This is a genomic window from Nocardia donostiensis (assembly GCF_002081715.1).
In the GTDB taxonomy this organism is placed as follows: Bacteria; Actinomycetota; Actinomycetes; order Mycobacteriales; family Mycobacteriaceae; genus Nocardia; species Nocardia donostiensis.
Genome location: NZ_MUKP01000010.1, coordinates 112,781 through 159,102, shown reverse-complemented (window position 1 = coordinate 159,102; position 46,322 = coordinate 112,781). Strand labels below are relative to the sequence as shown.

Sequence of the window (46,322 nt, the reverse complement as noted above, 5' to 3'; positions counted from 1 at the left end):
ACGACAAGGAGACGCTGGCAGAAGGTGGCCTGGCCGGGGCATCGGACCCGACGCTGCCGTTGACCGACCCGGCGCGGGTAGTGCACGGACTGACGCATCGACTCGACCCGGTGGAGTACGCGCGGACCATGGCCGGGTGGTCGTTGCTGCATGCCAGGGGCCAACAGATCGTCGCCGGGCTACGGCAGGTGTCCGCCCCGGTACGAGGCCAGGAACCCGCCGCCGAAGGATTAGGCGAACATCGGCACCCGATCGTGCCATGGCCTCACGAAGACAACCTGTGTGGTTGGCTGACACTGCTGGACATCGCCGCCGTAACCGGCCGTAGCGACCTCGACGTGTTCACCGGTGACCTGGCAGGGACGCTGGTCAGTGACATCGAGAAGGCATTCGGCGGACCCAAGCAAACCTTCGCCGATATTGATGAGGCGGTCGCTGGACTGCGGGAGTGGGGTGCGCGGCTCGACGACGAACAGCCGGGCGGTGGCCGCGATCTGGGCCTGTTGGTATTCGAACCGACACACACCGGCAAGGACGGGGATATCGGCCACGCGTATTGGCTGATTCGGCGAGTGGATGCGGACCGCACGGTGCGGATCGAGCAGCGTGACATCGGTAAAGGCGTATTCCAACCCAATTTTGTGCCGTCGAGGGCAACGGTCGGAAAACCGGTGGACGGCATTTTTCTCGGCAGCTTCGGCGAGCGGATCGAGGTTGCTGATGCCGATGGGGTGGTGCGGGTCAGCCGTCGCGACTACCGGGTGGGCTCATCCAGCCGGGAAGAGGCGTCATATTCAGCAGACGACAGTGAGCTCTCCTCCGAGCCTCGGAAACGCTCGGGCAGCGGGGCGGATGAGAGACCGGCCGAACGGACGTCGACGCCGTCGATCGACAAAGTGGCCGACTTGTTGCGTGCGGTGCAAAGCGGCGATGAAGCAGCTACCGCACGGCTGCGTCGACAGTTCGGACCGAACCTTTTCGGTCAGATGATGCGGGTGACCGAAGGCCGGGAGTCCGTGGCTCGGGATCTGGTGGACCAGGTGTTCGACCGCATGGCGAGTGGCTCTCTGCGTACGAACGCGGACGTCGAGCAGTGGTGGACCTCGGTGGTCAAGAACGTGGTGGTCGAACATCGGCGGCTGGCCGCATTCCGTGCCAGGTTGGCGACCGCTTACCAAGCCCTGGTATCGGCAGCGACATTCACTACGGTGGAAAGCGCTCTGGCGGGGGTGTCATGGCCAACGCTGCACCTCGGTCTGGCGGCGCTGCCTCTCGAGCGGCGCCAGGTGGTGATAGCGCTGCTCGAAAACGGTAGGTCGCTGGCGCAGATCGTCGAGATGATGCCTCCCGAATACGAGGAGATGGCCGTCCGGCAGCTGGTCGACGACGGTGTTCGGCAACTGGTCGCGGAGATTGCCGGACATCACGAGGACGCGGTGCAGCTGGATTCCGCCCCCGAGCACGGCACCTCAACCGCGAATCCGGAAACCGAGCCCGCTGCCGAAACAGCAGGGGACAAGCCGGAGAACAGCCCGGCAGCGGCACCTGCATCTGCTCGCTCTCGTAGAAGCAGTGCATTGGACACGGTCTGGGCCGCCCTGCGGGTAGACAGTGCGAAATGGTGGGATTGCGTTCAGCAGCTTCCTTCGGAGAAGCAGAAAACGCTTATTCGCATGCTCTTCGTGGAACAACTGTCCTTGGATGAGATCGCGGTAGAGCTGGAGAGCAACGCGGCGGCTGTCAGTGCCCTGGCGAACCGTGCGGCTCGCAATATGCTGACGCTGCTTCCCACAGGATTCGGCGACCTGTCCGAGCTGGCCGCTATCGTTCGACCCACCCACGCTGACATCGCCCGTTCGATCGGGGTGCATCGAGAAACGGTCAGCAGGGTGTTCGCGCTCGATACCACGATATCGCCGGATACAGCACGTCGGGTGACAGCCGCAGCGGAGCGCTTGGGCCTCATGGTTCCCACGGCGGTTCGCGATTTCGCCCACCGCTCGGCGCCGAAAACCCCACCGACGCAGCGAGATGTCGCGCATTGGGCCGGAGTGAGCCGTTCCACGGTCCAGGACGCGCTCAGCGGTGCACGCCAGGTGAGTCCGGAGCTGAGGCAACGCGTGATGGAGGCGATCAGCGAGCTCGGCTACCTGCCAGGAGGCGCCTCTGTCGAGACAGCGGACGAGGGGCGGACGCCCTCCGTTCAGCCCACACAGGGTGATCTCGCGCGCCGGCTAGGGGTGGACAGGGAAACCGTGAATCGGGTGTTCGCCCGTGATCCCAGGGTGGATCGGGAGACGCGGCATCGGGTGGTGTCGGCCGCGGACGAACACCGCTATCCGGTTCCCGAGGAGGTCCGCGAGTTCGTCGACGGCGAAGTTGTTGTTCCGCCCGCGTCACCGCAACGGAAAACCGCGGGTGCGCAGGGCGATGGGGAGGACACAGCACCGACACGACCGACGCAAGGTGACGTGGCGCGCCGGGCCGGAGTGAATCAGGCAACGGTGAGTCGCGTATTGAATGGTGTTTCGAGCGTTTCCCTGGAGCTGCGGAGACGGGTAGTTGCCGCTGCCGACGAAATCGATTTCCCGATTTCCGACGAGGTTCGGGCATTCGCGGCCGAGGATAATGCGGCGAAGCACCAGCCGACGAAGGCCGACGTAGCGCGCCGCGCCGGAAAGAGCCGGAAAACTGTGCTCCTGGTGCTCGCTCGCGACACCAAGATCCCCCCGGTGACCCGCCTCGCGATTGTCGAGGCGGCGGATGGAGTCGGCTTTCCGATACCCGACGATGTCCGCGCCTACGCGAGTGACCAGGTAGTCGTCGAACACGCGGCTACGAAGGCCGACGTAGCGCGCCGTGTCGGAAAGAGCCGGAAAACCGTGGACATGGTGCTCGCCCGCGACACCACGATTTCTTCGGCGACTCGGCTCGCGATTGTCGCTGCTGCGGATACGCTGGGATATCCGATATCCGAAGACGTCCGTGAATACGCTCGGGCATCAACGGTTGCGCAGGGTGGTGCGGAGAGTTCGAGCGAGGTGCCGCCGAATACATATGAGGTCGCGCGGCCGGACAAACCATGGGAAACCCGACCGCTGGGCGCACAGCTTCCGGATGTTCGTTTCGTCACCGTGCGGAACGGTAAGGTTTACGATGCGAACGGGAAGCTCTACACATCTGATCCAGAAGGTGAAGTCTTCCTGATCGATGCGAACCCGATCCGCTTCCGCACGGGCGGGCTCCGACTCTCGCACCCCGCCTTGTACAGCACCTATTCCGATCCGGATCAGGGCCCTATCGGAATGGGATACTGGGTGGTTGTCGAGGGCGAAGTGCGGGAGGTTTCGCCCGGCAGTGGAGTGTTTCCGACGGCATCGAACAATCCGAAGTTCGCCGTTCAGGTCCGTCATGTTCTCCGGACCAGAGGGGTGGATCTCTCGAGAGTTGAATTCAACAATCGAGGAAAACATGGGTTGTGGATTGCCAGTACCGCAACCCTGGACGCAAGCCATTTCATCAATCGACGTGGGCTCGATGCCAAGGGGATGTTCACCGGTTACGGCGACGTCACCGGTTACGGCGACGATTATTGGATAGAGGCGTCCCGGGTCGGTTGGAAAGTCGGCCAATTGTCGGTGTTCCTGACGGTCAACAAGGTAGGCGTCGAACCCGGGAAATTCACGTTGGTGCTGGCACACGGCGATGGTTCACCCGCGGCCCGGATTGCCGATGCCGAACTCGGACCCGATGCTTCGCAGCTCGCTCCGGCGATATCCGATTTCTGGTCGTCGGTGCTGGAACCCTGGTTCGTCGCGTCCGGGGTCTCCTTCACGAGGGAATGGGGCCGCAGCGTGCAGTCCGGTGACGGCACAGCCTCCCCGGGCGTGCCGGGTGACCGGGCATCGCGTGATGATCCGTCGACATTCTCTGCTGTCGACTATCGGCTGGGGCCCGACTCGTGGGCGGTGCGGGGTGCGGTGTCGCCTGGCGACCCGGCCGGAGTGCGGGATGCACTGGATATGGTCGGGGGGAGGTCTGCGCGGAGCACGGCGCGTGGGCTGTTCGGTTTGGATGTGTGGTACGCCGCAGACCCGAACATTCCGGCTGGTAGGGGCGCACACTCGTTCGGGTCGCGACCGCCGTCCCAGTGGAGCGACGGCACGGCGCCTCATGCCCGGCAACCACAGCGCGATGCGGCCGAGCAGGGCACGGGTGCGGACGTGAACAGCCGGTCGACGGATCGGATGACCGCCACTGCCGCGTCGGACACGTCTGCGAGTACCTCGTCGAGGTTTCTTCCCGGGCCCGCTTTGCAGGTGGTTGCGGCTGCGGCCGATGGTGATGAGGCGACGCGGGCGGAGTTGTGGGGTGCTGTTGCGGGATTGAGGTCGCAGCGGCAGCGACAGGTGATGCGACTGCGGTTCGGGTGGGAAGGAGGACCGAGGCGGACGATTTCGCAGATCGCGGCGGAGTTGTCTATCAGTGAGACGGCGGTTTTCGCTTTGCAGAAGCGGGCGGTGCGGCTGGTCGCGGAGAAGCTGACTGGGGGTGAGTTGCCTGGTGCTCCTGGTGGTGCGGCTTTGGAGGTGGTTGCGGCTGCCGCGGATGGTGATGAGGCGACGCGGGCGGAGTTGTGGGGTGCTGTTGCGGGATTGAGGTCGCAGCGGCAGCGACAGGTGATGCGACTGCGGTTCGGGTGGGAAGGGAATCCGAGGCGCTCTATTTCGCAGGTTGCGGCGGAGTTGTCTGTCAGTGAGACGGCGGTTTTCGCTTTGCAGAAGCGGGCGGTGCGGCTGGTCGCGGAGAAGCTGACTGGGGGTGAGTTGCCTGGTGCTCCTGGTGGTGCGGCTTTGGAGGTGGTTGCGGCTGCCGCGGATGGTGATGAGGCGACGCGGGCGGAGTTGTGGGGTGCTGTTGCGGGATTGAGGTCGCAGCGGCAGCGACAGGTGATGCGGTTGCGGTTCGGTTGGGAAGGGGAACCGAGGCGGACGATTTCGCAGATCGCTGCGCGGTTGTCTGTCAGTGAGGAAGCGGTCATCGCTTTGCAGAAGCGGGCGGTGCGGCTGGTCGCGGCAAAGCTGACCGGAGACGAGTTGCCTGGTGCTCCTGGCGGTGCGGCTTTGGAGGCGGTTACGGCTGCCGCGAACGGTGATGAGGCGACGCGGGCGGAGTTGTGGGGTGCTGTTGCGGGGTTGAGGTCGCAGCGGCAGCAGCAGCTGATGCGGTTGCGGTTCGGGTGGCAAGGGGGACCGAGGATGTCTATCACTGACATCGCCGCGGAGTTGTCTATCACCGAGAAAGCGGTTTTCGCTTTGCAGAAGCGGGCGGTGCGGCTGGTCGCGGCAAAGCTGACCGGAGACGAGCTGCCTGGCAACGTCGGCGATACCGCTCTGAAGCTGGTGAAGGCTGCGGCGAATGGCGATCCGGAAACCAGAGAGGCGTTCTGGAAAGCTGTCGAGAGACTGTCGCCAGCCCGGCAGCAGTTGTTCAAGTTGCGGTTCGGGTGGAACGGCCGGCCCAGGCTGACGATCGCTCAGGTTGCGAGCGAGTTGTCGTTGACCCAGGGCGGATTCAGTGCGTTGCAGCATCGGGCTGCTATTGAACTGGCGGAAATACTTTCAGCGAAGACAGGTGATTCACCGACATCCAAGCCCGAGCCGAAGAGCTATCCGGCAAGCGGGGACGACATCCTGGGCGCCCCCCATGGGAAGACACCCTTGTCGCCGGCTACCGCGGATCCGAGTAGATCGCCTGCCGAGCGCATCGCTGAAGCCCGCGATACCGTTCGCCGTGCGCTGACGGGTTGGCCCGTGGACGGGCATACCGCAGCCGCCGAAAACATGGTCGAGGCGATGCTGGCCAGCGCTGAGGGGCACGCGGTCGTTGAGGCGACGCACGGCGGTGACGGCGACGACCGGTGGGTCACGATAGCGGTTGTCGACGAGAGCCGGGTCCTGCCCGCCCGGGGTGAACCCGACACATCCGGACAGGTAACCCCTACCGACGCGGGACGGGTCACCGCGTTGTGGGACAACACCCCGCAATCGAAGGGTGGGTTCGAGCTGCTGCAGAGCGGTCGGCGCACCAGATGGATCACCTTCTTCGCTACCGAGGGACCCGGTGATCCAACGCTGGCGGTGAACGAGCCCGCGTTCGAATTCAGATTCGCCCCGGATGAGATTCTGACCACCGATGGCTCCGGGCAAGTTCGTGCCGCCACCATCGAGCTGCTGGCCGCGGCAGGCTGGGAGCGAGACGAGATCAACGATGTCCTGGTGCCGCTGGCGGAAGTAGTCACCAACGCAGGCGTGCACACCGACGGAAGCGCCACGATCCGCGCCTACCTGAGCGACGACCAGTTCACCTTGACCGCGATCGACGAATCACGCGGACTGCCGACCTGGCGGCTGGAAAGCAACGTCGAGCCAGAAGACACCACCCCACTGGACCAGACCGACCCCGACGCCCTGGACCATCTGCTGGCCCTGGATTTCGACGCCCCGGAATCCGGCGATCCGAACGCCCTCACGGCCGTCTTCGATCCGGCTGCCCTGGAATCCGACGAATCGGCTGCCTCGCAGCCTGGTGGTCGCGACGAGGATTCGATGCGTCATCGCAAAGACGGCGAACACGGCCGCGGCGCGGTCATCATCGCCAACTATGTGACCGCACTCCACATCGAACTGGCCCGCGACGCAGCGCCAGGCAAAGCCGTCTCCATTATGGTTCAGCGCGAGCGTGCCGAGGTCGCTGCGTCCACACCTGCTACCGCGATCGACACGAGCAACCCCGGTGTACCGGCCGTCGATGCTCCGCGTTCCCGGCCTGCTCCGTTCCTGCCCGAAGGTAGCGTCGAACCGTTGGTGGCCGGCATCGATGACCGTCGCATCGACGACTGGAAGAGCCTGCGACACCAGCAACAGAAACAGTTCCGCGAACTCGGGATAGTCCACATCACCGGTGGTGGTGGCACTCGTGGGGGGCAGCAACCCGAACCTCGGGATGCACAGCCGTCGACGTCGCGGCAAGAGCCGGCTCAGCTGCCCGTCATACAGGATCCGCCGCTGAACCTCACCGATCAGGAATTCGCCGAAGTCGGATCCGAGCTGCAGCGCTACCCCGGATCCGAATACATCTTCCAGCGACCAAAGCCTGCACCTGGCGAACTGGTCGGTGAGGTGTGGGTGAACGGCCCGCAGCGTTACGCGTGGGAACTCGAATGGCTCGCTGCGAACGGCCCCCGCCTCGGAGCGCTCGCCGCGTTCACGATGGCCGCGTTGGAGGTGGAGGCCATACTCGGCCTGACCAATACGTCGCCAGGGCAGCATTTGTTCGTGCAACAGCGCCCCCGGCGGCCCGGTGAGATATTGCCCACCTGGAAATATAAGACGGTACGGGAGGGAATGCCGAACCAGCCCAGCGGAAGCGACACCCTAGCTCGGGCCACCCCGATCGGCCTGCCCTCTCGCAAGCTTTCCCTCGACGAGCTTCCGCAGTATGCGTATATCGCACTGGTCGCAGGGAGGCCGATATTCGAGGTCGACCGCGAGCTGACGAAGCAAGTGCTGTCGCCCATCGAGCAGAGACGATTCGACTTGGTCCCCACTGACGGGGTGTACACCTTGCACTATCCGCTCAGTCGCTTCCAGGAGAATCAGTCACCGGAATTCCTCCGTTCGCGGTATCTTGCCAACGTCTACTTGTACGCGATCGGCTCGCGAACGTTCTACCAGTACTTCATGGACGACGTCGTCACGCTTTATCAGCTCCGCACGGCTCATGAGCTTCTGGATAGTTACACCGGCCGCGATTTGTCCGTCGAAGAGCGGATAAGTCAATGGTTCGTGGCAACGGTGACAGCCACGTTGGACGCTGAGCCCGCCGCGGCTCCCCGGATTCTCCGCGAAGCGCTGCATGCCCAGGTGCATCGCGATACCGAACACATGTCCGTCGAGGATCGGGCGGTACAGGAGTTCGCGGCGAAGGTAGACGAATTACTGAGCGGCCACTTCGATTTCGGCAGCTATTTGCGTTACCGCGACCTTCCAGAAGCGCACGAATATATGCGCACCGTCCAGGAAGCCGTCCGTAAGCGTCACCCGTACGACGCCGCCATGCAGGTGCCCTTCCTCGCGACCCTGCTCGAACCGCCTGCGGAAGCCGCGCAGCCCACACCGGAGCCTCGTTCTGCGGCAACCCCAGACGCCATCGGTGCCGGTGCCCCGACCCGAGGAAGCGGTGCACCGGCACGGCACCAGGTCACCGGCGCCACCGAGAACCCATTGTGGACCGCTTCGGCTCGACGGGTTCTGGTGGATGTGTTGGCGATGCTCGGATATGACAGCACCCACCCGAAGGATCGGGAAGCGGTGATATCGCTCGCACGTGGTGTCACCGCGGATGTCAGGGCGACGGCCGAGCGATACCGCTGGACTGTACCCGAGGGACAGGAGCCCTATGACTGGCTGATGGATATTGCGCGTAAAGCCCTGCACCGCAGAATCACCGAGCGCATCCGCAGCGGCGTCGTACGTATGATCGCCGACCGCGCCCGGGACGCGGAACGTGCGCCAGAGGAGGTGCGGCTGCTTGCGCACGCGGTGGCCGAGGCGCCTTTCGAGGTGATCGTTTCGGCGCTGCACGGCCGCATCGGAAGAACTCATCGTGAGTGGCTGAATCAGCAGTTCGGCACGATGCGGCGACAAGACCGGCCCACCTCGAGATTCGGTGCGGGTAGGGCTGCCGCGTCGGCATTGGCCGAGGCAGTGCTGGCGACCTATCCGATCGCCCTGGATCAGTTGCCCGCGCCCGGTACATCGGACTACGACCTGCTGCATCTCCTGGTCACCGAGCGGTTCCCGGACTGGGTCGTCGCGAGCTGCGACGGTGACCTGTCCCGATTGCATCAGGTGTTGGCTCAGCTGACCGGTCCTGTGTCCGAGTACTGCACCCTGCGGTTCCTGCACAATCTGGGGCCCGAACAGGCTGCGGCGCGGATGCGCTTGGATGCCGCCGACGCTCGCGTCCTGCAGACCCAGACCGAGAATGAGCTGCTCAGCGCCGTTCGTGAGGTAACAGGTACATACCAGCGGTCGTCGGCGCAACAGGCGGTCGGTGACGGCCGAGACGGTTCCGGCCCCGATGAGCACATGGTTCGAGCCAGTCGAAGCGATCTCGCGCGGGCGGCCGGAGTGTCACAGGCAACGGTGAACGCGATGCTCGCCGGCAAGCGTGTCAGTGTGCGGACGTGGCGGCAGGTGGTGGATGCGGCGGAGCGGATCGGTTTCGTGTTGCCGCCGGAGGTTCTGTCGGCGGAGCCGGCACCGAGGCTGACGCAGCGGGAGCTCGCGCGGGCGGCCGGAGTGTCACAGGCAACGGTGAACGCGTTGCTCGCCGGCAAGCGTGTCAGTGTGCGGACGTGGCGGCAGGTGGTGGATGCGGCGGAGCGGATCGGTTTCGTGTTGCCGCCGGAGGTTTTGTCGGCGGAGCCGGCACCGAGAGTGCGGCAGTTGGAACTGGCACGGGCGGCCGGTGTTTCACCGGCAACGGTAAGTGCGGCGGTCAACGGCAAGTACGTCAGTGCGGAAATGTTGCGTCGGCTGGTGGATGTAGCGGAGCGGATCCGTTTCGTGTGGCCTCCCGGATCGGCGGTCTATCCAGGGGGCAACGTTCAGGTGACGGGTGCTGCCGAGTGGGTCCCGCCGAAATCGCGGTCGAGACCCGACGAGCAGGACTTCGAACGCGAGCCGGGTGAGGCCTCACCGGTGCCGACAGCGGTCGATCGTCGTTCCCGGAAACCTCAGTCCTCGCTGAATCCTTCGTCGTATGAAGAGGAATTGGCTCGTGCGGCGCAGGTGGGTCTAGGTTCCGTCATTCGGATGCTGAATGGCGAAGCAGTAAGTGCGTGGGTGCGTCGCCGCATCGTAGCCGCGGCCGCCTCAAAGGGTTTTGTGTTGCCGCCGCAAGCCATGGAACCGGACGCTCCTTCGCCGGCTCTGATCGTCCAGGTTGTCGAGTTCGCGTATACGGCCGGAGTCTCGACGGCGTCGGTGATGCGAATCCTGAACGGTGAGAGAGTCGGAGAATCGGCGCGGAGCCGAACCGTTGAGGCGGCTGCTCGGACCGGTTTCGAGCTGCCGCCGGGAGCCGAGTCCGGGCGCGTGGGACGCAGCGGTACGCAGGCCGGTGTCACGTTGTCGAGGAAGGCCGAATCGGCGCTGCTGGCCAGGGCTCGCTCCGGTGACCGCCGGGCATCGGCCGAGTTGTGGGCCAATTCGAGAAAACGTGTGCTGGCCGAAGTGCTGTCCATTGTCGGCTACGACGGCGCGTCGCCCGCCGAGCAGTACACCCTCGTCGCTTTGGGTCGGGCGGCGATGGACGACGTCCGAGCCACGGTGGATCGCTACCGCTGGGCTGTTCCTGCAGGAAAAACCGTTCCGGACTGGTTGCTCGATCTTGCCGGTCGAGCGGTCGAACGCAGGACCGCCGAGCGTGTTCGCGAAGCCGCCCTCGAGTTGCTCCAGACCGACGACATGCTGGATTACGCCGACTCGGAGCATGAGACCCCTCTGCTCATCCACGTACTTGCTTCGGCGTCGCTTACTGTGGTCACCGAAGCACTGAACAAGGGCCTTCACAAGAGTCATCGCAACCGCCTGTCTCGGCGGATGAGGCTCCATGGCTCTCCGGCCGCAGCACGCCGGTCCAGCGTGGGATCGGCTGCTGTGCCCGGGGCGCAAGATTTCGCCGCGGCTAGAGCGCTGGCGGCGGCGGTGGTAGCGGCGGTGCCCAACTCGCCCGCCGTGAAGCAGCCGGCACCTCACCCTGAGCCCACGGACGCGCCGCAACCTCGGAGCCCACGCAATGCGCACCCCCTCCGTGGTGGAAGTGCCGTACCTCCGCCGCCCGGCTCGGTCGATATCGACGAGGTGATGGCCGAGGCGCTGGACCTTCCCTACCGGCGGCACGGCCGCTCCGGGCTGTGGGTCCCCGACGTCGGTCGTGGTGTGCCGAACCAGGCGCTGGCCTTCCATCACGACCCCGAAGGCGAGGGCCATGGGCAGGGCGACGAGCATGAGGCCGCGGGCCAGGGCCAGCCCTCCGAACCCCCGGGTGAAAGCTCACGTTCCGGTTTTCTGAAGTGGATTCGGGCGAAGGCACGTCCGCAGAACTCGCATATCGCGCGGTTGAATACCGGCGCAACCATCGCCACGATCGGAAGTGTCGGCCTGGCCGGCTACGTTCCGCTGCTCGTCGATCAAATGAGTGGTTCCGCGCAGTTGACCGGCCTGACGACCTCCGCGACGATGGCCGCCGGGCTGATCGCTCAGTTCCCGGCCGGCAGGATCTCCGAGCGGTTCGACAACCGGCGGGTCATTCGAATGACGTCCGCAACGGGGCTCGCTGTCACCGGCGTCACCGGTGGCTGGCTGCTCACCGGGCTGCCAGGTGCTCTGGAGGCTGTCATCGGATCGGCGGTCGCCCTCACGGTCGCCGGTACGGTCACCCGGACCAGCACAAGGGTCTACGGTCAGGCGCTGGCCGTAACCGAGGAGCAGAAGAAGTCCGCGATGACCGCGGCGCGGGTGATCAATCAAGGTTCCGGCAGTGTCGGTAGGTTCGCGGTCCCCATGCTCGGCCGGCTCTCGCCGGCTGCCCCGTTCTTGGCCGGTGCTGCCTCCTATGCGGTCAATCTGGGAATGCTGGCCAAGCTCCCCCCGGAAGCGCCGCGACCGGCGTCCGAGCGAGCCGGTCCGTTCGAGGGTGCGCGCGGCATGTGGCGGGACCCCTATTTGCGCGGCTATTTGGGACTACTCGTTCCCTGGGGTGTCGGGGTCTCGGCCGGCCAGGTGCACCTGGCGGGCATCATCAACGATGCGGGCTATTCGGCGACCACTACCGGGTTGCTCCTGTCCGCCAGCAGTACCGGCGTGCTGCTGGCCGCGTTCACGCCGAAACGGGTGACCAACCATCTCAACCTGAAATGGATGCTTCCGGTCACGATGTCGGCGTTCGGGGCCCAAATGGCCGCGTACGCAACCACCACGGATCCATGGATTCTGGGGTCGGCCGCGGTAGCGGTCGGTTCCACGGTGATGCTCAACAACAAGAAGTTCGACGAGTACCAGGTCGCTGTAGTGCCCCAGAAAGCCCTTGGTGGTGCATTCGCGGCCACGGCCATCGTCAATGGTGTGGGCGGAGTGATCGGTGGCGCCGTCGGCGGTATAGCACTAGATGCTTTGGGGGGCGCCGCGACGGGATGGATGAACGCGGGCTTGTTCGGCGCCGCGGCGGTCGGCTCGGCCGCTCTCGCGGTTTTCACCCGGAAGAATCCGGCACCGGGACGCAACGATGCCGACTCTGGTGTGCAGGCGGTCGCCGAAGCACCCTCCACCGAGTCGGTGCCGTCGCGTGGTGGTCGGGCCGGCTGGGCGTTCGCGAAGACCAGACCACTGGGAACCGGGCAAAACTCCGGCCTGCCCGACGACGCGTCGGCTTCCAGGTCGGCGTCCGCGCGACAGGCGGACGGCACCGGCCCGTGGGCTGCTCCGGCATCGGCCCGCACCTCACAAAAACTTGTCAACAGACTCACTGGAGCCCCTCCCACGATCGATGGCACTGTGGCCCGCCCATGGGACGACCGCATCCTGCCGGGAGAGCTGCTCGAGGACTTCGGTCTTCGCGCGGAGTTGAACGCCACCGGTGGCGGTGCCACTCGCGGTGGGCATCAGCATCCCGAGCCCAAGGAGCCTGCACCTGGTCGTGAACTCGCCACGGATGGGTCAGCGGATCGTTCGACACCGAGACATGTGGGAGCCCTCCGGCACGAGCGGTTCCGACGCGCAGTAGAAGACGCAGCACAAGGCGCGCAGCGGGCAGCGTTGGCTCGGGCGAATGATCGTGACTTCCGGGACGCCGTCGTCGGATTGCCCTCCGGAGAGCGTCGATTGCTCATGTTGTTGTTCATGGGAGACGGGAGATCGGTCGAGGCGGCCGCGCGAGTGATAGGGGTCGGGACGAGCGTCGTCTCGGAGATGCTGCCGAAAGCGTTGACCCGGTTGGCGGTAGCGCTCGGCGCTGAGGGCGACGGGCACCAGTTGGACGATGATGCGGACGCGTTTCCGACGGCAGGGGAGGAGCTGGCGGAGCTTCTAGCGGGCGGTGGTGTAGATGTTGCCATGTCCGATGGGCGGCTGGCGTCCGCGGTCACGGTGCTGCGGTTGGTGCGTGACGAGCATCTGGACCAGTTGCGTCGTGTTGTCGAGCAGTTGCCTCCGGTGGGGCGAGACACGTTCCTCCGATGGTTCCTCGGCTATGAGTTGTCCGAAATAGCCGAAGCAGACGGTGTGCGGGAGTATGCGATCCAAGAGCGGCTGCTCAGCCTGGTTCCCGACCTGATCGAACAGCTTCCCAGCGCGAACGAGACAACCCGCGCTGCGGCGGCACCGACAGCGGTGTCTATGGCGGCCCTTGCGGATCCGGCACAACGGAAAAGCCTCTACTTTGCACTCGGTGAAGCAGATCCCGCGATAGGCCCGTTGAGTCGAGCGGTGGCCACCGCGAGTCGAACCGCATGGCAGCATGCCGTGGCGCAGCTTTCGATCGAGCAGCGCGAATCGATTCTTCGACTGGCAGCAGCGACGGATGGGCTGACGCTGGCCCGAGATCGCGTAATACTGCGGCTGCTGGCGGTGACACTGGCCGCTGAGCAACGGAAGCCCGCGGTCGTGGGAGAGGATGTCGCTCCCGCCGACCGAGTCCGACAGGCTATCGAAGAAATGTCTCCCGCTTTGCAACAGATCGGTGAACAATGGTTTTTCCATGGCCGGACGCTCACCGATATTTCGGATGAGACGGGCAAAAACCGAAAACGGGTCCTCCAGCAGTACAGTGTCATGGTTCGCCAGCTGATCGACCAGCTGGCCGGTATCGAGCCGGTGAACTTTGCCGCAGCAACCGAGACACTCAGGCATGCATTGGCAGAGGATGCCGGGGCGTTGCAGCCTTACCAGAGCTTCTTCACACCCCACCAATGGAGTTGCCTCGCCTTGGCGTCAGGGCAGGAGCCACTCGTCTCGACCGCAAAGATCGCAGAAACTCTCGGCATCACAGCGCGGGCGGCTTTCAACCTGCGCCGTCGGGCCGTTGTTCGTGCCGCGGAATTGCTCACTGCCGGAGCCGGTGCGGTAGATCTCGAGGGTGCCGCGAAACCCCCTGTTACCGGCAGCGCCGATCTGGAGTTGATCCGAAACACCCGGCCCCAGACCTTGCGGTTCGTGTCACGGTTGTTCGCGCCGCACCATCGAGAGTTCATCCGACTGCGATTCCTGGTCACGCCGAAGCGGACTTTGCGCGAAATAGCGCGGGAGCTAGGGATTTCCGAAGAAGCGGCGGCGACAATGCAGGACCGGCTGGTCCCGAAGATCGCGCTGGCGCTGACCACCGGTGAGGTGGTCAGCAAAGGCGGGCCCGCGTTGGAGCTGGTCAAGATCGCGTGGCTGGGGCATCGCAGCGCGGTGTTGCGGGCACTGCCTCGGCTGACAGCCGATGAACAGCAGAGCATCCGGTTGCGGATCATCCAAGAGAAGACGCGCGCGGAGATGGTGGCTGCTCTGGCCGCGACGGGACGCAAAGAAAAGGCGGTCGACCAGCTGTTCACGCGGGCGGTCCGTCGTCTTGCCGAGGAGATCACCGGGTGTAAACCACCCACCCCTGCCGAAGCCACCGAACGGATCGAGGCATCCCAACGTCACGATCCGGTGTGGTTCGCGGAGTTCGTCCGCTCGGTGTTCGCCGGCGGTCGGTTCACCGACGACGAGCAACGCTATCTCGAACTGCGGTTCATCGACGGCCTTCGGCCGAAAGACATCGGGGCGGCGACCGGCAAGAACAAGAACGCGGTTCACCTGCTGGGGCGGCGAGTTGTCGTCAAGTTGGCGGAGTTGCTCGTCGCCGAGCTGCTTCCTGGCGAACACGGCGACAAGTACACGGTGCTCGGTACGGTGCGGCCGGCCTCGGTCGAGGATGTCGCCCATCTCGCCGGGGTGAGTCCGGATGTGGTGGAACTGGTGTGTCGCGGTGAAGTGGACTCACCCGAGGTGGTAGCCGCGATGGATCGGCTCGGCTTCTCGGCATTCCAGGAGGGGGAGCTGCTCCAGCCGGTCACCGGTGACGGCAGTGCGCCCGATTATGGAATGGCCCCCATATCAGGGCCTGCTGTTATGAATCCATCGACTTCTCGGTCGTCTCCCCTCCCGACCGGGGGCAGCGTCGAACCATCGGCTGTCGATATCGATCGTCCCATCGATGCCTGGAAGAGTCTGCGACACCAGCAACGGGAACAGCTCCGCGGCCTCGGCATTGTCTACGCGGACGGCGGCGGCGCGGCGAGGTTCGGGCGTCCCGCCACTTCGGCCGGGAAGTCCGGCCCTACACGCGACCAGTCCGCCGAGGAAGTGTCCGAACGGGCGGTTGCGCCTGCCGTTACTCTGGAAGAGTTCTTCACCGGGCTCACCGGGACCCCCACCCCCGATGTTCTCATCGGCTTGGAGCCCGGCCGCGGATGGCACGCGGTCCTTGCCGCTACACTTCGCCGCGCGCTGCACGAGGGGAGATTTGTTGAGGGTCGGGTTCTCCCGTCGGCGCGGGAGCTTGCCAAGCGTCTGAATTTGCCCTCTGCGCATACTGTCGTTTGGGTGTATCAGGAGCTGGCGCAAGACCGGTACCTGAATGTGCGCCCTGGACAAGGGCCGATTGTGGCAAGCAAGGAGGGCTGGCCGGAACCGGCTGATCTGGCCGACCTCCCGGCCGCACCGTCTCCGACTGAGCCCACCACATCTGCTATCACCCCTGAAGAGTTCTTCATCAAACTCACCGGAGACCCCGCACCCGCCGTGAACCCCGGCTACGGTTCGCGTTCCGTCCTCTCTGCCACACTTCGCCGCGCGTTTCATGAGGGCAAATTCGAGGAGGGGCAAAAGCTCCCATCGTCCTCCGATATTGCCGGACATCTGGAAGCGTGGTCTGAACGTACTGTCACGCGGGTGTACCGGGAACTTGCCGACATGGGATATTTGTATATCCACCGTGACAGGCGCGGCACCGTTGTGCGAAGCGAAGAAGACTGGCCGGACACCCCGGGCTCGCTTGCTCTGGCGATCACACCTTCCTCTGCGGAACCAGCTAACAAACCCAGCCGTCTAGTCGAAGATTTTGTTGCCAAGATCACGGGGGTTCCCTCGCCGCGGTCTCTTGTCGACGCGGCGTCGCGAGCTGATGAATATGCAGTCATTGTGGTCGCGCTTCACCGAGCGCTTCTCGCGGATAAATTCGAGGAAGGTCAACGACTCCCACCAGCCAGTGGGCTCGCCGAATATCTCGGAACATCAAAAGCCAGTGTTGTGCGCGCGTACAGGACTCTGGCTGACGCTGGTTATCTGAAATTCGCTTCCGGTCGGGTTGTCGCTGTGGCGGACGATGGGCAGTGGCCGATCATGTGGAGTCCACCGAGTACAGTGACGATCGGCCCTGGAGAGTTCGTTGCCAAGCTCACCGGAAGTCCCTCGCCGCGGTCTCTTGTCGACGCGGCGTCGCGAGCTGATGAATATGCAGTCATTGTGGTCGCGCTTCACCGAGCGCTTCTCGCGGATAAATTCGAGGAAGGTCAACGACTCCCGTCGGCCGATGGTCTCACTGAATATCTCGGCACCTCACAAAACACTGTTGAGCGAGTGTACGAGGCTTTTGTACAAGCAGGTTATCTGGACTCCATCGCAGGTCGGGGTGTCACAGTGGCAAGTGATGCGCAGTGGCCGATCGTCTGGAGTCCCCCGATCACAGCCTTGCTCCGTCCTGGAGAGTTCGTTGCCAAGATCACGGGGGTTCCCTCGCCGCGGTCTCTTGTCGACTCGGCGTCGAAAACGGACCAGCATGCCGTCGTTGTCGCTGCGCTTCACCGAGCGCTTCTTGCCGGCGAATTCGAAGAAGGACAGCGCCTTCCGAGGGCTCGTGAACTCGCTGAATATCTTGGTATCTCGGAAGGCACCGTCGAGCGGGCATATGAGGCTCTGGTCAAAGCCCGCTATCTGGATTACGGCGTCAGCCACGACGCCACTGTGGCGAGCGAAGGAGTATGGCCGAAGGGTTGGGCTCCCCCGGCCATGCTCCAGATCCTTCCTGGAGAGTTCGTCGTAAAGCTCACTGGAAGTCCCTCGCCGCGGTCTCTTGTCGACCCGGCGTCAGGAGCGGATCAGTATGTCGTCGTCGTGGCCGCGCTTCACCGGGCGCTTCTCGGAGATGAGTTCGAGGAAGGTCAGCGCCTTCCATCCGTCAGTGAACTCGCTGGGTACCTCGGCATATCGAAAGACATCGTTCGCAGGACGTACAGCACACTGCACGAGGCCGGATATCTAACAATTGTGAGCGGCCAGGGATCCTTTGTTGCGAGCGAAGAACAGTGGCCGGAGAACTGGAACCCCCCGGTCACGACCAAACTCACTCTCGAGGACTTTTTCATCAAACTCACCGGGTCCCCATCACCGGAATCGCTCATACGCCGAGCAAGTGAGACCAACTGGCGCCAAGCCCTCATCCCCGCTCTGCGCCAAGCGTTCCTGGCCGGAAAATTTGCGGAAGGCCAACGGCTCCCCCTGGCCACAGACGTGGGCGCACGTCTCGGCATATCGAGCCAAACCGTCGGACGGGCGTACCGCGCGTTGGCCAAAGAAGGCCATCTGACAATAGCCACCAACCGTGAAACCACGGTGATCAGTGGAAGACAACAGCAGGCGGGGCGTCGCCGACCGCCACTACACGGAGGTTTTCCGCCCACGATCGATGGCACTGTCGACCGACCATGGGACGACGGGATCCGCCGACGAGAGCTGCTCGAGAACATCGGCCTTCGCGCGGAGCTGAACGCCACCGGTGGCGGTGCCGCTCGTGGCGGGCAGCAAACTTCTGGCAGTCCGGCGCGGCAGGGGCATCGTCCGCTGTCCAAACGGCAACGCACCATCCTCGAGCTGGTCAGTGGTGGTAGGACGAATGCGGATATCGCGGAACACCTGAAGATTTCCGAGGGGGCCGTAAAGGCACACGTCAAGCGGATCTACGACCGACTCGGAGTATCGGGCCGCGACCAGCTGATCGGCGCCGAGCACGATTTGTTCTCCGACCTACTGGAGCAAGGGGGTATTCGTCCCCTGTCGAATGACGAACTCGAGATCCTGAGACTGATCGTTCAGGGTATGCCTAATGTGGGCATCGCGAGTCGTTTGAACTTGCCCCGATCAACCGTCAACTCCTACGTCAAACGAATTTACGACAAACTCGACGTAGTGGATCGCCAAGATCTCGTGGGAGACATCGATACGTTCCTCGCTGCGTTGTCGCGTCGGGCCGAGAGGCCGCTGACCGCACGGCAAAACGCTGTTCTCCGAATGATCGCCCGAGGGCTGTCAAATGCGGAGATCGCGACGTATCTGCACCTCACCGAGGAGACCGTCAAAACTTACGTCAAACTGATCCGCCGGAAGCTTGGTGTGGCGCACCGGAGCGGCCTTGTGGCGACGCCACTCGCGGAGACGGTACCGGCCCGTACCAAGGGTGCCGACATTCCGCTGCCGGAGGTGACCGACGCCGACTTCCTCGAGTTTCGGCGAAGGCTCGTGCTGACCTACCTTGTTGGCAACCGTGTCGTCTCTTCTGCCGCCGCCCTCAGCATGCATAGGGGGACCGAGGCCGAGTTGGTACAGACGATCTTCGAGCACGACGAAGACATCGAGCTGGTCGATACCGCCCTGATGTTGGGTGGCTCGGATAAGACTACGATGTTGCGCGCTGCGCTCTTCCTGGATTCGGTTCAACGCAGACGCGTGAATGCTGCGACTGCGGCGGTTCACGCCGGCCGCCGGATCAGCCTGCTCCAACTCAGCGCGGTCAACAAGCTGGCGCTAGAGGTGGGCAGGCTTTCCTCGAAAACTGTCGACTGGACGTCGCCGAAGATTCACCCGACCGGCCTCTCCGATAGGGATCGCAAAATACTCGAGCTGATCGCGGCGAGCAAGACGAACGAAGAAATCGCCCAGGCGCTCGAGACGAGTGAAACTTTCGTGCGGAAACGGGTGTCGCACATCCTGAGAAACCTCGATACGGCCGACCGAACCCATGCCGTTGTTCAGGCGTTGCGTCAACGGCTTATCCGTTTGAGCGATATACCGGAACCCGACCCCACGCGCGCATACTCGTTGAGTGACCGTGATCGGCAGATACTAGTCCTCCTCGCCGTATACGACAGATATGAGGATATCGCGACAGACACCGGCCTCTCGACGAGTATGGTGTCGACCAGTGTCAGGAACATAATCCGAATCTTCGGCGCTCGAAACCAAACAGAGGCAGTCATCCGCGCGTTGCGCGTCGGGGCTCTCGTTCTGAGCGATGTTCTCGTCGCACCATCCGCGCCGACCCGCGAATTAACTGAGCAGGAACGCGAACTCCTCGGACGGTTCGCGGCAGGCGAGTCGGCCGTTAGGGTAGCCGGAATTGTCCGAGCACTGGGCGCAACAGGTAGAACCGAGGCCGTTGTTCAGGCTCTACGCATGGGATATCTCGACGTAAAAGATATTCCGTTGACAAAACAGTCGCCCCGAGTATCACCGCGAGAAAGGGAAATAATTCCCTTGGTCGCCGCTGGACTCACGAACAGTCAGATCGCGGAGTACCTGCACCTGGCTCCGAATACAGTGAAAGCGGCACTGCCACTTTTGTACCGGAAACTGGGAGTCGGTGACCGTACCGGTGTCGTGGTCGAGGCGTTGCGCCGGGGGATAATCGATCTGGCCGATATCCCCGTATCCTTCCCGCGGGAAGCGGAGGCAGGGTCGGCAGGGCTACAGCAGACCGGAGAAATCTCCGCTCCCACACCGCTCCAGGCTCTGACGCCCGCGAGAAGCCCTGGCCGACGAACAGATTTGCTCTATGCCTTTGCTCCGCATCGGCCGCAGCATCACGGATCGCAGGCAGATCCTGCCGGTATCGCGGATGTCCTGCATGTCATGGGCGGTAGAACCCGAGACTTCCAAGGACCGCACGGTGGACGGTTCGATCCAGGAATGGTCACCGCTGACGATCCGGAGATCGGTGACGGGACGAGTGCGTTCCGCAAGACGGGCGGGAATGCCGAAACGGATCCCGGGAGTGAACGCGACGCCGAGCTCGTCGCAGAGGTCAGCGCCGGAAACGTAGCCGCGTACGATGAACTGTTCGCTCGTCATCGCAGGTCTGCACTCGCGTATGCAAGAACGTTGACCAATAACCGGGACGATGCCGAAGATGCCGTTGCGGAAGCCTTTGCGACTCTGTTGCAGAAAACGCTGAGCGGGAGTGTGCCGGGGAACGAATTCATTGCCTATGTGCTCGTTACGGTGCGTAATGCTGTGTACAAGCTGCACAATCGGGCCGATCGCCATGTTCTCGCCGAGGACGCGGGAGAACTGGACCGCCTACGGGAGTTCGGAAGACGGGCAGACTCTGCTGAGGATCTGCTGCCATACGCATCTGAAGCGCAAGATTCGGGGGTCGGTCGTGCGTTCTCTTCGCTGCCTGAGGAACTGCGCACGGTATTGCGGATGATCGACATCGAGGGATTCACTCCTGACGATCTGGTGCCCTCTCTCGCCTCCACGCCAGAGGCGGTGAGCGAGCTGGTAAACCGCGCGCGCAGGCAGCTGCATCTCGCTCTGCTCCGGAACCACCCACAGGGAAACGCCCTTCAGGCGGCACTCACCGAGGAAGGCCCAGCATTTGCCGCAGCTCTCGCGCTCGGTGGTGAGCTGCTTGTGGAGTTCCGGCCGGTCAGCACGGAAGTGGCTGTCATTAGAGACGCCAAGGTCAACCGTCCAGATGAATTGGCGGACCTTGTCGAGCAGCTTACTCCCGCCCAGCGTGAAAGCTTTGTCCGGTGGTTCATGGGTCAATCCCTCCATGATATTTCGGAATCGCTTCAGTCCAGTGAGGGGGCGGCTCGGCGACTGCTTTACCGGCAGATACGTGTTGTGGCCGGACGTTTGTCCGAGTATTCGGAGAAGGAGGCTTCCAAATCTCGTAAGGAAACGCACAAATATGTGACGTTGAAAATGGTTGAAGCGATATTCGATAACGAGCCGAATGCGCTGGAACCACTGTTGGAAACTCTATCGAAGGAGGATAGGAAGTACTTCGAGCTGTATTTCGTCCAGCACCTGCCGGTTGCCGGTGTAGCCGCGGCGGTGTCCGGGGTACGACAGGGAGTCTTGCTGAGCCTGTATCGGATTGCCTACCGATTGGCTTCGGGCCTGCCTCCCGAGCTTCGCCAGAGGTACTCGAACGGTAGCGGACTGGTACGAGTAACACGAGACCACGTTGCTCGGATGGCCGGGGTGAGCGAGATAACTCTCAAACGGGTGCTCAACGGATACGAAGGTGTAGGGGCGGACACCCGGCGCCGCGTGTGGGAAGTGGTCGAGCAACTCGGGTACCGGCCCGCGCCGCTACGTTCCGGCATTATCGCCGAACCCGCCGTCGGTGAGGAGACCGCTTCGGTGCCGAAGCTGGTGGCGGAGACGCAGGCGGTGGCTCCCGCACCGGTTCCGGTAGTGGACGTCACCGATGCACCGCTGGAAACGCAGCGCAGCGGTGCGGCTCTGCAGCAGGTGCGCGCGGCTCCGGCCGAAGTTGTGAAGGAGCTGATCGCGAAACTTCCCGAGGCGGACCGGGAAGTTGCCACGCTGTTGTTCCTGTCGAAGATACCGGTCGCGGAAGTAGCAAGGACCGTGCGTCGTTCGCCCGGGAGCATCGACGATCATCAGCGCCGGATCGCGGAATCACTGGCGGAATTGCTGTCCGGTCGCGTGCTGCTCACCGATCTTCAATCGGTGGCGTTGGTGACGGCGATTCAGCGTAACGATCCGGGCTCGGCGATGCTGTTCAGCGCGGGGCTGTCCGAGGGCGACCGAGAATACTTCGATCTGCGCTTCTCGCAGGACCGCTCGGTGGATGAGATAACGGCCGCGATGGGCGGCGCCTCGGCCGGGACACGAACCCGCTTGTACCGTATCGCGCGCCACGTGGTTCGAAATATTCCCACCGAGGCTCTTTCCACATATGTGGCGATGGGGGCCAACCATAAGATCACCGCAGCGGATGTGGCAAGAGCGGCCGACGCTACCAAACTATCGGTGAGTCTTGCGCTCACCGGCAAGCCCAAGGTGTCGGTCGCCACTGCACAGCGCGTGTTGGCCGCGGCGGAGCGTCTCGGCTACTCGCGGACGCCGTTCGTTCGATTCCGGCGGGAAATCCTGATCGCTTTCCTGCGCAACGAACAGATCACGGCGTCTGGTGTGGATGTCAGAGCACTGGCAGCGACGAAGAAGCAGGCGCTCGACGATGCTGTTGCCCGACTCGGGCCCGAAGATCAGAGCCTTGTCCGGATGCGGTTCGAGGAGCAACGTTCAGTCATCGAGACAGCGCGGGCTCTGGGTGTTGAAACGGCAGAGATATCCGCGGCTGAGCGCAGAGTGGTTATTCGACTGGCCGAGGATTTGGCGGCCGGTGTCGATGCGAACGCCTTGGCGGATCTCGCCGATGTCGTTACCGATGTGGTGCCCGCCCCCGGTGACGCGCTGTTGCTCGTGCAGCGGACCCAGCGCGACTATCCGGCGGTAATAGAGCACTGGCGACAACAGCTCAGTCCGCTGGAACAGAACTGTGTCGACCTGGCAGTGGTGCGGAAACTGTCGATGGACGACATGGTGTCCGCGCTGGCGCAGACCCCAGCGGAGGTCGCCGCGCTACTGAATCGCACTGTGGTCCGGCTGGCCGACTTGATCCTGGGAGTGGACCGGTCCCGCGAGGCTCGGACCCGCCCGTTCAGCCCATCGGATACGACCGTTCCAGCCGTGCGCGATGCCGGGCATCGGTCGACCGATGGGGATTCCGGCTACACCGCGCCGGACGCGTCGATCGGCAAGCGCGAGGCGGCACATGCGGCGAACCTGTGTGGGCAGCTGGTGCTACAGCGGCTGCCATGGGTGGACCCGGCTCGGGTGCCTGAGGCCACGGGTACAGGTGGCATGTTCGTGCCGAACATCGTGAGCATTGCGGGCGGGAACGTGACGCATGTTCGACGGGTGGTCGTGCAGCCGGATCGTCCATATCGGGGTGTTGTGGACGCGCTGACCGCACTGCCGGAGCAGCAGCGTGAGGGCGCGTCGGCCTTGGTGTTCACCGGATCGGATAAAGCTGACGAGCACGGTGTTGCCGGGCATGTCTTCCGGGTGGTGTATCAGGACGGGGCGCTCCACATCGAAGACCCGGGCAAGGGAGTGTTCGGCCTGTTCGAGGACACGATGAACCCGACGGATCTGGTGGACCTGAAAGGCATCTGGTTTGTTGCGTTCGATCGTGCCGGGAACCCGATCGATCTGCCGGGGACACCGGCCGATATCGCCGATCTCAGGTTCACGGTGGGCTTGTCTCAGGACACGATCGGCGATCAGATATCGGCGGTGCTGAACGAGGCCGGGCCTGAGTGGGCGGCCATGCTGCTGCGAACCGTGAGAGTGCGGTATGTGCCTGCATTGACACCAGGGGTGCGCGGTGCTTTTTCACCATCCGAAGGAATGAGCCGTATCCGTACCTTGGGTACGGATCTCCTCACCCAAGCCGTCACTCTGATCCACGAGAATCAGCATGCGAGCGACTTCGACGATGCGCCGATGGCGAACCCCTCCACGATGTCTCGCGGTGAGTACGTTCATGCGGTTCTGCATTTCGAAGCACGGGCTTTCGCCAGGGAAGCGCTGGTGGCGGTGGCGTTGGAGTCCTGCGGCTACGAGCTCGAAGACAATGCGGCGCATGAACTGTATGTCGAGGCTCACCACGCTGCCGTCGCAGCTGCTGTGGCGGCGGACCCGGATCTGACCGAGTCCCAGCGAGCAGCTATCGGCTACCGGGCTGGGGTTCAGGCCCTGGAAGTTTTCCTCGCTGCCCCCGTTTCATGGGTGAAGCTGTTCACAGAATCGCCCGAGGCATTGGACGAATTCATCGCAGCACCCCGCGAGTTCGAGAAATCTTATGCCTCCTCCGGGGTGTATTTCGAGCCCGGGGTGTATGTACGGAAGGCCAGGAAGGTGTGGCTCGGCGCCCGAAAGGAAGCCGGACAGCAGAATCTGCATACGCCGACCACACCCGAACGGGCGAAAGAAATCCGGCGTTCGACGTTGGCGAGGACCGCAGCTGATCGTGACCTCGCCATCGTGGATCGAGCCATCGAGCGGGAACTCGAGCGCCGACGCGCTGATTCGTTCGACCCGGTGTCTCCGGCCGATGCCCGCCGCCGAGAACACGCCGAGCTACAACTACGTGATTTGGTGGCGTGGCGTGGGGCTGCCGCCCGGGATGCGGCCGCGATGCATACGGCGACCGACGCCGTGGTCTCACGCGATGTGCTGGCCGCTGTGCTACACAATGAGCCCGGTCGGTTGCTGACCGACCATGTCGCGGTAATCGGCGGCGACCGCCCTCGCCTGGTCGTCGTCGCAGCCGAGGACCATATCCGGCAGCGCGACACCGCGCTCGCCGCCCATCCCGAGGTGACGGGTTCGGCTGGTCTCGAGACCGAGTACCTCCTCGCCTCCAGCGACTGGGACGCGACGGTGCGGTTGGGTCGAATCGAAAACCCACAGCCGCGAACAGAGACCCGGCCGCCCAGTATTCCTTGGTTGGACCTGGCCGGACAGGCTGCTCGTCGACGTTTCGCCAAAGCGCGCAGGGTGTTGCGCGACACCGAGATCGGCAGGTGGGCCGACCGGATTCTGATCGATCACGGCGTGGAGCTGTTGCTGGAAGCCCACGCCGAGGATCGGCTGTACCCGGCCAGGAAAATTCTGGTGCTCGACGCAGGCGGCTCCGATGCCGAACTGGCCGCCGGCATGGTCGCCGGTGCTTTCCACATCCAGTGGGCGCGAAACGACGTCGACGGCGACGTTGTCCAGCTTCGTTCGAAGCGTCCGGACTTCATCGCGCTGCGCCTCGACGACGAGGAACAGGCGCAGGCAGGGCGTGCCGAGGCCATGCGCCAATTACGGGCAGCGGGGCACGACACCGAGCCGCCCGATGCGCTGGAGCTGGTCTATACGGCGGCCTATGAGCATGTTCTCGACGGAGCCGGACTCCGCCCGGCGACAGCGCAGGAAATCACCCTCGGCTGGCAGGCCGGTATCGCCGCGGTGCGACCGCTGCTCAAGCGGGTAGGGCCACGACTGTCCGCACTGTCTTACGCCGAGTTCTACGGGCGGGCGTGGGACGACGCACAAGGCTATGAGCGCGCCGGCCGGTCGCAGGCCGAGGCACGATCAGCCGAGCCGTGGACCGAACTGGACGTCGAAGACCGTCTGCCTGCGCTCGTTCAAGAGCAGACCGAAGCTCGGGAACTCCGCGACCGTGCGCGAGCCGGACTGACCGGGTTGACCGAAGAACAGCTGGCTGAGCTGGGACCGGCTACCGAAGCCCTGGAAAAGCTGCGCCGGGCCACTGATCAGTCGAGCCGCGCACTGGTCGCCGGAATCGACGCCTACCACCGGAGAGACACGCGCGTCGGCCTGCTCGACGCGGTAATCGACGCCTACGAACATGCCGACCAGCAAGGAGCCATCTGCGATCTGTTCGCTTTCGAACGTGCACTCGATACCGAACAGGTGCGCCCGGGTTCGCCCGTGATGGCCGAAATGACGCGGGAGCGAAACGAAGCGCGCGACGCCCTGGCGCAGTTCCTGAACATCGCCCCGGACATGGTGAATCCGGGACAGATACACAACCTGTTGGGGCAGGCGCAGCGGCAGCAGCATGCGCAATTGCCGCCGGACGATCCGGGAAGGTTCCTGTTCGCCGAGCGGACCGCCGTCATGTGCGAGCGGTTCCTGGCCGTCGATCCGATCGTCCGGGCTGTCGACGCACTGGCGGAGTGGACCGATCGAGCCCGGCGACTAGATGAGCAGGCGCATCCGACCCCGGCGCCGACCCCGGCCACCCTTATCCAGGAAGCGCTCGCCGAGCTGTCGTCGCTCGATAGCGACGGCCGCGCCATGGTCGCCGCGCTGCTCGAGGAGGTGCTGGAACAGCCGGGTACCCGGCTCTGGCCGGTTGAACGCCGCGGTACCGGGAGCCGGATCCAGGTCCGCGACACCGACGGCGTCCGGCTGCTGACCGTCGATATATCTGATGGAACCGTGGCGGTGCGGACCCAGTTACGTCGTGATCGGCCTGCGCGTGGCCAACGTGCGCTGCAATTGATCCCCCATCTGTTGCACAACTGGTCCGAGCGGCAAACGACCACAGTGTTCACCACCGTCATGGAGCGCACCGCCGGTCTGCTGGCCGGTGGTGACGGAACACTGACGCTGGAGCTGACCGGCAGCCAGCTGGACGTCGCCGTCGAAAGCCGCGCAAATCTGGCGCTGTACTTCGATCGTGAGGATCTCCCCGAATCCCCGGCCGCACCACCTGATGGTGAGTCGGCTGCTGTCGAACCGAAACCGCGGACCACGCCCGCAGCGACATCGGGTCCAGCCTCTTATCAGCCGGGACGGGGTGTGCGGCCGGATCCGGCCGGCGAGGCAACGTGGAACGCTTTCGGCGGTGATGACCTGTCCGCACACGCCCACCGGAAGCCGGGGCGGGCGGGACGTTTCCTGCGGCAACTGGTCGGTCGAAACGGCACCGAGGAGGCACCCGTCCAGGCGGTCGTGGCACTGCCGGAGTCGCTGGTCGACCTGCGCCGTGACGCACGCATCGAAGAGCGAAGACTCCGATATCAGCTGACGCACAGTCTCCCGGATGGCCTGACGGTCGACGACCTGTTGAACCCGGGTCCGAAGCTGGACACGGCGGCGAGCGAACTTGTCGCGGCACGTCGCCGGTTTGCTGAGCTGCTGGGTATCCCGCCGGACGATCTGCTCGACGATGTCCGGGTCGAACAGGAGCGTGCGGATCTGCGGGCTCGGGTCCCGCTATCGCCGTCGGTGCCGATAAGCGAGGAATTGGCGGAACTGATCTCGGCGCTGGCGCAGTTCAACACCCACTACGAGACGTTGAAAGCAGTAGGCGAACTGCGGCGGTTGCAGGACTGGTGCGCAACTGTCGACGCGTTGGAAGACGCACTCTACGACGCGAAATCGCGGGTCGAGCAGGGTGCTGGGTCAGTCGATGATGTCCATCGGCTGACCCAGCAGGCTGCTCGAATCGCTGCCGCCGCCGAGAAAATTCGGGATCTCAGCGCCACCAGGCCGCTGCCCGCGAAGTTGCGGCACGTGCACGGTGGCGCGATCGCTGATCCTGAGCGATACGGCTATCACCCCGGCTCCGTGACTCAGCCACGGCTGGGGCCACGGACGATGGAACAGCTACGTGATCTGAACGCCATGACGCTGCAGGCGTTGCAGACGAGTTCCGACAAATCCGAAAGGCGCACACTGGTCGCCCGCGCCGACGAGTACCGGGTGCTGCTGCAATGGATGGACCAGGTCGAGACGCGTGACCGCCAGCTGCGTGACCTCGGCAACGAACTCGACCGGGCGATCCAGGATGCCGGGGTCCCGAACTCCGGTTCGCGCATCACCGTGGGCGGTGAACTGGCGAAACGTGCGGAGTACGCGGAAACACAGCTCGCCCGGCTGCGAGAACAATCGCGGCAGTCCGGTGCCGATATCGAGACGACACGGCAGTGGGTGCATGGGGTCGAGGCGACCCAGGCCGCGCTGCGTCAGTGGTATTCGCGCACAGCTGTTGCTCGGGCACGTTTCGATGAGCGCCGCACGAGGTATGTGACGGAATTCCCCGGCGACGAATTCACGTTGCTGTCTGCACCCCACGATCTGGACGGGTTGCGCTCGCTGGCCGAACAGGCAGCGACGGAGCCTACCGAGGTACTCCGACGCGACGCAGCGGGTGAACTGCTCGCGCTGGGCGTGGAATACCAGCGTTGGATGTCGGAAACCAACCGTATGGAAGAGCGGTTGCGTCGTTTCGAGTACCTGATCGGTGAGGCAGAACGACTCCGGTACCGCCGCAAGCGAGCCCGGAACGAGATGTTCGATGCAGCCGCGCTGACCGGGATACCGATGGATATCAGTAGGGCAGACACCGATCTCGTCCAGGCGCTGCGGGACAGTGTCGAGTCCCAGCAGCGTCGCATGATGGATATCCTCGAACCGGCTCGGCACCGGGGATTCGGGCTGGCCCAGGCCGCTGACCTGACACCGGAATGGTTGGCGAACTCACTGCCGCGACTGGCGGATGCGGAACGCGAGATGGCCGTTCGGCTCGCCCGGTACCACAGTCTGCTCGACACCGCCGTCACGGTGCAGACGTGTTCGGTGGAGATCGATCGAATCGAGCGGGTGCTGCGCGAGGGGATAACGCAGCCGCCCGCGGCGGTAGTCGCCCCGGTCGGTGGTGGTGCGGTAGCTGGACACCGGCGGCCCGATACTACTCGGCCGGTTCGGCTGGTAGGCGATTGCGCCCCGTACGCGGTCGATACGACGGAAGCCGCCAATCGTCGCGCTCGGGGTGACCAGCCGCTGGAGCAGACGGACCAGCCGCGAGAATTCTCTCTGGAAGGTGACAATCCCATCGATGTCGCGCTACAGCTGCGCGGCAATTGGCGTAGCCAGGGCTACCGAAGCACTTCCGAACCCATCGACCATGTCATCGCCATGCACGACCGCGGCACACCCGCGACCGTGACAGTCGGCATCGATTACCGCCACGAACGCGGCGCGCATCTGGCCACCGTCACCTGGGACCTGGACCTGGGCATGGTCGTGGTGCATGAGCGGGTCAACGGTCAGAAGCGAATGCACGCCGGGGAGGCCGCCGCCCGGGCATGGGCGGCGCAGCAGGCGAGGGACGCCGAGGGTGTCTTCGGGATCGAATCGGAGAAGGGGGTCCCGAAGCTCCCTCTCGCCGAGGGCGAGCTACCGACCGGCATTCGAGGTGAGAGCATTCCCCGCCAGCTCTTGCGTGGTGCTCCTGAGGAAAGCCCGGAAACCTCGGATGAGTCGAACACGCCCTTCGAGGCGCGAGACCACCATGAGCAGGGCGAGCAGCCGACCGGGTCCGTCGGTGATCAACTACGAAAAGCGCAGCGGGATCTGGGTGAGGTCGTTCTAGCGCTCGGGCTGGGGGACACCGGTGTCGCCGCTACCTGGCCCGAGCGCACTTGGGGTGACGTCATCGCCGGGCAGAAGTCAGCGGTAGCCGCTGATCGAGCCGCATTGGCCGCCGAACTGGGTGTCGACCCAGCGGGCCTGGAGCAGGCTCCCCTCGAGCTTCGGTTGGGGCACCACCAAATACTAGGAATGCGTCGCGCTGACATTGTGCGGCGGGAAGCGGTGTTGGCGGGGCTGCCGGGGATAGTGCGGCGCTACCACGAGGCGATGGCCGCAGCAGCGCAACACAACGACAATGCCGATGCGCGGGCTTGTGCCCCGATTGTGGCCGAAATATTGCGGACACGACCGGATGGTGAGCGAATCGAAGGCCACGACATCGTGCGATTCCCGGACCGATCGCTGGTGGTGGTCGCTGTCGAAGGTGAGCATCAGCGAGCCTTGGGCCGACTACAGGCACAGTGGCGAGAGGTCGAGGTCGGATTGGAAGGGGAGACTGTTCGGGTCGGGGACAGGTACCGGGTCGAATACGTTTCGGTTCCCCGGCCAGCTGAGCGACTCGAGGCCAGCGTCGAGCCGGCTGCACGCCCAGATATCGGTGATCTCGGCAAGGCCCAGCGAGCGGTGTCGCGCCTTTATTACGAGTGGAACCATGCGAAGGTCCAGCTCGGACACAGCTGGGAAGAACTCAGCAACGACCCGAACGTGCAGAAGCGAGCCGAAAAATACCTCATGGAGGTGGCCCGCGAGTGGATGTTGTTGGCCGAGGAGCTGCGGGTCGAACCGGCGGCGCTCTTCGATGTCCCGCTGGATATCCTGAGCAAGCGACTGAGCAGGCAGCACCCGTTGGCCGACCTCGGCCGGCTGCTCGAACGCTGTGAAACGCAACGCACCGAATTGCTGCGGCGCAATGAACTACTTCTCCAGATATACAGCGCCTACGCCGAATATCGTCGAAAACTGGCTGGTCTCGACGACCAGGCTTCGCGGCGGGCGCTGAAAAAGCTACTTCCGAAGTACCCCGGCGGCAGGCAGGTCAGCGCACATGTAATCCACGTTCCGAGCACAGGAACCGCGCCAGACCAGTTGATTGTGACGGCGATAGAGCATCGATACAAGGCCGCGCTGGCGGACCTGGTTGTCGCGCGGCCGGAATTCGGGCAGGCAGTAACAGCCGCCGCGGCACGGCATTACCGGATCATCAATGTGGCGGCGGAGGTTTCGCGAGACGGCGCGGTATACGTGCAGGACCCCGAAGCGCCTGTCCATCTCGCAAACCCGAGTCAGAATGAGCTCGCTGCCGCGCTGCTCGACGCGTATCTCACCTACAGTGCAAACGATCTACTGAACAAATCCGTCGGCTTGCCCGAATGGCTGAAGCCGCTGGGAACGCTCGGTCGGTTCCTCCCCCGGCTGAGCCCGTTCTATAAAGAATCAGCCATGGAACTTTGGCAGCGCAGCCAGCCGCTCGACGACAACGCGAGCTTGGTGAAACTGGGACGTCGTTTGGCCGACACTAATGCTGTGACCGAGCCATTCGGCCCGGAGGAGGTCGTACGCAAGGTTGTCACCGGCGAAATCAAGCCAGTCGAGTACCGATTCGATCCGCCATCCCGGAGCCCGGAATCTTTGGAAATCGAGATCGGCGGTATTCGCGCGACTCTGTACGCGGCGCCGGATGGGCAAGGCGGCTATCGAATCGTCGCTCCGAACAAGCGTGGCAGTTCAACCAATCCCAGCCATGTGCTCGCCAATCGGTTTCACGGATGGCGTGCGAAGTCGGTGAAAAAGCTGGGACGCAAAGTCGTCTCAGCCTTGAAAAACGGCACCGTCCCGCGTAACGACGGTACGGCCGAACCGGTTGCACCGATCAAATCCACAGCAGTGGACGCGGCGAAGTCGAAAGCGCTGCCCGCATCCGACGAAGCTCTGATCCGCTCCGAAAACGAGAAGTTGTACGGGCGCAGTTGGAAGCAGTGGCATCTTGATCCGGCGACACCACCGGGTCGAGTACGCGGGAGCGCGCAGCAACAGATCGACGCAGCTTTCGCACGTGTGGATGATATTCGCGTTGATATCACTCGGTGGTGTCGAGAAGCCGGAATAGATTCCGCTGGAATGGAACCGGCACAGATCGAACAAGCACTATCCACGCTGGCTACCCAGGAGGGAGGCCGGTCGCCGCAGGCCGTCGCACTCGTACGGCGGGTTCGGGTGATGCTCGAACACCTCGACACCGCGCAACAGCGCTGCGTGAACATTCTCGAAGCGGCGGCGGTGGTGGCTGCCCGGGACGTGCTCGTGGCCGAGGGCGCGGTCTTGTTCGATGGAGGGTCCGGGTTCATCGCGGCAGCAGGTGACGGACGACCCCGGATAGTCATCACCTCCCCGGAGCCGGTACTGCCCGGGCTGCCGGAAAACAGGATCCGGCTCCATCCTGCCGAGCTGCGTCACAACGGGGTCGACGTCGACCGTATCGACATCAGTTACCGGCACATTCGAGTGGATCGTGCCGGGTACATCTCGCAGCAGCCATTCGAGCCGGACTACTCGGCTTCCGACGAGAGCCCTCGCAGGTACTGGCGTCCGAGCGATGCTCGAGTGGACGCTATGGTCGACGTTCGCTCATTTGCCGAGGAAATCGAGGACGCAGCCCTACTCGCCCAGACCGGCTCATCCGCGGCACCGGGCATGTCGGTGCAGTCGTCTTCGCGCGAAGCAGACCATGTTCTCGTCGAGGTGGCCGACCCGGGCCAGGTCGACGCAGCAGAGGCCGAATCCTTGATCGCGGCCGCCTTCGGCGTCGAGCCTTCGGAGTTCTATCGAGCTTCGGCGCGGAGCTACTACCGGCGAGACCACCGGGGGACCCCGGAGACTCGCATCCTGGACCCGGGCGCCTGGGATGCGTATTTCCACTCATCGAGCGGTAAGAGGCTCGGCATGTTCGAAGCCGTGATCGCCGCGCCCGCGCACTCCCCGGCCTGGCAGGTCAGCGATACGGGAGAAGTGCTCGGTACCGACCACCGTGCCACCGCGCCGTCGGCATCCGACTCCGTTCCGCAGCTGTCCGAGCATTTCGTACGCCGAAATACCGACGGTTCCGAAACCTGGCTCGACCACGAGGTCGCGAAGTCGCGGATACAAGAGATCCGACAGCGAATCGTCCAGGCAGAACCGGAGTTCCGCCGTCTCGGTCTCGAACAGATGCACCGCGTCGTCCTGGAACGGTTGGCCCAGATCGAGCGGCATGCCCCTGCTGCCGATCCGGACGGTGAGGCCGGGCCGCAGTCCACTGCAACGTCCGCCGATCAAACGGTGGCGCAGGGCGGCGGCGACCTGGTCGTCGAGGATGCGCCCCGCAACGACGGGCATGGCATCTCTCGTTCGCTGCCCTCGGCTCCGCTCGGCGGCGATTCATCGTCGGGCCTGCCGCCGGACACTGTGGCATTCGACGGCTCCCCCGGGTTGGTTCGGCCGCGGGGGGCTGGACGTCGGCGCCCGATCTCCGACCATGTGATCATCTTCGCCCATGACGATCGGCTGACACCGGACGCTTGGGCGGACGGTGAGCGCTACCCGGGCAAGCAGTCCGAACCGCAAGCCGAAGACGAAACACGGGCGCGGCGGTCGCCACACGAGGCGTCCTTGTCGGCGGAAACTCAGCCCACGGAGGACGATTCCGCATTGCTGGAAGCGGTTCGGGCGGGCGACGAAACGGCGTACGAGACCTTGTATCAGCGTTATGTCGACTACGCGCGCCGGGTGGTCATAGCAGAGACCCGTGGTCGTCCGGCCACGGATGTGGATGACATCGTCGCCATGGCGTTCACCGGCCTGCTCGCAACTCTGCGCCGTGGTGGCGGACCGACCGAGAATCTCCGCCCGTACCTGGGCGCTACCGTGCGCAACGCGGTAGCGGGCTTCTACCGAGGCGCCGCACCCGCACTTGTCGAAGACCTAGAGGCGCTGGACCGGATGCAGCTCGGCGGCCCGCAAGCAGCCGACCTGTCGACGGAAATCCAATGGCGAGAATCCGAGATGGGGCGCGCGTTCACCGCGTTGCCGGATCGGTTGCGTGAGGTGCTGGCATGGGTGGACCTCGACGGAGTGTCCGAGGAGGAAGCAGCCGCCCGGCTCGGTATGGAGCAAAACGCGGTGCGGGAGCTGGTCGATGAGGCACATGAGCGGCTACGTGCCGAGTTGTTCCGGCCCCGAGCTGAGCTTTTGCCCGCGGCACTCGAGGCCAGGGGTTCGGATCTCGCCACCGCGTTGTCCGCTGGCGGCGAGCACGTGATGCAGACGAGAGCACTCCACGCGCTGGTGCCCAGGCTGCGAGCCGCCAAGGACGCGCGGCCGGATGATGTGGCGAGACTCGTCGGAAACCTGCATCCCTGGCAACGGGAGAGATTCATTCGCTGGTTCCTGGGGCAGACGGTGCGCGAAATCGCCACCGTTATGGGAGACAGCGAAGACTGGGCGACACGACAACTGCACAGTGCTGTCCGCGATGTTGTCAGCGGTTTGTCCGGGCCCATCCCGGACGCCATCCCCGAGACGGCGCATCCGCCGAGGTCCCAGCAGCGGCGTCGAACGCCGATGTCCCAGCAGTGGCGACGAATACGCCGCAACCAGCTGGCACGATGCATCGATTGGCTCCCCGCGGCCGACCGGGAACTGGCGGAATTGTTGTTCTTGCGGCTGTCTTCGGTAACCGACGTGGCAGCGGAACTGGGCCGTGCCGAAGACGATGTGGCTGCCGAGCGGCGTCGTCTCGTCACCGATGTGAAGCGGTTGCGGGACAAAGACGATATTGCGACGTCGATATTCATCGAGGCGGTGCAACGTCTTCGCCCCGAGTGGCTGCGGCCACACCTGCCGGATTTGACCGCGGCACAGCGGGAAAGGTTCGATCGGTTCTTCGTGCAGGGCGCGGCCATGACCGCGTTTGCGGAAGAAGAAGGTGTCAGTCCCAAAATAGCGAGACGCCGCCTGCGTGAAATCGCGCACCTGCTGACCGAGCAGCTGCCGAACGAGCTACGAGAACAGTTCGGACGTCCCGGAGTATTGCGGCATGTGACGCGTGCGGATGTGGCCCGAGAAGCGGGGGTGGACATATCGACTGTGAAGAGGGTGTTGGCCGACGGCAGCGGCGCCGGGCCTGAGGTCGCGCAGCGGATACGGGCGGCGGCAGACCGCTTGGGGTGGCATACGGTTCGCCCAGGAGTGGTGGCAGCCGAAGGTATCGCCGTGGACGAGACCGCACCGTTGCCCGTTCCGGTCGTAGCCGATAAGGGTCCCTCGCACTACCAGCAGCGCGGACAGGAATTGCAGGAGGTGCGGGCGGCTCACCCCCACGATGTGGCACGGTGCATCCCCAACCTGCGTGCGGCGGATCAGGAAGTCGCTGAACTGTTGTTCCTGAGGAAACTGTCGATCCGCGAAGTAGCAGGCATCTTGGGCCGCAGCGAGGGAGCGTTGCGCTTCCACCAGCATCGCGTTGCCTTGGATTTGTCGCGGTTGTTGTCCGGTGGAGTGTTGTTGACCGACAGTTCGGCGGTGGCGCTGATCGAGAAGCTCCAGGCGCTCCACCCGGAAGTCTTGTCACCGCACCTGCCCGGTCTCACCGAGACCCAGCGGGAGCAATTCGAACTGTTCTTCGTCCAGGGCGGGGGTACAGGCGAGCCTGTGCGTGTTGCCCACGCGACGTATCAGGTCGCGCGTGTGCTTGCGAGCAAGCTCGACCCGGACCTCGTCGAGCGGCATGCGGACACACCGGTATGGGAGTGGGTGTACGCGGCCCGAGCCGGTGATATCGAGGCCATGGACCGGTTGGGCGAGCGCTATGCCCACCGGGTGTTCCGACATGTGCTGTCCGAGGTCGGCCGCCGAGATCTGGCCGAACAGATCACCACTGTCGTCATGCGCCGTGCGGTGGCCGGTCTCCACCAGCTGGTCGAGGGACAGGATGTGGGCGCCTGGTTCGTCGCGAATGCCGCCGACCTACCTGCCGAGCAATGGACCCCGCCGGTGGAACTGGGGGAGACCGCACGTTATGACCAGGTACGGGAACTTGTCGCGGAACTGTCTCCAGCGCTGAAACAGGTCGGTGCGCTGTGGCTTCTGTCCGGCCAGACGCTCGACGAAGTATCGGCTGCGACAGGGAAGAGCCGGAAACGGGTCCGACAGCTGCGCGGTGTCATGATGCGACAGCTGATCGACCGCCTGGCCGGTGTCGAGCGGATTACTCATGCCCAGGCGTCGGAGACTGTCGGTCGGGCATTGGGAGACGATGCTGGGGCGCTGTTGCCATATCGGAATTCGTTCACCCCTCGGCAGTGGACATGCCTCGTGCTGGGTTACATGCAGCAGCCACCGGGCTCGACTGCCGAGATCGCCACCGCGCTTGGTATCACCGTTCGGGCAGCCGACAGCTTGCAACGGCGCGCAGTGGCACGCGCTGCGAAGTTGCTCACTGCCGGACTCGGCTCGATGGAAACGCCGGATGGGAACGCGAAGCTGCCTGCCACCGGTGGTGCCGATCTGGAATTGGTTCGCAACACACCGCCCGATGTCGTGCGGCTGGCAACACGAGCTTTCTCGCCGCGGCATCGGGAGTTCATTCGGCTGCGGTTCCTGTCCGATCCGCCGATGTCCAACCCCGAGATAGCGCGCGAGATGGGGATTACCGAGTCCGCGGCAGGCGCGCTGCAGGACCGGCTGGTTCCGAAGGTGGCCCAGGCGCTGACCACCGGCGCGGTGTCCACCGTGGGGGGTTGGGCATTGGAAGTGGTCAAGGCGACATGGCACGACGATCCCGGCGCGTTCCGGCGTGCGATGGCGCGGCTGTCGGCCAGCGAGCAGCAGTGCATCCAGCTGCGGATCGTGCAGGAGAAGTCCCGTGAGGAGATGGTGTCGGCGCTGGCCGAGTCGGGTCGCACCGAAGCCGGTCTCGCCCAGCTGTACAAGCAAGCGGTCCGTCATCTGGCCGAAGAGATCACCGGGTCCAAGCCGCCTACCCCTGCTGAAGCCACCGAGCGGATCGAAACGGCTCAGCGCAACGATCCCACCGGGTTCTCGGAGTTCGTCCGCGGTCTGGACGCGGACCGGTTCAATGAAGACGAGCGACGTTATCTCGAACTGCGATTCGTCGACGGCAGTACGCCGAAGGAGATCGCGGTAGCGCTCGGCAAGAATACGAACTCGATCAATCAACTGAGGCGACGCGCCGTCGTGAAGTTGGCGGAAGCGCTCGCAGGCGAGTTGCTTCCAGCCGTCACACCAGTGGCCGAAGAACCGCAGCCCACCGACCCCGCACTCCCGGACGACGGCAGCCCGGCGCCCGGCAGAGCGGAGGGCCACCGCCCGGCGGGCGGAACCGGGCCAGCCGCGGGTGCGCTCGCCTTCCATGAGGGCGTGCACCCCGAAGTGCTGGACCTTCCCGTCCGCAGACGACACACCACACCCGCGGGCAGGCCCGACCTCGATATGGCGCAGGGCTTCCACCATGACAAGAACGGCCGTGAGTGGGATGGGGGGAAGAAACAATCCGATGCGCAGCCGCCTGTCGTTCGGGCACAAGCAGGCGCCGAGCAGAAGAGCCCAGCGAACCAAGGGACGCCGGAAACGGTACGACCGGAGGAGGAACAGGGCCGGTCGAATCCGCTGCTCGATCGGCAGGGGCCCGCAGGCTCGCCGCGCCTCGACCTGATCACGGTGGAGGCTATCGTTCCGGCCGCACAGCGTGCGGTCGAGCAGTGGAGGAACGATATCGCCGAAGTGGTCGAGATGATCGAAGATTCCGGCTCGTACACTTTCCACGAAATCTTCGACAGGTACCGCAGAGCAGGGTCCGAGGTTCTTCCGGTGGAGCAGACGGTGCTCTGCCTGAAAAATGCGCTTCCGCGAGAATACCCTGGGATCCAAGAAGCTTGGACCGAGTTATCGGAGATCGTGTCCGAAGCTCGTTTCGAGGTGCGAACACACGAAGTGCTCGGCGCCTGGATCAGGGATATGTATCTTCAGCGTAATGACCCGGCTCTGAACCTGAGTCGCGAGATACGCGAGATACTGGAGTTGGAGTATCGGGATTGTCGGGCGGCCGGATTCGGTCTCGGGGCCGAGGACCGGGAAAAGCTCACCGAGATAGACAACAGATTGAATGTGCTGTCGACTCGTTTTCAGAAGAACAAGTCCGCTGCGGTGGAGGCGGCCGCCCTTCCAGCGACGGAAGAGGAATTGGACGGTATCTCACTCGACAGCGCGAGAATCACCCGGGATCCTGAAGGCGGTTATCTGCTGAAGCTCGATAATTACATGACCAGCAGTGGTCAGGGCGCCTTGTGGCTTCTGAAGAACGAGGGCATGCGGAAAAGGGTCAAGCAGGCTTCGATAGATCTGTGCCGAAGCGGTGAGTACGACAACACCTTGATCTCCGCGCAGATGCTGAAAGCTCGAGGTGAAAAAGCTGCGATCTTGGGTCATGCCAACTATGCGAAGTTCATAGGTGAACAAGAACCTGTCGATCCGGAAACAGGGGCAGCGGTTCTGCGGAAACTGGCGCCTTACGTGGCCGCCAAGTTCGACATCGAATTGCGTGAAGCGGCTGCGGCGCTCGGTAAAGATCGCGCCGAAGCCTGGGACGTGTACCGCGGCAGCCGTCTCCATGCGGAACAGGCCCAGGGAGTCGATCACAAGTATGAAGCGGAGCATCTGGCGCTGGAGCAGGTACTGGTAAAAGGGGTATTCGAACAATACGAGCGCCTCTTCCGCCTGAAGTTCACCGAGCGTCCCGACGTACCGACCCCGCACCCCGATATCCGGGGATACGAGGTCACCGATAGTGGTGACGCGGGGAAAACAGTTGGCTTCGTTTACTTCGATCCATTTGCGCGACCAGGAAAAATGGGTGGAAACTATACCACCGAGTTGTTCCCCAAAATTCCCTCGCTGGGTCGCGTCCCGGTGGCCATGGTGCACCTCAACTTGAGTAAGCCGAAGAGCGACGGTGAACTATGCCTCCTCGGGATGTCTGGACTCGAAAGCCTGTTTCATGAATTCGGGCACGCAGTCCATTACATCCGGGGGGATGGTGTGCAGGTGGCGCCGTTCCGTCGCGCACCGCGCACATACGTCGAGTCGGTCGGGAAATTGGCGGAGAACTTCGCGTCGCTCTTCCTGGAGAAGTACGCATTCAGCTACAAAACCGGCTTGCCGATGCCCGCGGAGATGATCGAAAGCCTCCAAAGGCGAATGTCGAAGCGCAATGCGCGATTCCAGGCCGAACAATTGGTACTCTGTCTTCAAGATCTGGCCTGGCATAGCCGCACTCCCGACGAGATTCCCTCGGATGCGGCGGGAATGAAGAGCCTCGAGGACGCTGTACTGGTCCGGAACGGCCTCACTGCTCCGAGTCTTTTCGATTACAGCCCTATCCAGACTTTCGGTCATTCAGCCGTTCTGCCCTACGCTTCCTTGTACTATTCGTATATTTGGAACGACATACTCGCTGTCACTCTCTGGTCCGAGTTCCTGAAGGTGGTCGAGGAAAAGGGTGCGACCGGAGAAGCCGGTGACTGGTTGGTCGAGAAAGTGTTCAAGCACCGGGAGCTATTCCTCCGTGAAGCCATCGGGAATATCCTGAACAGCGATACCGATATTTTGCCGTACGCCGAGTCGACAGGCCTTCTGGACGGCATCGAGCAGGCCGAACGGAAAGGGCCGGAGCCAGGTGGCCGTGCAGCCGCCGGCGCCGATGGGGAAACAGGCACCGATGAGAGGGCCGGGGTGCGGCAGGCTCGGGTGACGGGGCCGGGTGCGGAGGACGCTCCTCCGCACCGAGCCGCCGTCGCTGACGGCAATGTTTTCATCGGTACGGTCCACCGTAGTGATCCGTCGCATCCGGATTCCGTTGCCTTGACAGGGTTCGTGTACGAGTGGCTCGCAGCAGCAGGCGGGCGGGATCGCGTCATCGGGGTCGAAGGGCGGGTTCCGGAGCCGCTGGAAACGGCGGAGGCGTCGTTCTCCGGTCCACGCGGGGAGATGGCGCTCCTTGCCTATGCAGCCCGAGAATTCGGTGTGGAAGTGATGTCGCTGGAAGAGGATCTTGCAGAGCAAGTCGACTTCCTTGTCGGCGAAAATGATCGTGAATTTGTTTTCCTGTACTACGTCCTGCGGTATATCCCTCAGGGATTGCGGGCCGGCGCCAACATAGATATCGACAGTCATCTGCAAGAAGCCATCGATATGTACCGGGGCATACTGCCCGACGGTGTGGATCCGCGCGCCGAATTCTTCCGGCTGATGCAGCGCCATTACATCGGTATGGGATTCGAATCCCCGCGATCGTTCCGGAAAGAAGATGAGGACTGGCTGCTGCGGGAAACCACCGATATGGGCCACAGCTCTACGCAGTCCGGTGTGCAGCGTGTCGCCGCGGCATGCCAATCCCGCAGAGAGTACGTTGCTGCGAACAAAATTCAAGAGCAGATCGACGCTGGACGAGCGGTCCTCGCTGCCTACGGGGAAATACATTTCGACGCCATGCATCGGATGATTCCCGGGTTCACGGACTCGACGGTCATCGAAGTCAGCGGGCGGGTCGACGCTGAAAAACAAGCCGGGGGCGACGCTCCGTCCGCACCTGCGCACCGTGAAGCGGGTCGAACCTCACGAGAACAAGAGCCTGGTAGCGATCCAGCGGTCGCGACTCTGCTGGGAGCTGTCGACCCTGGGCGGCTGGCATCGGTGCGCGAACAGCTCGCCGCGGAACGAGACACGGTTGCTGCCGAACGTGACGCCGCCGGGGTGGCACAGCAGGACACAGCGGCCGATGACCAGCGCTACCAACGGTTGACCGCCATGGTGAGACGTCTCGACGAGTTGAACGACCTGGTCGCTCACGCCGGATCCGAGGTTTCGCCGGATCGGCTTCGGTTGCTGGTGCACCACTTCCATGCTGCCGCGGAGTGGTGGGACGCGTTGCGCGGCGCCGAGTACGCAACCAGATTGATCAAGCCGCTCGCCGTCGACGCCGCTGAGCAGGAACGGGTGGCGCTGGTAGCCGCCGAACGTTACCGAACAGCCGACGACCGGGTCCGTGCTCTCGCGGACGCATTGAGTACGGAGCGTGCCGAAGTACCCGAGGCTCGACCGGCGGTGTCCTCGGAAGCGATCGTATCCGAGCACAATTCGAAGATCATCGATAATGTGTTGGCGCGGTTCCCGGCGATCTTCGACCAGCCTAGAAAACTCGAGGAACTCCGACGAGAGTTGGGTGCGGATGAGCAATTCGACATCCTCGTCGCATTGGAAACATTGTCGCACCAGTTGAACGGAGTCAATCCCCCGGACCTTTCTCACGAAAATCTGCAGGAATTCACCGATCAGCTCTTTGCGGGCCGCGCATCCATCACAACCGCTCATGACGTCTATCGACGCCAAGTCGCATCCGACCCAGCAGAGCCGGATGCGGTCGCCGACAGCCGTTCCCATATCAACGCACTCGGTGAAATCCTCGTTGATCGACCTGCCGGGAACCGCTTTGCCATCGTGAATACCCCGAACGTGATAGACGAGATGCGTCCCGACAACGTCCATCAGTGGGCGGGTATCTCAGAATTGGTCTTCAATGTTCGTTACTACCGGTCAGGCGTGGAAAAGGGACGGCACGGCTTCCGCGTCTATATACACCCGAGTCCGGACGCGGCAACCAGCATGATGCGCGATATCGTGCACCAGATCGTCGATCAGCCGGATCGCTACCCCGGCGTGGAAAGCGCAAAGATTTCCGGGCCGCTTTGTTGGAGAAGCGACAGCATCGTCATCTATGTTGACGAGCTCGCGGATGCGCACCGTATCGTTCCGTGGCTGCGTCGATATCGGGAGCAGAACACCGGCGCCTTTTTGTGGTCTGTCCCGGCCATGACGTATCAGGTGATGGAGGGAGTGGCCCTCGGTGCCGATCCGGCGGGACAGCAAAGTTTCAGCGAGCTTCGGTCGTGGCCGCTGTTCGACGCGCTGCCGTCCACTCCGGAAGACACCGACAAGGCCGCGTTCCGCGGCCGCGCCCTGAACGGTCTGGCCGACCACGACGTCGATCCGCAGCGCCCATGGTTGTCTCTCGGTTCACCCAGATGGCGAGACCACCACGAAGTCGATGTGCTCTCTGCCGCGGGTGTGACAGACCGGGGTGGGCAGCCCGACCGGCAACACAGCGTGAACGAGGACTTCTTCACGCTCACCACGGCCTCTGTCGGCAGTGAGCAGTGGACGTTGTCGATGGTCGCCGATGGCTTGTCCAGTCAGGCGAAAAGTGAAGAGGCCGCGGAGGTCGCGGCCAAGGCAGCCGCCGCGATACTGCCGCAGGAGGCCGCCCGCGTCCGGGCGGGCGGGCAGCCGGATGCGGCGCACACCGCGAAACTGGCGGCCGAAGCCGCGCAGCGTGCCGTGCTCGACCTGATCTCGGAGAAATATGCCGACTCCGAGATCCCACCGGCGTGCGCCATGGTGCTCGCCTTGGTGACTCCGACCCAAACGCTCACCGTGGTGGTCGGCGATCCGGTGGCGTATTGGATCCCGCTCGACGGCGGGCCCGCGGTCCGGTTGACCGAGGACAACTGGTTCCTCGAACAGTTGGCGAGGAAACGCGGAATGACGGTGGAGCAAGTGCGGCCACCCGGTTTCAACCCCTCGATGTTCCTGCGTTATCTGGGCAAGGACCTGGAATGGCAGGAGGCGCAGCCCCAGTCCCATGTCCCGGTCGGCAAAGGAATCTACGCGCTGTTCACCGATGGCGCGGTCAAGGTCTACTCCAAGGACCAGCCGGGTGCGGACAGCACCGAACAGAAGATCGCCGACTCTGTCCGGCAGAAGCTGATACAGGCCGAAGGCAGCCTGATCGGCGCTTCGCGGGCGATGGTGCAGCACGCCATCGAAGCAGGCGAACACGACAATGTCACAGCCGTCCTGATCGCAGGCCCTCCGCGCGAGTCCGGTACAGCCGCGCCCGTTGGTCATGCGCACAGCACACACCCAGCGCGGCAGGATGGTCACCAGCCGAGCCGATCCGCCGCCGCGTCCAGCTCTGCCGGCGGGTCGCCGCATGCGCGTGCGCTGTTCGGCCGTACTCCCGGCGCCGGAAATGCGCGCTGGACGCCCGCTGACCAGGCGATGGTGTACGGCTACGGCGACGGTCCACCGGAGACATGGGCGTTGCGACCGCCCACCACCGACGCAGGCCCCGCAGCGCAATCACAGCCGACGGATTCGGAAGCCGCCCAGCACACCGCCCCGGTTTCGACGCCGCCGCGCGTAGACGGCACCGCCGAGAAGCCGAGCGTCGTAGACGGCATTGAGCGAGCGAACGACCCGCAGGCAGGCACCTCCGTGGAAGTTGCTTCCGAGACCATGATTCCACCGGTGACAACCGGGGCGATCATCCTGCATTCAGGCGAGGATTTCGAGGATGGAGGCCGGCCGACGGACGAAGTCTCGGGCCTGGTGATCGCTGTCGGAGCGCAGGAACATGACTCGACGTCCGTGGTGATCGGGTCCACGGCGGACGGTCGTGCCGCTGCCTCCCTGGTCCTGCACGCGGTCGAAGCCCGAGGTGCATGGCACGACGATATGAAAGAGGGCCTGGATATCTCGCTCCAGCGTGTCGAGAGTAACGGCTTCACCGCGGAATTCGAGATTCGATACGTCATCTACTCCGATGGATTCGTCGCTGTCTATATCAGCTACAGCAACGCAGAAGAGGACAGTGCCGACTTCCGGCTGGTGCGGCGGTTGATCGATGCCGCATTCGAAGAACATTTCCCCGGGCAAACGATACGGATCCACGAGTCCTATGCCTCGAGTACGAGCCCGCCTCGGGAAATCGGCTCGTCCGGGGATGCCAGGCTCGCGCCGGTGACACGGTCGGGCGGCGCCTCGGCAGCGGCTGACTGGGCGGATGGTGAGGCAAAGCGTCAGCCGGACCGTGCGGTCGAACCCCAGAAACCCCCTCCGAGCCGCGATACCCGAGCTGCGGACGACGCGGGGACGAAGCCTGTGATCGACACACTGCGAGACCGTTTCGAGCCGCAGGTGTTTCAACGCGCCCTGGCCTCTGTGCAGGCGAGGGTCGAGCGCGGCGAACTCACGCTCGACGAAAAACAGCAGCTACAGCTGGCGCACGATATCACCGAAGAAACCTTCGTGGTCACGGGCGATCGGCTCTCTGGTGCCGATGTCGGCCGGGCGCTGGCCATTGTCTGCGGAAATACGATCCGCGAGCACCTGCAAACCGCCCGTTTCCGGCAGGATATTCGAGCGATCCTGCCGGAGAACGTGCGCAGCGGCCCGTACGGCCGAGACCTTGCGAATGTTTCGCGACAAGATCTGCGGCGGCGCCTGGACGCGCTGAAGCGAGACAGCCTCGACCAGTATCGGTGTCTTGTACTCCGGCATGTACGGAAGCTGTCGCAAGAGCGGACAGCTGAGGAGATGAGGCATAGCCCGACGACGATCCGCGCGCTCGAATACTTTGCCGCGCACGCCGTCGCAGGAGTTCCCGCGTCTGAGGTAGCCGAGCTAGAGGAAGGCATCGAAGGGATATCAACAGCACCATTGAAGCCTCCTCCCGACACGGATGCGCTGGCCAAAGTCGAGGCGGCATTCGCGGTGGCCGCGGAGACATCGGGCGAGCAGGGCGAGGTGGAGCGCGAAAAGCTGCGGCGGCTCGTCGACCGGCTCGGCAACCCCGATCAGGAACAGTGTCTCTGGCTCCGGCACCAGCACAAGTTGACTCATGCCGAGATCGCCGAGCGAATGGAGGGCGGCCGCGACACGAACGCTGTCAAGCAACTGCACCGGCGCGCAGTACGATCACTCGCCAAAATACTCGACGAAGCCAGTGTGCCGATCACCTCCGAGAAGCTGATAGCAGTATTCAGGGAGACAGCACCCGACGTGCTGGCCACCGGCGACCGCAGGAGCCGTTGGCGCTCAATAGCTGCCGCCTTGCGGGCGGCGATCGTATCGGGAAGCTTGTTCGAGGGCCAGATGCTCCCGGTGCCGATCACACTCGCCCAGCAGCTGGGAATGTCGTCGGAGATCGCCGTACGCAAGGCGTACGACCAGCTGCGCGCCGAGGGCTACCTGATCACCGGCATCGGCGCAGGCACCAGGATAACCACACGCGATCAGTGGCCGGCCGCGTCGCCGCAGGAGCCGCACCAACTATTGGATACCCTCCTCGGGGGACGGTCACGACAAGAGCTTGCCGCTGAAGCCGCGCAGGTCGGTTGGACACAGACTGTGCGAGAGGCTGTCCGAAGAGCGGTCCGCTCCGGAGCGGTTGGCCCCGGGACACCGCTGCCCTCGGCTCGCGAACTCGCCGAACATCTCGCACTCCCGACACGAGATGTCGTCAACCAGGCGTATCAGTATCTGTCGGAGGAAAAGTATTTGGTCGGGAAGCGGGGATCAGGCACGAAGGTCGCGCCCGTGGACCAGTGGCCGAGCGCACCGCTTGCTATCGGTGCGCCGGTCTCCGTGGAAGAGCTGGTGTCGATCTTCACGACAACCTCGCCGGGGCAGAAAGCCGCAGAGCGGACGGACAGTGGTTACCGCGAAACGGTGGCATCCGGACTGCGCCGGGCGATCATTTCCGGCCGGTTGGCCGAGGGACGTCCGTTGCCCCCGGTACGTGAACTCGCCGAACATCCGGATATGCCGTCCCGGTCCTCCGTAGGCAATGCTTATCGGCAGCTACGTGACGAGGGATATGTCGTTTCCAAAGACGGCATAGGCACCTTCGTCGCCGGGCGGGGGCAGTGGCAAGGCGAGCAGCCGGAAACCATCGACCAGCCCACGGCACCGACAACGTCCAGCGATGAACGCGGATCGAGTCGGGGCGCGGGTTCGGTGCCACGAGAAGTCGGACCACCACTCACCACGCCCGCTGCGGGCGGAGGACCGGTCGATCCGCTGCCCCCTGGCGTAGAACTGTTCCACCACGTCGACCCGAACCCGCTCGACCCCCACTTACCCTACCGCCGTAGGGCGAAAGGACGCGTTGTACCGTCGCACCTGCAGTTCCACCATCACGACAATGGCGCGAACGACAGTCAACTGTGGGATGACCCTCAGCAGCAGGCAGCCGAGTCGGCGCAGGTTCGACCACCAGCGAGCGAACCCGCTGATTCGCGGGACGATCGCCCAGCGACGAGCGACACGTTCTATAGCGATCTGCTGGACGCGGCTCGAACGGCCAGTGCGAGCAGCGGTCGAGGACCTTTGGAGGAGATCCAACAGTTCGTACTCCAACGCGTCCTCTCGCGCATCTTCACCCAAAACCCACATGACTGGATGTTGAAGGGTGGGCAGTCGATGCTTGCTCGCATCCCAGGTGCCCGACCGAGCTCGGATATCGATCTTGTCCGGCTCTCTCGCGTAGGTAGAAAGGCAATGGCGGCCGACTATCTGGCCGCCCTGCAGCGCGACCACGGCGACCACCTACGATTCGAGTTCGAGTCCGAACTCGGTCTGGACAATGACGGCGTACGTCTGTTTCACAGAGCTTTTATCGACGACCTGGAGGTGATGGTTGTCGGAATCGACCTCAACGTCGAGCGCGATATCCCACTGTGGCACGAACCGGAAATCGTTCCCTTTCCGTACCAGATCCTCCGAACCGAGGAAATGGGGTCCGAGCCGAACCTTCGTATCATATCCATTCAGGACATGCTGGCGCACAAGATCTCCGGTATGCACAAGTATGGGTATCGCACGCAGGAAAACCGCTGCGACGATTGCCTCCTGATACGCGAGGGCCATTACGCATGCAAAATGGCGGGCAGCGAAATGCCATATCGTCCCCAAGACCTGGCGGATGTGCTGTTGCTCGCACTGCATACCCCCGTCGACGGCAGGGAAACGCATGAAATGCTTCGGCAGGAGTTCGAATACCGGCGCGAACGAGGCGAAGTACTGCACGTTCCGGACCGTTTCGAACTACCCAATCCCAACTGGGGCGAATGGTTCGGCAACCATCTCAAGACAATTGACGCGCTGCCGTTCCGGACGCTGCACGAAGCGTTGCCTTTGGCGCGTAATTTCCTCGATCCACTGCTG

The 46,322-nt window shown here is 63.9% G+C and carries 1 protein-coding gene (cut by a window edge); it reads left to right on the top strand.

Annotated features, from left to right (window positions below; genetic code table 11):
• Positions 1 to 59 precede the first annotated feature (59 nt).
• Positions 60 to 46,322: the 5' portion of an MFS transporter gene (locus B0T44_RS28410; RefSeq protein WP_081511841.1), read on the top strand. The gene runs 2,580 nt beyond the window's last position; 46,263 of the gene's 48,843 nt are visible here — the first part of the coding sequence; it begins with the start codon at positions 60 to 62; the stop codon falls past the right edge of the window.